Origin of the sequence: Winogradskyella sediminis (genome assembly GCF_003387355.1) — a bacterium.
GTDB classification, from domain to species: domain Bacteria; phylum Bacteroidota; class Bacteroidia; order Flavobacteriales; family Flavobacteriaceae; genus Winogradskyella; species Winogradskyella sediminis.
On the sequence record NZ_QUNH01000003.1, the window covers coordinates 115,344 to 173,014 of the forward strand.

At 32.9% G+C, this 57,671-nt stretch carries 57 protein-coding genes (2 of these 57 cut by a window edge); 18 read left to right on the forward strand and 39 right to left on the reverse strand.

The window, feature by feature from the left end; all coding sequences use genetic code 11:
• A protein-coding gene (locus C8N41_RS13220; protein ID WP_115839619.1) for a multidrug effflux MFS transporter crosses the window boundary here: on the reverse strand, positions 1–1,005 show its 5' portion. The gene continues 198 nt to the left of window position 1, outside the view; 1,005 of the gene's 1,203 nt are visible here — the first part of the coding sequence; it begins with the start codon at positions 1,003–1,005; its stop codon lies beyond the left edge, outside the window.
• Positions 1,006–1,074: 69 nt separating this feature from the next.
• Here C8N41_RS13220 and C8N41_RS13225 point away from each other — a divergent pair, with 69 nt between their 5' ends.
• A complete protein-coding gene (locus C8N41_RS13225; protein ID WP_115839620.1) occupies positions 1,075–1,521 on the forward strand; it encodes a DUF1572 family protein in 447 nt (148 codons plus the stop codon).
• A gap of 54 nt (positions 1,522–1,575) precedes the next feature.
• Here the strand turns inward: C8N41_RS13225 and C8N41_RS13230 are convergent, their stop codons facing one another.
• The 6 genes from C8N41_RS13230 to C8N41_RS13255 form a co-directional block, all read right to left on the reverse strand.
• The gene (locus tag C8N41_RS13230; RefSeq protein WP_092443298.1) at positions 1,576–3,117 is read right to left on the reverse strand and encodes an acyl-CoA carboxylase subunit beta; all 1,542 of its coding nucleotides are present in this window, start codon (positions 3,115–3,117) and stop codon (positions 1,576–1,578) included.
• Between the two features lie 62 nt (positions 3,118–3,179).
• Positions 3,180–4,619 carry an acetyl-CoA carboxylase biotin carboxylase subunit gene (gene accC / locus C8N41_RS13235; protein ID WP_115839621.1) on the reverse strand — a complete coding sequence of 480 codons (1,440 nt, stop codon included), beginning with the start codon at positions 4,617–4,619 and terminating at the stop codon, positions 3,180–3,182.
• A gap of 109 nt (positions 4,620–4,728) precedes the next feature.
• A complete protein-coding gene (locus tag C8N41_RS13240; RefSeq protein WP_115839622.1) occupies positions 4,729–5,205 on the reverse strand; it encodes an acetyl-CoA carboxylase biotin carboxyl carrier protein subunit in 477 nt (158 codons plus the stop codon).
• 83 nt (positions 5,206–5,288) lie between these two features.
• Entirely contained in the window at positions 5,289–5,966 is a 678-nt protein-coding gene (locus C8N41_RS13245; protein ID WP_115839623.1) for a PrsW family intramembrane metalloprotease, read from the reverse strand.
• Complete coding sequence (locus C8N41_RS13250) at positions 5,963–6,520, reverse strand: NUDIX hydrolase (RefSeq protein ID WP_115839624.1); 558 nt, start codon at positions 6,518–6,520, stop codon at positions 5,963–5,965. The genes C8N41_RS13245 and C8N41_RS13250 overlap by 4 nt, the downstream gene beginning before the upstream one ends.
• Positions 6,521–6,599: 79 nt before the next feature.
• Positions 6,600–7,688, reverse strand: coding sequence for a M42 family metallopeptidase (locus tag C8N41_RS13255; protein WP_092443287.1), 1,089 nt, complete (start codon positions 7,686–7,688; stop codon positions 6,600–6,602).
• A gap of 222 nt (positions 7,689–7,910) precedes the next feature.
• Here C8N41_RS13255 and C8N41_RS13260 point away from each other — a divergent pair, with 222 nt between their 5' ends.
• The 4 genes from C8N41_RS13260 (at position 7,911) to trhA (ending at position 14,008) form a co-directional block, all read left to right on the forward strand.
• Positions 7,911–8,801 (forward strand): ABC transporter ATP-binding protein, encoded by an 891-nt coding sequence (locus C8N41_RS13260; RefSeq protein WP_115839625.1) that lies wholly within the window; start codon positions 7,911–7,913, stop codon positions 8,799–8,801.
• 24 nt (positions 8,802–8,825) lie between these two features.
• The gene (locus C8N41_RS13265; RefSeq protein WP_115839626.1) at positions 8,826–12,473 is read left to right on the forward strand and encodes an ABC transporter permease/M1 family aminopeptidase; all 3,648 of its coding nucleotides are present in this window, start codon (positions 8,826–8,828) and stop codon (positions 12,471–12,473) included.
• A 215-nt stretch (positions 12,474–12,688) separates the two neighbouring features.
• Positions 12,689–13,378 (forward strand): DUF4294 domain-containing protein, encoded by a 690-nt coding sequence (locus C8N41_RS13270; RefSeq protein ID WP_115839627.1) that lies wholly within the window; start codon positions 12,689–12,691, stop codon positions 13,376–13,378.
• A 3-nt stretch (positions 13,379–13,381) separates the two neighbouring features.
• Complete coding sequence (gene trhA, locus C8N41_RS13275) at positions 13,382–14,008, forward strand: PAQR family membrane homeostasis protein TrhA (protein ID WP_115839628.1); 627 nt, start codon at positions 13,382–13,384, stop codon at positions 14,006–14,008.
• Between the two features lie 8 nt (positions 14,009–14,016).
• On the opposite strand, the gene C8N41_RS17075 is transcribed toward trhA, so the two are convergent.
• The 16 genes from C8N41_RS17075 to C8N41_RS13355 all read right to left on the reverse strand — a co-directional run bounded on the left by C8N41_RS17075 (position 14,017) and on the right by C8N41_RS13355 (position 28,492).
• Entirely contained in the window at positions 14,017–14,799 is a 783-nt protein-coding gene (locus tag C8N41_RS17075; protein WP_211318206.1) for a hypothetical protein, read from the reverse strand.
• A gap of 9 nt (positions 14,800–14,808) precedes the next feature.
• On the reverse strand, positions 14,809–15,276 hold the full coding sequence (locus C8N41_RS13285) for a DinB family protein (RefSeq protein ID WP_115839629.1): 468 nt from the start codon (positions 15,274–15,276) through the stop codon (positions 14,809–14,811).
• A 59-nt stretch (positions 15,277–15,335) separates the two neighbouring features.
• On the reverse strand, positions 15,336–16,472 hold the full coding sequence (locus C8N41_RS13290; RefSeq protein WP_115839630.1) for a tetratricopeptide repeat protein: 1,137 nt from the start codon (positions 16,470–16,472) through the stop codon (positions 15,336–15,338).
• Between the two features lie 50 nt (positions 16,473–16,522).
• Positions 16,523–17,524: a lipoate--protein ligase gene (locus C8N41_RS13295; protein WP_115839631.1), complete on the reverse strand. Its 1,002-nt coding sequence runs from the start codon at positions 17,522–17,524 to the stop codon at positions 16,523–16,525.
• A 184-nt stretch (positions 17,525–17,708) separates the two neighbouring features.
• Positions 17,709–18,215: a hypothetical protein gene (locus C8N41_RS13300; RefSeq protein ID WP_115839632.1), complete on the reverse strand. Its 507-nt coding sequence runs from the start codon at positions 18,213–18,215 to the stop codon at positions 17,709–17,711.
• Positions 18,216–18,555: 340 nt separating this feature from the next.
• A complete protein-coding gene (locus C8N41_RS13305; protein ID WP_115839633.1) occupies positions 18,556–18,948 on the reverse strand; it encodes a lipocalin family protein in 393 nt (130 codons plus the stop codon).
• A gap of 188 nt (positions 18,949–19,136) precedes the next feature.
• On the reverse strand, positions 19,137–19,937 hold the full coding sequence (locus tag C8N41_RS13310; RefSeq protein ID WP_115839634.1) for a hypothetical protein: 801 nt from the start codon (positions 19,935–19,937) through the stop codon (positions 19,137–19,139).
• 162 nt (positions 19,938–20,099) lie between these two features.
• Entirely contained in the window at positions 20,100–20,558 is a 459-nt protein-coding gene (locus C8N41_RS16825; protein ID WP_147298967.1) for a hypothetical protein, read from the reverse strand.
• 220 nt (positions 20,559–20,778) lie between these two features.
• On the reverse strand, positions 20,779–21,813 hold the full coding sequence (locus C8N41_RS13320) for a hypothetical protein (protein ID WP_170137130.1): 1,035 nt from the start codon (positions 21,811–21,813) through the stop codon (positions 20,779–20,781).
• Positions 21,814–21,950: 137 nt separating this feature from the next.
• Complete coding sequence (locus tag C8N41_RS13325; protein WP_115839636.1) at positions 21,951–22,721, reverse strand: hypothetical protein; 771 nt, start codon at positions 22,719–22,721, stop codon at positions 21,951–21,953.
• Between the two features lie 189 nt (positions 22,722–22,910).
• Positions 22,911–23,855 (reverse strand): DUF6438 domain-containing protein, encoded by a 945-nt coding sequence (locus tag C8N41_RS13330; protein ID WP_115839637.1) that lies wholly within the window; start codon positions 23,853–23,855, stop codon positions 22,911–22,913.
• 292 nt (positions 23,856–24,147) lie between these two features.
• Positions 24,148–24,405 carry a DUF6952 family protein gene (locus C8N41_RS13335; RefSeq protein WP_092443256.1) on the reverse strand — a complete coding sequence of 86 codons (258 nt, stop codon included), beginning with the start codon at positions 24,403–24,405 and terminating at the stop codon, positions 24,148–24,150.
• A gap of 88 nt (positions 24,406–24,493) precedes the next feature.
• Positions 24,494–24,802, reverse strand: coding sequence for a thioredoxin family protein (locus tag C8N41_RS13340; RefSeq protein WP_115839823.1), 309 nt, complete (start codon positions 24,800–24,802; stop codon positions 24,494–24,496).
• An 88-nt stretch (positions 24,803–24,890) separates the two neighbouring features.
• Entirely contained in the window at positions 24,891–25,529 is a 639-nt protein-coding gene (locus C8N41_RS13345) for a peroxiredoxin (RefSeq protein ID WP_092443251.1), read from the reverse strand.
• Positions 25,530–25,672: 143 nt separating this feature from the next.
• On the reverse strand, positions 25,673–27,142 hold the full coding sequence (gene nhaC, locus C8N41_RS13350) for a Na+/H+ antiporter NhaC (RefSeq protein ID WP_115839638.1): 1,470 nt from the start codon (positions 27,140–27,142) through the stop codon (positions 25,673–25,675).
• 150 nt (positions 27,143–27,292) lie between these two features.
• Positions 27,293–28,492 carry an aminotransferase class I/II-fold pyridoxal phosphate-dependent enzyme gene (locus C8N41_RS13355; RefSeq protein WP_115839639.1) on the reverse strand — a complete coding sequence of 400 codons (1,200 nt, stop codon included), beginning with the start codon at positions 28,490–28,492 and terminating at the stop codon, positions 27,293–27,295.
• 163 nt (positions 28,493–28,655) lie between these two features.
• Between C8N41_RS13355 and C8N41_RS13360 the strand changes: the two genes are divergently transcribed.
• From C8N41_RS13360 to fabV, 4 genes are all read left to right on the forward strand, one after another.
• Positions 28,656–29,114: an Lrp/AsnC family transcriptional regulator gene (locus C8N41_RS13360; protein ID WP_092443245.1), complete on the forward strand. Its 459-nt coding sequence runs from the start codon at positions 28,656–28,658 to the stop codon at positions 29,112–29,114.
• Between the two features lie 168 nt (positions 29,115–29,282).
• Positions 29,283–30,053: a LuxR C-terminal-related transcriptional regulator gene (locus C8N41_RS13365; RefSeq protein ID WP_115839640.1), complete on the forward strand. Its 771-nt coding sequence runs from the start codon at positions 29,283–29,285 to the stop codon at positions 30,051–30,053.
• Positions 30,054–30,378: 325 nt separating this feature from the next.
• Positions 30,379–31,779: a dihydrolipoyl dehydrogenase gene (gene lpdA / locus C8N41_RS13370; protein ID WP_115839641.1), complete on the forward strand. Its 1,401-nt coding sequence runs from the start codon at positions 30,379–30,381 to the stop codon at positions 31,777–31,779.
• A 10-nt stretch (positions 31,780–31,789) separates the two neighbouring features.
• On the forward strand, positions 31,790–32,980 hold the full coding sequence (fabV, locus tag C8N41_RS13375; protein ID WP_115839642.1) for an enoyl-ACP reductase FabV: 1,191 nt from the start codon (positions 31,790–31,792) through the stop codon (positions 32,978–32,980).
• A 175-nt stretch (positions 32,981–33,155) separates the two neighbouring features.
• On the opposite strand, the gene C8N41_RS13380 is transcribed toward fabV, so the two are convergent.
• From C8N41_RS13380 to C8N41_RS13390, 3 genes are all read right to left on the reverse strand, one after another.
• A complete protein-coding gene (locus C8N41_RS13380) occupies positions 33,156–33,746 on the reverse strand; it encodes a hypothetical protein (protein WP_092443237.1) in 591 nt (196 codons plus the stop codon).
• Between the two features lie 67 nt (positions 33,747–33,813).
• Positions 33,814–34,524, reverse strand: a complete 711-nt coding sequence (locus C8N41_RS13385; RefSeq protein WP_092443235.1) for a LytR/AlgR family response regulator transcription factor — start codon at positions 34,522–34,524, stop codon at positions 33,814–33,816.
• Positions 34,517–35,443 (reverse strand): sensor histidine kinase, encoded by a 927-nt coding sequence (locus C8N41_RS13390; RefSeq protein ID WP_249033281.1) that lies wholly within the window; start codon positions 35,441–35,443, stop codon positions 34,517–34,519. The genes C8N41_RS13385 and C8N41_RS13390 overlap by 8 nt, the downstream gene beginning before the upstream one ends.
• 338 nt (positions 35,444–35,781) lie before the next feature.
• Between C8N41_RS13390 and C8N41_RS13395 the strand changes: the two genes are divergently transcribed.
• The 5 genes from C8N41_RS13395 (at position 35,782) to C8N41_RS13415 (ending at position 38,394) form a co-directional block, all read left to right on the forward strand.
• Positions 35,782–36,198 carry a MotA/TolQ/ExbB proton channel family protein gene (locus C8N41_RS13395; RefSeq protein WP_249033282.1) on the forward strand — a complete coding sequence of 139 codons (417 nt, stop codon included), beginning with the start codon at positions 35,782–35,784 and terminating at the stop codon, positions 36,196–36,198.
• Between the two features lie 95 nt (positions 36,199–36,293).
• Positions 36,294–36,698 (forward strand): DUF2721 domain-containing protein, encoded by a 405-nt coding sequence (locus C8N41_RS13400; protein WP_115839645.1) that lies wholly within the window; start codon positions 36,294–36,296, stop codon positions 36,696–36,698.
• Between the two features lie 81 nt (positions 36,699–36,779).
• Complete coding sequence (locus tag C8N41_RS13405; RefSeq protein WP_115839646.1) at positions 36,780–37,373, forward strand: RNA polymerase sigma factor; 594 nt, start codon at positions 36,780–36,782, stop codon at positions 37,371–37,373.
• Complete coding sequence (locus C8N41_RS13410) at positions 37,357–37,539, forward strand: hypothetical protein (RefSeq protein WP_092443224.1); 183 nt, start codon at positions 37,357–37,359, stop codon at positions 37,537–37,539. The genes C8N41_RS13405 and C8N41_RS13410 overlap by 17 nt, the downstream gene beginning before the upstream one ends.
• Positions 37,540–37,566: 27 nt before the next feature.
• Positions 37,567–38,394, forward strand: a complete 828-nt coding sequence (locus C8N41_RS13415) for a mechanosensitive ion channel family protein (protein ID WP_115839647.1) — start codon at positions 37,567–37,569, stop codon at positions 38,392–38,394.
• Between the two features lie 151 nt (positions 38,395–38,545).
• Here C8N41_RS13415 and C8N41_RS13420 read toward each other — a convergent pair whose 3' ends face one another.
• Positions 38,546–39,565, reverse strand: coding sequence for a formimidoylglutamase (locus C8N41_RS13420; protein ID WP_115839648.1), 1,020 nt, complete (start codon positions 39,563–39,565; stop codon positions 38,546–38,548).
• 113 nt (positions 39,566–39,678) lie between these two features.
• Here C8N41_RS13420 and C8N41_RS13425 point away from each other — a divergent pair, with 113 nt between their 5' ends.
• Positions 39,679–40,566 (forward strand): chromosome partitioning protein ParA, encoded by an 888-nt coding sequence (locus tag C8N41_RS13425; protein ID WP_092443218.1) that lies wholly within the window; start codon positions 39,679–39,681, stop codon positions 40,564–40,566.
• A 63-nt stretch (positions 40,567–40,629) separates the two neighbouring features.
• Here C8N41_RS13425 and hutI read toward each other — a convergent pair whose 3' ends face one another.
• The 3 genes from hutI to fumC form a co-directional block, all read right to left on the reverse strand.
• A complete protein-coding gene (gene hutI / locus C8N41_RS13430) occupies positions 40,630–41,865 on the reverse strand; it encodes an imidazolonepropionase (RefSeq protein ID WP_115839649.1) in 1,236 nt (411 codons plus the stop codon).
• Between the two features lie 99 nt (positions 41,866–41,964).
• Entirely contained in the window at positions 41,965–43,392 is a 1,428-nt protein-coding gene (locus C8N41_RS13435) for a T9SS type A sorting domain-containing protein (RefSeq protein ID WP_115839650.1), read from the reverse strand.
• Positions 43,393–43,474: 82 nt separating this feature from the next.
• Positions 43,475–44,872, reverse strand: a complete 1,398-nt coding sequence (gene fumC / locus C8N41_RS13440; protein WP_115839651.1) for a class II fumarate hydratase — start codon at positions 44,870–44,872, stop codon at positions 43,475–43,477.
• Positions 44,873–45,136: 264 nt separating this feature from the next.
• Between fumC and C8N41_RS13445 the strand changes: the two genes are divergently transcribed.
• Together C8N41_RS13445 and C8N41_RS13450 are read left to right on the forward strand one after the other, a co-directional pair.
• Positions 45,137–47,530 (forward strand): DUF2339 domain-containing protein, encoded by a 2,394-nt coding sequence (locus tag C8N41_RS13445; protein WP_115839652.1) that lies wholly within the window; start codon positions 45,137–45,139, stop codon positions 47,528–47,530.
• Positions 47,514–48,749, forward strand: a complete 1,236-nt coding sequence (locus tag C8N41_RS13450; RefSeq protein ID WP_115839653.1) for a DUF3999 family protein — start codon at positions 47,514–47,516, stop codon at positions 48,747–48,749. The genes C8N41_RS13445 and C8N41_RS13450 overlap by 17 nt, the downstream gene beginning before the upstream one ends.
• A 4-nt stretch (positions 48,750–48,753) precedes the next feature.
• Here the strand turns inward: C8N41_RS13450 and C8N41_RS13455 are convergent, their stop codons facing one another.
• From C8N41_RS13455 to C8N41_RS13465, 3 genes are read right to left on the reverse strand one after another with little or no spacing between them, the layout of a single operon-like run.
• On the reverse strand, positions 48,754–49,173 hold the full coding sequence (locus tag C8N41_RS13455) for a hypothetical protein (protein WP_092443201.1): 420 nt from the start codon (positions 49,171–49,173) through the stop codon (positions 48,754–48,756).
• Between the two features lie 25 nt (positions 49,174–49,198).
• Positions 49,199–49,873: an ABC transporter ATP-binding protein gene (locus tag C8N41_RS13460; RefSeq protein WP_115839654.1), complete on the reverse strand. Its 675-nt coding sequence runs from the start codon at positions 49,871–49,873 to the stop codon at positions 49,199–49,201.
• A 39-nt stretch (positions 49,874–49,912) separates the two neighbouring features.
• Positions 49,913–52,279 (reverse strand): DUF5916 domain-containing protein, encoded by a 2,367-nt coding sequence (locus tag C8N41_RS13465; protein WP_317124580.1) that lies wholly within the window; start codon positions 52,277–52,279, stop codon positions 49,913–49,915.
• A 297-nt stretch (positions 52,280–52,576) separates the two neighbouring features.
• On the opposite strand from C8N41_RS13465, the gene C8N41_RS13470 reads away from it, so the two are divergent.
• Positions 52,577–52,855, forward strand: coding sequence for a hypothetical protein (locus C8N41_RS13470; RefSeq protein WP_092443196.1), 279 nt, complete (start codon positions 52,577–52,579; stop codon positions 52,853–52,855).
• A gap of 50 nt (positions 52,856–52,905) precedes the next feature.
• Here C8N41_RS13470 and C8N41_RS13475 read toward each other — a convergent pair whose 3' ends face one another.
• From C8N41_RS13475 to C8N41_RS13500, 6 genes are all read right to left on the reverse strand, one after another.
• The gene (locus tag C8N41_RS13475; protein ID WP_115839656.1) at positions 52,906–53,475 is read right to left on the reverse strand and encodes a type 1 periplasmic binding fold superfamily protein; all 570 of its coding nucleotides are present in this window, start codon (positions 53,473–53,475) and stop codon (positions 52,906–52,908) included.
• Positions 53,476–53,493: 18 nt separating this feature from the next.
• Positions 53,494–55,893 (reverse strand): TonB-dependent receptor, encoded by a 2,400-nt coding sequence (locus tag C8N41_RS13480; RefSeq protein ID WP_115839657.1) that lies wholly within the window; start codon positions 55,891–55,893, stop codon positions 53,494–53,496.
• A gap of 40 nt (positions 55,894–55,933) precedes the next feature.
• Complete coding sequence (locus C8N41_RS13485; protein WP_115839658.1) at positions 55,934–56,275, reverse strand: hypothetical protein; 342 nt, start codon at positions 56,273–56,275, stop codon at positions 55,934–55,936.
• Positions 56,272–56,766, reverse strand: a complete 495-nt coding sequence (locus tag C8N41_RS13490) for a DUF6787 family protein (RefSeq protein WP_115839659.1) — start codon at positions 56,764–56,766, stop codon at positions 56,272–56,274. Before C8N41_RS13490 ends, C8N41_RS13485 begins: the two co-directional genes overlap by 4 nt.
• Positions 56,767–56,815: 49 nt before the next feature.
• Positions 56,816–57,253, reverse strand: a complete 438-nt coding sequence (locus C8N41_RS13495) for a DUF6146 family protein (protein ID WP_092443186.1) — start codon at positions 57,251–57,253, stop codon at positions 56,816–56,818.
• A gap of 296 nt (positions 57,254–57,549) precedes the next feature.
• Positions 57,550–57,671 carry the 3' portion of a DUF937 domain-containing protein gene (locus tag C8N41_RS13500; RefSeq protein ID WP_115839660.1) on the reverse strand. It continues 517 nt past the right edge of the window, so only the last 122 of its 639 coding nucleotides appear in the window; the start codon falls outside the window, past its right edge — the gene reads right to left on this strand; it ends in the stop codon at positions 57,550–57,552.

Consider the following 57,671-nt stretch of genomic DNA (forward strand, 5'->3'; position numbering starts at 1 on the left):
TTCCATGGCTAGTGCTCTATAATTTCCAAATAAAAAGGCAACACTCGCAAATTGAAGCATTAAAAACGCAACCAAAACTCCGATTGGCGGATTAATGCCTGACCAGAAGGTTACAATGTAAACTAAAGCATTAAGGACAAATACGATTAGGGCAATATTTACAAGATTCCACATGCCAAATCGGATAACAATAGCACTGTTTAAAAACGTTGATAAACCAATAGTAACAGCTAAACTTGCAAAAATGTAAGGAAACAAATCTCCCAACGCATATTGAACTTGAAAAATATGTTGAGATGTACTTAAATACACCATAAATGAGCCCGTAATTAGTCCTGAAAGTAAAGTATAGACAACCGCTGATTTTATTCTGAAAAAGGTAATGGCTCCGGATTTAAAGTTGGATAAACGAAACGACTTTTTATAATTGTCATACAGGGTTTCTGGTTGCCGTTTCCAAAACCATAATATAATTAATGATCCAAACGCTAAGTTAACTGTAAAAATAGAATGCCATCCAAAATGCAATAATAGAAACTGACCTAACATTGGTGCGATTACAGGAACTAAAATAAAAGTCATAGTGACAATAGATAAAATTTTAGCCATATGATCTCCACTATAAGAATCTCTAACAATTGCTGTGCTCATGGTTCTTGGAGAAGATAAACCAATGCCTTGAAGCACACGGCCAAATAGCATCATTTCAAAATTTCTAGTGGTGATACAAATAATAGAAGCTATAATAAATACACCAAAACCAATATACACCATCGGTTTACGTCCAAAACTGTCTGACAAAGGTCCAAATATAAGCTGACCAAAACCGAGACCTAAAAAGATTGTAGTAATTAGTTTTTGGTTCTCAGTCTCATTCATACTATTTAAATAGGTACCTATTTTTGGTAAAGCAGGTAAAACCGCATCTATAGATAGTGCTACAATAGACATTAAAGCTGCCATTAACACCACAAATTCTAGTTGAGATCTTTTTTGATTTTGCATGGCGCAAATGTAAGCGAATTAATAGCTATTTTTGGTTAGAAATAGTACTAATATTAATAATTTACCATTATGTTAACAGATACGTTGATCACTTTGTTTCAAAGAGATCTTAATAAAATTATTGAAGAGATTAATATGTATAAAGAGGAATCTAACCTATGGAAAGTGGAAGGTGCTATAACAAATTCTGCAGGACGTTTATGTATTCATCTCATAGGTAACCTCAATCATTTTATAGGTGCGGTTTTAGGAAACTCTGGGTATATAAGACAGCGTGATTTAGAATTTTCGATTAAAGACGTTCCCAAGTTAGAATTGATAGCTCAAATCAAAAATACAATTGTGGTGATTGAAAATACATTGAAAAGTCTAGCAGCATCCGACTTACAAAGCGCCTACAAGCTTCAAGTATTTAACGAAGTCATGACAACTGAATATTTCTTGGTACATTTAAATACGCACTTATCCTACCATTTGGGCCAGATAAATTATCACCGAAGAATAATTGATAAATAGGCGATATATTAGACTTCACCTGTGCTGTAGAGGTGAAGTCTAAATAAGTGCTTTTTATAACGGTATATTTCCGTGTTTACGATTTGGTTTTTGAATGCTTTTGTTTTCTAGCATACTAAACGCTTTTATTAATTTTCGTCTTGTATTTTGAGGTAGAATCACTTCATCTACAAACCCACGTTCAGCTGCGCTATAAGGATTGGCAAATAATTTTGCATATTCTGCTTCTTTCTCTTTCCATTTACTTTCTTTGTCTTCCGCAGCAGAGATTTCGCGTTTAAAGATAATTTCAGCAGCACCTTTTGCTCCCATAACTGCAATTTCCGCATTAGGCCAAGCAAAGTTCATATCTGCACCAATATGTTTAGAATTCATAACATCGTAAGCTCCTCCATAGGCTTTTCTGGTAATTACTGTAATTCTAGGAACTGTCGCTTCACTAAAAGCATATAATAGTTTGGCACCATTAACAATGATACCATTCCATTCCTGATCTGTGCCTGGCAAAAAACCTGGAACATCTTCTAGTACTAATAACGGAATGTTAAAGCAATCACAGAAACGTACAAATCGCGCAGCTTTTTTGGAACTATCAACATCTAATACACCAGCTAAAAACATAGGTTGATTAGCGACAATCCCGATACTTTTTCCTCCTAAACGAGCAAATCCAACAATAATATTTTCAGCATAATCTTTATGGATTTCATAAAATGAGTCTTCATCAATAATCCCCTCAATAATATTATGCATATCATAGGGTTTATTTGGATTTTCTGGAACTATAGAAGACAGAACATCTCTGATTTCATCTTTAAGTTCAAACGGTACATCGGCTGCTTTTTCCTTGTTACTTTGAGGCAAATAGCTCAATAGTTTTTTTATGTCCTCTAAACACTCTACATCATTTGTAGCTGTTTTATGAGCCACACCAGATTTAGAGGAGTGTACGCTTGCACCTCCTAATTCTTCACTGGTGACTTCTTCGTTAGTTACTGTTTTTACAACATTAGGACCAGTGACAAACATATAACTCGAATCTTGAACCATGAGGGTAAAATCTGTCATTGCCGGAGAATATACTGCTCCGCCAGCACAAGGACCCATTATTGCAGAGATTTGTGGAATAACACCTGAAGCTTGCACATTTCTGTAAAAAATATCGGCATAACCTCCTAGAGAGCGAACACCTTCTTGAATTCGTGCTCCGCCAGAATCATTTAGTCCAATAATAGGTGCACCAACATTTACTGCCATATCCATAATTTTACAAATTTTTTCAGCATGAGTTTCTGAAAGCGAACCTCCAAAAACTGTAAAATCTTGAGCAAAAACATAAATTAATTTTCCATTTACTGTCCCATATCCTGTAACCACACCATCACCATAAAATTGTTGATTTTCCATGCCAAAATCTTTTGTTCTATGCGTGACTAAGGCTCCAATTTCCTCAAAAGAACCTTCATCTAATAGGTACATGACACGTTCTCTTGCCGTGAGTTTTTTCTTTTGGTGTTGTTTATCTATTCTGGCTTGTCCACCGCCTAATTGAGCTAAGGCTAATTTATCGTTGAGTATTTTTATTTTAGAATCCATTATATATTGTATTTCTCTCCAATTGCTAACTTATGTATTTATATGTTTTAGTCTCTAGAAGACTAATTAGGTATGCGTAAAACTTTTTGATCTTCTAAGAAACGCATTAAGGCAATTTTAGCAGCTATTTCTGCTTCAGATTGCTTTTGTGTTTCAATGAGGCTAGGGGAATAGTATTTTTTAACAAAATGAGTGTCAAAGTCACCACTTCTAAATGTTTCATGTTCAAATACAAAGCGTCCAAAAGACAAGGTGGTTTCAACACCTTGAATATGATAATCGTTAATAGCCTCAATCATAAGTTCAATAGCTTCTTCACGTGTTTTGCCGTAAGTAATTAATTTTGAAAGCATTGGGTCGTAGTAAATAGGGATATCCATGCCTTCTTCAAAACCGTTATCCACTCTTATGTTTTCACCTTTTGGAATTTTATAAATTTCGAGATTTCCTACGCTTGGTAGAAAGTCATTCATAGGATCTTCAGCGTAAACTCGAAGTTCTAACGCATGACCATTAATTTTTAAATCCTCTTGTTTTATATCTAAATGTTCACCTCGAGCAACTTTTATTTGTAATTCTACCAAATCTACACCAGCAATCCATTCGGAAACGGGATGCTCAACTTGAAGTCGTGTATTCATCTCTAAGAAGTAGAAGTTTTTATTTTCGTCCAATAGGAATTCAACTGTTCCGGCTCCGATATAATCACAAGAACGTGCAACATTAATAGCAGCTTGTCCCATTTTTTCTCTCAGTTCTGGTGTTAAGACTGCCGATGGAGCTTCTTCTACTACTTTTTGATGACGACGTTGTACAGAGCATTCGCGCTCAAATAAATGTATAACATGTCCATGCATATCTGCCATCACTTGGATTTCTATATGTCTTGGTGAAGCAACATACTTTTCAATAAAAACCGAACCATCGCCGAAGGCATTCTTTGCCTCACTAATTGCTCTGTCCATTTGCGATTCAAATTCGGCTTCGTTCTCAACAATACGCATGCCTTTGCCACCACCACCAGCAGAGGCTTTAATTAAGATAGGAAAACCGATCTCTTTAGCAATGGTCTTAGCTTCAGCAATGTCTGTTATTGCCTCATCAGTACCAGGCACCATTGGAATATTGTATGCTTTAACAGTTTCTTTAGCCGCTAACTTACTTCCCATCACTTTTATGGCTTTAGAACGAGGTCCTATAAACGTTATGGAATTGGCTTCACATAATTCCGCAAAATCAGCATTTTCACTTAAAAAACCGTAACCTGGATGAATAGCATCGACCTTCAGTGATTTTGCAACGTCAATTATTTTATCTCCTCTTAAATACGATTCGTTTGAAGGGGCAGGACCAATACAAACGGCTTGGTCTGCATATTTTACATGGGGTGAATTACGATCTGCTTCAGAAAATACAGCTACGGTTTTAATACCCATATTTTTGGCTGTTCTCATCACTCTAATGGCGATTTCTCCTCTATTTGCTACTAGTATTTTTTTCATATTAATGTTCCAATAAAACGGAATGTCTTTTTAATTTGAATTTATTTTTAATTGAAGGTTTTCGAGTGTTCATAACGGTTAATCTAGAACAGTTGAAATGCAAGAATGGCTATTCAAACTCTACTAAAAGGGCGTTTTTATCCACAGTTTCTCCTTGATTTACTTTGATGGATTTAATCACACCATCGCGTGGTGATTTTAATACATTTTCCATTTTCATGGCTTCTAAAATTAGAATGGTATCATTTTCTTTAACCTCCATACCTTCTTTTATATCAATCTCTAAGATTAAACCAGGCATTGGTGCTTTAATATCATTTACTTGTTTTGAAGCCCCAATTTCGAAACCTAAAGCTTCAATTTGTTGGTCTAAAGCATCGTAAATATCAACCTCATAAGTGTGGTTATTGACTTTAACGGTATATCGCTTCTTATTAAAGTCAGATGCTAAAATTTTAGCTTTTATAGGTGTGTTGTCTTGTAAAATATGATAATGATGATGAGAGGTCTCTACAACATCTAGGGGTTCTAAACTTTCTTTCGTAACCTCGAAAGTACTGTTAGTATTCACTTTTATTTTATACATAAAATTGAGTTTTTTACGTGATTGTTATTTAATCCTTAAATCAACTGCAAAATATGAAATTTATAAGGTTTATTTTATGAATCCTATAAAGATTTGAAGAATGAATTCTCTTGATGACGTTTAATGGCCTTTCGGGATAATACGATTCCTAAAATTAAAGACACAAATGCACCTATTGAGATACCTGGAATAAAGTTGATAAATAGGAAAAAGTCATAAGCTCCATGGAACAGTACAGCTAAAAATAGGCCAGCCATATTGAGTAAAAAACGGTTTTGAGAAAACTTTGCTTTTCCCATAAAATATCCCATTAATATACCAAAGGTAGCGTGAGCCGGAACCGCAGTGAACGCTCTTAGAATGGCCGTTTCATAACCACCTTGAATAACATACATTATATTTTCAGTACAAGCAAAGCCCATAGAAACCATAACGGCATAGATAATACCATCGTAAGGTTCGTTGAATGCTTTTTTGGGTTGTGCAAAATATTTTACAATGATGTATTTGCTGAATTCCTCGGACAACGCTACGACAATAAAGGCTTGAATAAATTGTTGCATTACACTGAATTCATCAGTAAGAGGAATAAATTTTCCGGTAAATAGATATAAAATTAAGACAATGATGATACTTACTATTGCGCCTAATAAAAAATTAATAATCAATAACCCTCTAGGTTCTTTCTCATATTTATCTTGAATGTAAATATAAAGGAGTATGGCACAAATTGGAGCTATGGCTAGTAGGATTAAATTCATAAATGATGTTCTTTTTTGATAGATTCTATAATGAATTTATAATAATCAGAATTACTAGTCACAAAATGACTATTGGTTTCACTATGAGTTAATAAATCCTCAAACTCTTGAATAGACACCAATTTTACAGCTTCAACTTCCTCTTCTTGAATAGTAAGTTGATCTAAAGGGATTTTTAATTCGGCTATAAAAACCTGATGAAATTCGTTATCCTGAATTTTACCGTTGTTATAGGATGTTTCATGAAGAAATACACCAATATGTTGTAAGCTATTTGCGTCAAGTTTCAGTCCAATTTCCTCTTCAGTTTCACGTAAAGCGGCTTCAATAAAAGTTTCGCCAGCATCAATGTGTCCAGCTACAGAAACATCCCAAAGTAAAGGGTAAATAACTTTTTTATGAGAGCGCTGTTGTAAAAGAATTTCACCGTTAAAGGTGTACAACCATAAATGAATGGTGTTATGGTACAACCCTTTAGCATGTGCTTCTGATTTTAAAGCTGTTTTCCCTGTCGGTTGACCTTGTTTTGTAACAATATCTAATAGTTCGTCCATAGTTGTAAGAAGACCTCAGAGGTTTTGGAAATCTTTGAGGTCTTTAAAATTATTATTTTGCTAAATCTAGCTTAGCTAGTTATTTAAAATAACTAAACGTTTCACCGTCTTCAATTTTCAATAAGGTTTCATAAATTAACTTAATTACATTTTCAACATCGTCTCTATGAACCATTTCTACTGTGGTATGCATATAGCGTAACGGTAAAGAGATAAGTGCAGAAGCGACACCTCCATTGCTATAGGCAAAGGCATCTGTATCTGTACCAGTAGCTCTAGATAAAGCTGCACGTTGAAAAGGGATGTCCTTTTCTTCAGCTGTATCTGTAATTAAATCGCGTAATTTTTGTTGTACTGCAGGTGCATAGGCAACAACCGGACCTTTTCCAATTTCAGCATAACCTTGTGTTTTCTGCTCAATCATTGGTGTCGTAGTATCGTGAGTAACGTCAGTGACAATGGCAACGTTTGGTTTAATGGTCTGTGTAATCATTTCGGCACCACGCAAACCTATTTCTTCTTGTACGGAATTGGTAATATAAAGTCCAAATGGTAACGTTTTCTTGTTTTCTTTCAATAAACGCGCTACTTCAGCAATCATGAAGCCTCCCATTCTGTTATCTAAAGCTCTGCAAACAAATTTGTCGTTGTTTAGAATATGAAATTCGTCTGGATAAGTTATAACACAACCCACGTGAACTCCCATTTTTTCAACTTCTTCTTTATCTTTTGCTCCGATATCAATTGTGATATTATCTGGTTTAGGAGCTTGCTCTTTGGCTTTACTTCTAGTATGAATTGCTGGCCAACCAAAAACACCTTTAACGATACCGTTTTTGGTATGGATATTTACAACTTTACTTGGAGCAATCTGATGATCACTACCACCATTTCTAATTACGTAAATTAATCCATTATCAGAAATATAGTTTACATACCAAGAAATTTCATCGGCATGGCCTTCTATAACGACCTTGTATTTAGCATCCGGATTTATAACAGCCACGGCAGAACCGTAAGTGTCTGTAATAAATTCATCTGCATAGGGTTTTAAGTAATCCATCCAGATTTTTTGACCTTCCCATTCATAACCTGTAGGTGAGGCGTTATTTAAATATTTTTCTAGGAAATCGAGTGATTTTTTATTGAGTATGCTTTTTGAAGCCATAATAAATATTTTGAATTTTTGTAAAAATAAAAGGATTTCCTAAGCTTTTAATCGCTTTTGAAAATTTTTTGTAACAAATTCTACTATTTTTACACTTATACAACAACATTGTTAAACCTAAAGTGAATACGATGAAACATCCCTTCCAAAACATTTGATAATCATATCAATTAGGAATGGTTTGTTGGTTGCGATCATTATAAAATTAATAAATCTAAACACATGAAACTAGTTATAACTAACCTTACCAAAACATACAAAAATGGGGTGAAAGCCATCGATAATCTCAACCTTGAAATCGGAACAGGTATGTTTGGTCTTTTGGGACCTAACGGCGCAGGTAAATCGTCTTTAATGCGTACCATCGCTACTTTACAGAGTCCGGATTCAGGTTCTATTACATTTGGTGATATCAATGTGTTAGAAGACAAAATGGCATTACGTAAGGTCTTAGGTTACTTACCACAATCTTTTGGTGTCTATCCAAAAATGTCTGCAGAAGCGTTGTTAGATTATTTTGCAACGTTAAAAGGTATTAGTTCTAAAACCGAAAGACAAGCGTTGGTAAAAGAGGTACTCGATATTACCAATCTGTATGAAATGAGAAAGAAATATGTGGCTGGTTATTCTGGTGGAATGAAGCAGCGTTTTGGTATTGCACAGTTATTATTAAACAATCCCAAATTAATCATTGTTGATGAACCTACAGCAGGTTTAGACCCAGCAGAACGTCATCGTTTTCTTAATGTTTTAAGGGAAGTGGGTACAAATTGTACCGTAATTTTTTCGACACATATTGTTGAAGATGTAAAAGAGCTCTGTAACGATATGGCCATCTTAAATGGAGGACGCATATTAAAACAAGCGACTCCATCTCAAGCTAGGCAAGAATTACAAGGTCGTATTTGGACGAAAATTATTGATAGAGATGATTTAGAAACACATGAAGCGCAATACAACTTGCTCTCTTCTAATTACAACGAAGATAATTCGCTTAATATAAGGGTGTTTAGCGATACGCAACCTAATGACGAATTTAAGTCGGTAGAACCACAGTTAGATGATGTGTACTTTATTGCACTAAAACAAGACGAACCAGTAACTGCTGTTTAATTCTAAATTTAAAAAAAGAACACTATGTTTTCTACAATATTTTTTTATGAATTAAAGTACTGGTTAAAACGACCTGCGACTTATATTTATATGGCTATTTTCTTTATGCTATCCTTATTTATGGCAGCGACTACAGCTGGTATTTTCGATAGTATTACAGCCACTACAAGCTCTGCTAGAATTGTAAATTCACCAATTGGTGTAAGTAATCTTTTTAGCGGCTTAACTATTTTTATTTTCTTTTTGTTTCCTTCGATAATTGGAGCGGCAATAAATAGGGATTTTAAAAGTGAAATGCATTCCATTTTATATTCTTATCCATTTACTAAAGCCAATTACTTATTTGCCAAATTTTTTAGTGCTATTACCGTGGTTACGCTAATCGTTTTAGTGATAGGAGTCGGTATGTTTATCGGTTTTAGATTACCAGGTACCAATTCAGAATTGGTGATGGCGTTTGATTTTAAATCCTATTTTAATGCGTATTGGCTATTTATTTTACCAAATATTTTATTGTTTGGAGCCATAGTTTTTGCGGTGGTGACGTTTAGTCGCAACATTGCAGCCGGCTTTATAACAGTTATTTTATTATTATTTGTTCAAGGAGTTACGGAAAGTTTATTGTCCGATCCAGATAGTCGTTATTTAGCTGCGTTGTTAGATCCGTTTGGAGCATCAGCGACGAGCTATTATACACGCTATTGGACGGCTTACGAACAAAACGAACTACATATTCCAATTAAAGAAGTGATACTTTATAACCGATTAATTTGGTTAGGAGTTGCTAGTTTAGTATTTGGTTTGGTCTTTAAGTTTTTTACGTTTAGTCAAAATGCGATGACGATTTCGTTCTTTAAAAAACAAAAAGGACAACGGTCTACTAAACGTAATTTTGGAGGTATTACTAAAATTAATTTGCCAAAGGTAAAGCATGATTATTCTTTTATTCAGAACTTAAAAGCAACTTGGAAAATTTCTAATGTAGAGTTTAAATACATCATTAAAAGTTGGCCTTTTATTAGTATTGTTTTAGTAGGACTAATTATAGTATTAATTGCTTTAGCAGACGTTGGAAATCCTTATGGTACCACAACATATCCAATGACATGGAGAATGCTTAGAGGTGGAGGAGCATTTGTTATTGCCATTAATATTTGTACATTTTTGTATGCTGGTTTATTGGTAAATAGAAGTAAAATCGCTAACGTAAATAGTATTGAAGATGTTACACCAATACCAAACTGGTCTCTATTTTTATCTAAGTTTATAGCCATTGTAAAGATGCAGATGCTATTGCTTACTGTAATTATGGTAGCAGGTATTTTGTTTCAAATTTATAAGGGATATTTTGATATAGAAATAGGATTGTATATCAAAGAACTTTTTGGATTAAAACTGATTAATTATGTGATTTGGGCATTTTTAGCGCTAATGATTCAAACTGTGATTAGAAATCTTTATTTAGGTCTGTTTGTTCTTATTGTTATCTCTATTGGGATTCCTTTACTAAGCTTAGCAGGTGTAGAACAAGCTGTGTTTAAATACAACGAAGGTCCTGGTTTTGGCTATAATGATATGAATGGTTATGGAGATTCACTAGCTCAGTATTTAACATATAAGTTTTACTGGTTACTTGGTGGTTTAGTATTAATGTTAGTGGCAGCTTTGTTTTGGGTACGCGGATTACCACATTCTTTTAGAGAACGCTTATCCATTGCAAAATCACGTTTTAAAACTCCGATAGCCATTTTGTTTGTAGTGCTATTAGGTGGATTCTTAACTATGGGTTATACCATTTTTAAAGCGACTAATATTAATAATGATCGTTACTCTTCTAAAGAGGTTGAAGAAATGACTGTGGAATGGGAAAAAACCTATAAAAAGTACCAAAACTATGCACAACCACGAATTGTTGGAGTAAAAGTTAACGTGGATTTGTTTATTGATGAGCGTAATTTTGAATCGCGTGGTGAATACACCATGATTAATAAAACAAATACTGCAATCGATAGTATTTTTCTAAATCATAATGATTATCCGAGTACGTTTAAGTTGAATCGCGAAAACACCTTGGTGTTAGAAGATACCCTTTACAATTTTGATATTTATAGACTAAAAGAGCCAATGCTGCCTGGTGATACTATGACACTAGATTTTACGGTAAAAAATAAACCAAATACCTTTTTAGTTTCTAATTCACCTATCATTGAAAATGGAACATTTATTAATAATTTTCAGTTGTTTCCAAACTTAGGTTATAACGGAGGAGAACTTACAGACGATAAAACACGTGCTAAATATGATTTGCCTCCAAACAAGCTAAAACCTATGCCTTCAGATTCAACAGCATTAGGAAATACTTATATTTCAAAAGATAGTGATTGGATAGATTTTGAAGCCACAGTAAGTACCAGTGAAGATCAAATTGCCATTGCACCAGGATATCTTCAAAAGGAATGGGTTGAAGATGGTAGACGCTATTTCCATTATAAAATGGATAGTAAAATCTTAAATTTCTACGCTTTTAATTCTGCCAACTATAAAGTGAAAAAAGATAAATGGAAGGATGTCAGTTTAGAAATTTATTATCACGAAGGTCATGAGTATAACTTAGATCGAATGATGGCAGGCATGAAAGCTTCTTTAGAATACAATAGCGAGAATTTTAGTCCATATCAACACAGACAATTGCGTATTGTAGAATTTCCTAGTGGTGGTTTCGCACAGTCTTTTCCTAATACTATTCCGTTTGGTGGAGATACTGGGTTTATTGCCGAAGTAGATGATAGCGAAGAAGGCGGTATAGACTATACCTATGCTATTACAGTACACGAAGTAGCGCATCAATGGTGGGCACACCAGGTTATAGGTGCTGATGTTATGGGAGCAACAATGCTGTCTGAAAGTTTATCAGAATATGTGGCGTTAAAAGTTCTCGAAAAAGAATTGGGAAAACAACAAATGCGTAAGTTTTTACGAAAGTCCTTAGACGATTATTTAATTAGTAGAACTTTTGAGCGTAAACGAGAGAAACCACTGATGTATAACGACGGACAAGGTTATATTCGCTACCAAAAAGGATCATTGGTGTTTTATGCACTAAGCGATTATATAGGTGAAGACGTATTAAATGGTGCTTTAAAAACGTATGTTGAAAAAGTAAAATTTCAAGAGCCACCTTATACCACATCTATAGATATGGTAAATCATATTAAAGCTGTAACACCAGATAGTTTGCAATATGTTATTAAAGACATGTTTGAAACCATAACGGTTTACGACAATAAAATTAAAGCCGTTCAATCTACTCCATTAGACGATGGCACGTACAAGGTAGATATAGAATTTGATGTGAGTAAATTTAGAAATGACGAAAAAGGAAAACAATTGTTTTCAGAAGTAGGAAGCGATTCAATTTCTTATTTACCAGATGGTAAAGACAAACCTATTTTGTCCTTACCACTTCAAGATTATATTGATATCGGAGTCTTTACAGAAAGTGAAGTTGATGGGAAAATGAAAGAAAAGGAACTCTACTTAAAGAAACATAAAATAACAAGTATCGATAATAAGATTTCGATTATTGTTAAAGAGAAACCAACAGAAGTAGGAGTAGACCCTTATAATAAACTTATTGATAGAGTTTCTGGCGATAACCGTCAGAAACTATAAACTCAGCTTTATGAGTTAAGTAAAATGAGACCTTTCAGATGCCCAATATTTGAAAGGTCTTTTTGTTGTTATAAAGTGCTTCAAACTAAACGCTGAAAACTTTAAGATTTCCTTCATAATATTAATAAGAATTTAGGGTTATAGACTTTAAATATTATTAATTTTGAAATTATTAAGACGGTAACTTTGGAATGATTTTAGCATAAGCTTATAACATGAAGTATATTACTTATTTGGCATTGTTTTTTTCAGTGGTGTTCTATGCACAAGAGGATCCTGTAAAACAAGATTCTACCGCATTACATTATATGTATATCGAAGGAGATTCTGTTCCTGTCACCTCAGTAGAATTAAAAGAAGTTTTAGTATTACCTAACCTAAAATTTAAAGATAGAAAGGCACGTATTCGTTATATTATTTTAAGACGAAAAACCTTAAAAGTCTACCCTTATGCAAAGTTAGCTGCCGAACGATTAGAATCTTTACAAGAGCGTTTAGATGGTTTGGAGCGAAAGCGTGATAAAAAGCGATATGCTAAGATTATTCAACGATATATTGAAGATGAGTTTTCTGCCGAACTCAAGAAACTGACAAAAACGGAAGGACAGATTTTGGTAAAACTTATTCATAGGCAAACTGGCGAAACCACTTTTAATCTCATTAAAGAATTAAGAAGTGGTTGGCGCGCCTTTTGGTTTAATAGCACAGCGCGTTTATTTGATATTTCGTTAAAAAAAGAATTTAGTCCTATAGACGAAGAAGAAGATTATTTAATTGAAGATATTTTACAGCGTGCTTTTCAAAACGAACAGTTAGAGCGACAAGAACCTGCTTTTGAAATTGATTTTTATGAAAGTCTCAATAAATGGTCTAAAGTAGATAGTGCCACAAATTCTAAAGACTAAATTATGCGTATTCAAACTAAATTAGAAGAACAACTAAATGCATGGACACATGGATTTGGAGCTGTTCTCGGAGTAGTTGCCTTAATTCTACTTATTATAAATGCCGATAGTGCAAAACCTTGGAGTTTATTTAGTGTTATTGTTTATGGACTCTCTATAATAATTTTATTTCTGGCATCTACATTTTATCATGCGGTAGAAGGGGAGAAACGCAAACATTATTTTAGAATTGTAGATCATGTAAGCATTTACCTCCTTATTGCTGGGACTTACACACCTGTTTTACTAATGTTGCTTACTCAAAGTTTGGGCTGGCCATTATTTTGGACGGTTTGGGGCATTGCGGCATTTGGTGTGGTTTTAAAACTCTTTTTTACTGGTCGTTTTGAGGTGTTTTCTACTTTGTTGTACTTAGTTATGGGCTGGCTAATTGTTTTTGATTTTTCTAACGTCTCAGAAGCTTTAGGGCCAGATGGTATTCTGTGGTTGTTTGCAGGTGGATTATTTTATACCATAGGTATAATTTTCTACGCATTGCAGCGCCTGCCTTATAATCATGTTATTTGGCATATATTTGTTTTAGGTGGTGCCATTTGCCATTTCTTTATGGTCTATTTGTATGTTATTTAAACTACAAATTAATTTAAGGACTCAATTACAGCCTCAATTTCTGCATGCACTCTATTGAGTTCAGTATCATAAGCTTCAGAATCATTGATAATTAATTTTCTAAATAATTCAAAAGCTTCTATTCTTAATTTTGAGTATTTAAGTAGTTTTTTATTTTGTTCTAAAAGTTCAGACGGTAAGCCTTCAATGCTGTTGCTTCTATGGATGATTTCTATATTTTCTTTCCATTTAGGAATGGCAATGGCATTAATTTCATTTAAAAGCGATAGATTGTCTTCCGTATTGAGGTGTTCGTAAAATACTAATGATGCTTCTTCATTTTTTGTGAATTGTTCCATTTCAGCATCATAGGCATCATATGCTTCATCAGGAATTAAGAAGATAGAAGCAACAATAATGGCTGCTAAAACAATTAGTGAAATTAGACCAATACCTGCTGCTTTCCAACCTGAGTAAAATGCGTTGTTATGTGCTTCATGTGTATCGAGTATTGTACCGTGAATTTTATTTACGATAAGGTAGATAATTCCTGTGTAAACTGCTGGAATTAACATATTTGGAGTCTTATCTATTATCGTTTCAGGAATAAGAAAAAGGGTTCCAAAAATTGCAATTGTTGCTAGAATTGAAATGATTAAGGCTGTTTTTCCTTTGTCATTTTCATTTAAAGCTTTGTAGTTTTCTTTAATTAAATAGCCAGCTGCCATCGGACCACCAATAAACGTTGCGATTCCTATAGATTTTTGTGAGTAAAATTTTAAGTCTTTTGTCGTATTTATTGATTCAGTCATTTTTTTGGTTTAAGGCTTTAAAAGTAATTTATTTAGAATTATTATTTGTCCAAGATGGTAATGGGTATGTTCAATGAGACCTAAAATATTAGATGTGTAAGTACCATATTTTTTATCTGTAAAAGGACTGTCTAATGTAGTGTCTGCTAATTTTGATAGTATTTTAGTAAAGCGTTCAGCCTCATTCCACATGGTTTTTTGAAGTGTTTCCCATTCGTTTTGTGATGAAATATTTGGGTGCTTATAACTTTCGCTATCATTTCCAATAAGTTGGCCGTCTTCTAAAACTCTAAGTTGCACTTTGGTGAAATAGTGAATATGATAGGTGAGCGCCAAAATAGTATTGAAACCTTCTATCTTTTTAATCGCTGTATTCCAATTAATATTAGAAACGGTAGCTTTTACATTAACCTCTGTCCAATTACCACCAAAATAAACCTGGTGTACTTGTGTGGCGAGTTGTTTTGAGGTTGGCATTTTTTTAAAGTAGTGAGTTTTTGTTGCGTATAAATCTATAAAAAATGTGTGGGCTGCTGTTAATTCTTGCTTTTTCTTGAACTAGCTCCTGCTTTTATCTTTTCTTCAAGTACAAGAATAACGGTCTTTTTTAAATCGTCATAATCAAAATCCTCTTCAAATCCATATCTAAATGTAGAATGTGTTCCATTTTTGTCCATACCAAGGACATACTTTGAGCCTCCAAGTTCTATAGAGATGGGCGAATTTTCAGTTTGAATGGTAAATTCAGTTTCACCTTTATCATTTGTAACGTAGAATATATGTTTATAATATAATTCTCCTTCGTTCTCTTCAAATCGTTCGTAAACAAAGATTAACTTACCATTCCATTCAAACTGGTCAAAACAAAACTGGGTTTTTAATGAATCTTTTAACTTCCCTTCGTTATATGCTATATATAATTTTTCTTTAAGTGGTACTGCTTTATCGTACTCCTTTTGGCCGTAGTAAACTTGAATTAATTTGGCATAAGATCCATAATCGTTCGGAACCCTTTCAAGCAATTCTTTATAGGCAATTTCAGACTTTGTGTACTCTTTTTTTAAAAATTCATAGAGTCCAATGTTATAAAGTGCAATGATGTACGAATCAGATTCAATGGAAATCATGTCTTTCGATTTGTAAAAAGCGTCTAATGCTTTATCAGGCTGATTCAGTTCTGCATAGATTTGAGGAATCATTGTAAACGGTCTTTCAATAGGTTTGTGCTTTTCGGTTGCAGTGGTATAAGCTGAAAGCGCTTGGTCTAACTTATCTTGACTAATAAATGCATCACCTAAACCGCTATAATAATTAGAGTCATTAGAATTTAACGCAATAGCTTTATTAAAGGATGAGATAGCGTTATCGAACTGTCCCATATAATTATAGGTCATTCCTTTTATAAAATAAGCATCTGGATCAGTGCTGTCTTTTTGGATGGATAAATCCATTAATTTAAGCACATTATCATCATCAGCTTTCATATAATACGCCATACCAATGTAATAAATGGCTTTGGCAGAATAGTCATTTGCTTTATCAGCGTGTTCGCCAATGATTTTATCGTATTGTTCTTCGTTTAAAGCAACTTCTAATTCGGTCGCTAATTGATCTTGAGCATAATAACTAAAGTGAAAAAGGCAAATGGTTATGGTGAATAGAATTTTTTTCATAATTCGATGTAATAATATGATAATTTTTTAAAGCAGAGTTATGCACGTCTTTATTCGTCATTCCCATAAACAAGATTGATAAAATCGGACTTTTCTAAAGTACCAAAATAATCTTCAATGGAAACATCTTCTAGTACTTTATTAATTTCATTTTTATCATAAGGAACATTAATAAGTAAAGTTTCGAGATCAGAAATGGGTTGTCTTCCAAAGAAATCGCCAAAAACTTTAAAATCTGAAATATGTCCTTTTTCAACAAAAATCCTTAAATCAATTTCACCTATAGGAAAACGTTTGTTGCGTTGGATATTGAATTTAGGGGAACGTCCAAAATTCCACTCCCATAAATCATATTTTTCAGCTTTTAAATCATGAACAGCTTTCCATTCCGCTTCCGTTAATTTATAGGTTTCAAAAGGTTCACTAGCTTCATATAATCCTGTGAGTAATTGCTTTTTAAAATCTGCCATTGAAATAGGTGACGTTAAAAAATCGCTGATATTTGCCACACGACTTCGTACCGATTTATGACCTTTAGATTGAATTTTGCTCATTTTAACCTGAAGTGCTTTCACCACCTCGCTCATGTCTGTATCAAACAATAAAGTGCCATGACTAATCATTCGTTTTCCTGTTGAAAATTGCGCGGTTCCCGAAATTTTCTTCTCATCTACCAAAATATCATTTCGGCCTTTAAGTTCTGCAGCCACTCCCATATCATTTAAGACTTTAATAACAGGTGCTGTAAATTTTTTAAAGTTGCTAATACTTTTGCCGTCGTGGTTGGTAATAAAACTAAAATTTAAGTTTCCTAAGTCGTGATAGACAGCTCCACCACCAGAAATACGTCTTACCACATGGATATTATTGGCTTCTGTATAGTCTTGGTTAATCTCTTCTAAGGTGTTTTGGTTGCGCCCAATTATAATAGATGGCGCATTTATATAAAATAATAAATAATCTGTAGAAGCATCAAAATGTCTTAAGGCATATTCTTCTAAAGCTAAATTTAATTTAGGATTAGTGTGGCCTTCATTATCAATAAAAATCATAAAATAGCGCGTGTTTGGTATAAGACAAAGATAAGAATTTGAAATGGTGAAGGCGACTTAGATTGGGTTTATTTATGTGTGTAGTGTGTACTTATTGTTGTGATGCGTTGAATGATAAATTGTCTTTAAAGCTACTATAAATAGGGTATAGGTTATTTTTAATTTTAACTTTGCGAGTTGGGTTTTACCTCACTTTTTTTCTGTCCAAACTTAAATTTACTGATAAATTTAAAAGGCTTTTATTAACGGGTTGGAAATTTTTGTTTGTTAGAATGACTTGTGGGTTTATAGTTAATTTAAGTTTTTCACTTCCGATTCCTATAAATGGTACAAGTCTTAAAGTCCACTGATCAAAATCTGTATACGTGATTAATTCTGTTCCGATAGCAATAAATTGAAAGTAAAAAGTTCCGCTTATTTTTGGTCCGATTGTAAATTTTTTGGTATTCAGGCCAATTTCAGTTCCAATTCCGTATTGATATCCTCCTCCGTGTCTTCCACCATAATTAGTTTTGTTAAGACCTATGTAGAGAAGATGAAAATCCTTTTTGTTAGAATCACTAAAACTATAACTATAACCAACTCCTAAATTCAACGATTCATAATGTCCATATTTTTTATCGTATTCACTTTGGCAAAATCCGAAAGTTATACATCCAACTAAAAATAAAAACGATATTCTGTTTTTCAATTTTATGTTCTGCTTTTAAATTGTGCTTAATGGTCTTAGCTATACGTAGTTTCAATTATAAGCAATGATTTATTGGTGGTTTAATAATCCGTTTTTATTTTAAACCTTGATAATACCTCAAACACCTCATGTGCTTTCTTCTGTGCATGGTAGTCAAAGTGAACATGCTCTATCTTTACAAAACCTTGAGTACCGTGATAAGGATAATCAGGAAAACAAAGCAATAGTGGTTCTTTATGTTTTTTTTTTGTTAAAATAGTAGTTAATTATACACAGTGTTGTGTGCCGTTTGTTCTTTTCTAATTATTTCAAAAATATTGAATTTATAGACTCAATATTTCTACTTTACGTATTCATAAATTTCCCAATCACCATTTTCGAAAGTTTCTTTTAATTGAAGAGTAGTTTCATTCAGAATAAGGATCTCTCTTTGCTGTATTTCATCACTCCAATCCATTGTTAGATTATTACCCGAAATTGTCCACGTTCCATTCCCTTCAACAACGCCATCATACTTATCTATAAAATTTCCGTTAGATTGAAATTCTAAAGTTATTGGTTCAGTTAAATTGTACCAATCCTGATTATTAAAATCATTGGCTTTATAACGATTTTCTGACCAAATGGCAATTATAAGACTATTTTCATTATTTGAATTATCATCATCGCTCGAGCAAGCTGAACAGACTAATAATGTAATCATTAAGGCTAAAAATAAATAACTTTTTTTCATTTACTTTTTTAATTAAATTTCAATATATGTTTAGTTTCTGGTTAAATTGTACACAACGGTTTTGTATAAGATTAGTTGCGTGGTTAAGCACTAAAGTTAGCAAATATAATCCCAATAGAAAAACCCTTAGGATTTTCGAAAGTAGGCTAGAACTAGCAATACTTTATGCACGGTGTTACAAACAGTTTTTATTCATAAATGAAGATATAAACTGTCTGTTCATTAGTTGTATTATTGGTTTCAATCATTTCGGTCGGAAAGTCATCATTATCGTACGTAAAAGTGAAAGAAGAGCTTCCAGTTTCTGTTCCGTTAGAGTCAAACCTTGTTAACATACTATAATTATTAAAATTCATACTTTGAAAGTAATTCCAAAAAAGTCTTCGCGTTTCAATATCTATTCCAGCAAAAGGATGGTTTTTGTCATCATAGTTACTGTATTCCGTAGAGAATACAATGTTAGAATTAGTATCGGTTTGAGTTTCTGTTATGATATTATTGTTCGTACCATATTCGAAAATCCTGCTCCCAGCTGGTGTACAGTCATTTAAATTGTTTGGACATTGAAAAAAAGCGTATTCGGTTATCTGTTTATTAGAATTAAAATCATATTGGTGCCTATTGCCATCTCCTTGAATAAATTCTTCTAAATCTGAAACCAATAGACCATTTTCAAATGTGTAAGTAGTTGTTTCGTCAAGTTGGTTGTATTCAGAACCCGTAAAATTAAATTCTTCGGCCAAAATAATTCTATCATCTGAATATGAAAAAACTATTCGCTCATCACCAACTTCTGTAAGCGATGCAAGTCTTTCATTTTCATATTCAAAATCATACTGCCTTACAAGGCTTCCATTTTCCATTATTTGAAGTGATTTTATTCTTTTTAAATTGCTTTCATTCGGATTATCATTATTACCATCATCAGATGAACAAGATAAAATAGTTATTCCGATTAAAATTCCAAGTAGTAAATTCAGTTTTTTCATTGCGTAAAATTTGGTTTAAATTGTTTGTAACGGTCTCGTATAAGAATAGTTGCGTGGGTTAGTACTCAACTTTGCAAGTACACATCAAACTGAAAACCCGCGAGGATTTTCAGAAGTAGGCGAGAACAAGCAATTACTTATAGCCATTGTTGTAAGTAGTCTTTATTCCCAATTTTCTTTCAGTCGATATACTTTTCCAGATTCCTCCAATTCATCATCTAAATTGTCATCATATTGGAAATTCTGAACTTGCCACTTGTCTTTTGGCTTATAGAAAACAAATGTAAATCGAACAGGTTGTCTGTCATATTTAATCATATAACTCACAAGTTTATAACTCTCTCCAACGCTTTTTTCCGTAACCTTTTCGTACCCATAATAATCTCCAACTAATCCAAGAAAGCTTGTCAATTGTGTTTTGACATTTTCAATTCTGTCTTTATTTCGGTCTATCATCCATTTATTTGTTTCGAAAACATAATCAACCGCTTTTTGAGGAGACTTTTCATAAGTTTTAAAAAATTCAGTTGTAATTTCTTCAGTCGTTGTTTGTGCTTTCAAAATATTTGTCGACAAAACAGTCACAATTAATAAGGTAAAGAGTTTAATTTTTCTATTCATTTAGTTTGTTTTTAAATTACTTACAACGTCCCTGTATATGGCTCGTAGCGTGAAAATTATGAAATTATTTATGGATGAAGCACGAGCCAAATTTTTTAATTTTTCTTATTATCTTTTTTCCCAATAAGCCAAATTAAAAAATTTGGCGGACTAGCAAATACACCTTAACTTCGATTAGCTAACTAACAAGCTATAAGGTTAATATATTGTTATAACACGTTTATTTTGCTAGGGCTATGTTATAAACTTGAACGTTCTCTAATGGAAATTTTGTTACATTATTAGTATCAAGCTCTATTCTTACTAACTCGCTAACATAATCCCCATTTTGATCTTCTCTATCCGAAATTGCGAAAATTAAATTCTCAATAGCATCATATGTAGTGCTACTGAAAGAGTCTACATTAGTGATGTCCGATACGACCGTTTCTGTTCCGTTGGATTTATCCAATTCAATTAATTTCGTTGGAATAGAAGCGTCTGAGTTTTCAGGTTTTTTGAATGCAAGCAGTCTATTATTATCAGCTAAGATTATAGAATAAACTTGTACATTTTCTAATTGAAATGTTGTTACATTATTATCGCTTAGCTCAATCCTAACTAATTGGCTTACGTAATCTCCGTTTTGATCTTCTCTGTCAGAAATCGCAAAAATCACATTATCATTTTCATCATATACTGTACTGCTAAAAGATTCAACATTATCAATGTTTGTTAAAAATGTTTCTGATCCATTAGATTTGTTTAATTCGATTAATTTCGTTGGTATTGAAGCATCTGCATTTTCAGGTTTTTTAAATGCCAGAAGTCTATTATTATCAGCTAAGATTATAGAATAAACTTGTACATTTTCTAATTGAAATGTTGTTACACTATTATCGCTTAGCTCAATCCTAACTAATTGACTTACGTAATCTCCGTTTTGATTTTCTCTGTCAGAAATCGCAAAAATCACATTATCATTTTCATCATATACTGTACTGCTAAAAGACTCAACATTATCGATGTTTGATAAAAATGTTTCAGCACCGTTAGTCTTATTCAATTCAATTAATTCTGTCGGAATAGAGCTAGTAGAATTTTCAGGTTTTTTGAAAGCTAATAGTTTTGACTCTTGCGCTGGATTTTCTGGATCTTGACTAGAAGATGTGTCATCGCTTTCGGAACAACTTGCGATTAAAAAAACGAACATAAATTTTAAAATGTTTTTCATAGGATTTTGGTTAAATGTGTTACAATGGTCTCGTATAACCATCAGTTACGGGTTTTAAATTACTGTTTTTCGGTTAAGCACTGACTTTAGCAAATAAATCACAGATAGAATGTCCGCGATGACTTTCGTAAGTAGGCTATAACTAGCAATGAATTATACACCGTGTTGTAAACAGTTTTTTAGTCTACATATTGATATATTGCAGAATAAGTACTTTGTTCAGAATCTTGAACCGATACAGCAGTTACTGTTGCTGATGTTGGATAATTTTCATTATCATAAGAATAATTCACATTTATTGTATGAATAATTTCTCCTTCTTCATTTTTATAAATAAGTTGAGAAGGGTTATTTACAGGAAAAAGTAATCTTGCTTGAACAATTTCGGGAATTTGCGGATTCAAACTGAAATTTAATTGAACATCATCCAATACTTCAATAATTCCGCCTGCTTCTAAAGTATAAAAATAGGGGTTATGTGTATTATCGTATGAAATTTCTGCTGTATAAATTTTTGTATAATATGAGTCAGTATTGTAGTCATACTCTTCTTCATAAAACTCTATTTCTTTTGGGTTACCATTGTCATCATATTGAATAACTTCTCCAGTTTCAAATGCGTCATAAGGTGATTCATATAATTCTTCAATATTTAGATTGTCATTTCCTCCTCCAGTAATATTAGATAGGTTATCATTATCATCATAAACAAAAATGCTGGTTTCAACACCATCTGATATAGTGTTTAATAATCCATCCGATGTATATGATAACGAAATGTTTTTATTTTCTTGAGAATCTTGGGCTGAAATAATAGAAATAGATTCTATTAATTTTTCTTGAACATTTCCATTTGCATTATCAAATTCATCTGTAACAGAATCTTCACTACAACTCAATGTAAATATTGATAAGCTTAAAAGAATGATTAATGATTTTTGATTTTTCATAATTGATTAATTTTAAATTGTTTAATTAAATTTTGATTTTCGTCAAATTGCATACAGCGGTCTCGGCTATGAGTAGTTGCGTGGGTTAGCACTAAACTTTGCAAGTACACACCAAACTGAAAATCCGCGAGGATTTTCAGAAGTAGGCGAGAACAAGCAATTACTTATAGCCATTGTTGCCAGTAGTATTTATTTCACATTTTTATTTATTTCAAACAATTTTTTATAAATCGCTTTTAAATTTATTGTTCCTTGCAAACCATAATCTTGGATTTCCTTGACTTCTCCATTTTCGTAAATGACCTTTAATATTCCTGTTTGGTCATCAGTCCAATTTACTGAATAAAAGCTTTTTAATTTTTTAAGTTCGGCATATTCAATTAATCCGATTACATTATCATAATCAGTTTGGTTTAACCTAAAACTTTTCAGCCCAGAATGATTTGTAAATTTTTTACCGTTATATTCTAAATTCCTTTCTGAATCTAATTTTATATCAAAAATTGGGCAACTCCCAAAACACCCAGTTGTTGAGAAATATAATTCTTTAATTCTATTAACTTTAGGTTTAATATTCTTATATTCTACAAGCTCGCCAAATTTTACTGTTAAACTATCAACTTTATATTTCACATCTCTGATTGTCCATTCAGATTCTTTCGTTTTACTATTATATGATAAGGCTTCTTGATTTTTTTTAATTTTTATGTTCGGATATTCTTCGTCATCAAATTCTTGGATTTCCGTTTCGAAAATCAACACTTTTTCATTTCCTATTTCTGCGATTGAGTCTAATTCTGGTTCGTTGTCAGAAAAGAACTTTGTGTTTCTGAAATTTAATTCTTTAAAATCTTTATCTCCGTTGTTAAGAACAATAATTAAAGGTACATACGCATTTACAACTAAGTCGGTAAAACCATTGTTATCTAAATCAGTTTTCTTTACAAAGTATTCAAAATCTTCGTCATCTGCCTCAACTTCTTTGTCAAATACTTCTTTGAAAGTATATTTTTTATTGATTTCCTTTTCTAAAAATTTAGCAACTTTCTTATTTGAATTCAGTTCGTCAATAGTTTGCCCAAACATAAAGTTTAAGTTTAGCAATAAAATTCCAATGACGATTGTGTTTTTCATATTACTGGCAACTCGTTATATCATAACTTCTATCACTCATATCCCACAACTTAACCAAGTTAAAGAAAGGTAGGATATGTGTTTAAAGTCATTTGCTACGAAGTTAACTCTTTTTCTTACAAAATCTATACGTAAAGTTACGTACAGATTTGTTTTGTATAAGCCAAGTTAAAACCTTCTCTCCTAAATAACTTACGGTAAACCGTAAAAGCAAAATAAAACGGTTTAAAACGCAAAAACCACCAAGCTTTCACTCAGTGGTTTTTTTAAATTGGTAATTTTTCTTTTTCTATTATTTGTCAATAGAGCCTAAAACGCGTTTCATAAATCCGTTAACGGCTTCTTTTTTAGGTGTGCCTTCCTTTATCATTTTGTTCACTTCAATGGCACCATACATATTAGAGATTAACTCTCCAATAACATCGAGTTCTTCATCTTTAAGCGATGGTACTTCTGTTAACGCTTCTAAGGTTTCAATGGTTTCAATGATATAATCTTCGTCATTGTCTTCAATGAATTGCGTTAGGTGTTTAATTACGGGTAATTTCATTGCTAATGGTGTTTTGTGTTATAAAGAGGTTTCGACTGCGCTTAACGTATCACTTTTGTTGTATTTTGCTTAACCTGATAGACTTGTGTTATACAGCGTCGTCAACCAATTCTTTTAAAACATCAAACTTATTAGTTTGTACCTGACCTTTAAATTCACCGTTTTTGAATGTCGCAAAGGTTGGTAAATTATCTACCGTTGCTAATTTTCTACTCTCAGGAAATTTTTCAGCATCAGCGATCACAAACGTTGCACCTTCGTGTGCTGTGGATAATTTCTTGAATTTTGGCTTCATAATGCGACAATTACCGCACCATGTGGCAGAATACTGTACGATTACAGTGTCGTTACCATTAATGATCTCTTGTAGGTTATCTTGCTCTAATTCTTGTATCATAGTTTTCATTTTTTTTATAGACCTGACAGATTTTTGAAACCTGTCAGGTTTAATTGAGATTGCGTTTTGCTCGCAATGACTAAAGTTCTTAGTGCGTTGCTAAATAAGCAGCAGTACCTTTAGCATTGGCTTGCATAGCTTCTTTACCTTCTTCCCAGTTTGCAGGACACACTTCTCCTTTTTCTTGTACGTGTGTTAAGGCATCAATGATTCTTAAGTATTCGTTTACATTTCTACCTAATGGCATGTTGTTTACACTTTCGTGCTGAATTGTACCTTCTTCATCAATGATGTAAGTTGCTCTGTAGGTTACGTTATCACCTTCTACCGTCATTAAGCCTGTTTCTTCATCAAATTGCTCGTTAAAGATATCTAAGATACCTAAAGCTGAAGCTAAGTTACGGTTAGAATCTGCTAACAATGGGTATGTTACACCTTCAATACCACCATTGTCTTTTGCAGTACTTAACCATGCAAAGTGTACTTCGGCTGTATCACAAGAAGCACCAATCACTACAGTGTTTCTTTTTTCGAATTCACCTAAAGCAGCTTGGAAAGCATGTAATTCTGTTGGACAAACGAAAGTGAAATCTTTTGGGTACCAAAATAACACCACTTTCTTATTGTTGTTTTTTGCTTCTTCTAGAACGTTCACTGTAAAAGTGTCGCCCATCTCATTCATTGCGTTTACGTTTAAATCTGGAAATTGTCTTCCTACTAATGCCATGTTTTTTTATAGTTTTAAATTGAGTATTAATTTTCGACCACAAAGATACTTTTCATTAGCGAATTACCACGGTATGCAAATTTTAATTTTTTATATGTCGATTGATTTTGACTATGGTAATTTTTGATTGTAATAAATAAAAACTATTTATTTTTTAGCATCTTAATTTTAAGATTTAAAGCCGCAAATAATAAAGTGGTAAACGGGCTTAACCAGTTAAATACGGCGTAGAATATATATTCGCCAACACCAACTCCTAAAACACCACTTTGGTAAGCACCACAAGTATTCCAAGGGATAAGAACAGAGGTTACGGTTCCGGAATCTTCTAAAGTTCTACTTAAATTCTGAGGAGCTAAGCCTTTGTCTTCATAGGCTTGCTTAAACATTTTACCAGGAATAACTATGGCCAAATATTGATCTGAAGCTACAATGTTTAAACCGATACAACTGGCCACTGTACTTGCAAATAAGCCAAAGACCGACGTGGCAACGGATAATAACGCTTTGGTGATTCTGGCAAGTGCTCCGATGCCATCCATAATACCACCAAACACCATTGCACAGATAATTAAAAAGATGGTCCAAAGCATACCTTCCATACCACCTGCAGAGAATAAGTCGTTTAATTTTTCATTGTCCGTTACAATCGCTGTATCTGTAAAAATAGAACGCACAATTGCCGATACTCTAGAATCTGCCAAACTATCTAAAATGGCTCCTTGAAATAGGAAGGCAAAAATAATGGCTAAGACAATACCCGAAACCAAAGCTAATAAAGGTTTTGTTTTTAGTAATATTAAGGCTACTACAGCAACAGGAACGGCAAATAACCATGGCGAAATATGAAATGTATCATCTATAGAGGAAAGTAGGTTGCTCACATCTGCAGTACCAGAGGTATCAATATTAAGACTGATGACTGCAAAAACAACTAAAGTAATTATAATTGTAGGCACTGTAGTAATAGACATGTATTTAATGTGGGTAAACAAATCTGTACCAGCCATAGCAGGTGCAAGGTTGGTGGTATCACTTAAAGGCGACATTTTATCTCCGAAGTAAGCACCAGAAATGACGGCTCCGGCAATCATACCAGGATGTATTCCTAAAGCGGTTCCGATACCCACAAGAGCAATACCAACGGTCGCCGAGGTAGTCCAAGAACTGCCAGTGGCAATAGAGATAATAGCTGCGATAATGACGGAAGCGGGTAAGAATATTTCAGGACTTAATACTTGTAAACCATAATAGACCATAGCAGGAATGACTCCACTGACTAACCATGTGCCAGCTAAGGCGCCGACTAAAAATAAAATCATAATAGGAACAAAAACACTTTTAAGGTTTTCCCATACTTCTTTAAGCATGGTAGGAAATGTTACTTTATTAAATAAACCTACAGCAGCTGCTATGCCACCACCAATTATTAATATAATTTGATTGGTGTATGCGCCAAACCATTCTTGATCCTCAATAATAAAGATGTTAATGGCTAATAAAGAGATAAGAATGACGACAGGTATAAGTGCTTCAAAAAAACTAAGTTCTTTATTGTCTATAATAGTTTGATTTTCTGTTTTAATGTCACTTAAGTGGTCGTTTTCTTGCATTTTAGTCAGTTTAGTTCCGTAATGTTACGATTTTGTTAAATCATTTGCAAATGGAATGTATATCTGCAATGGTGTTGCAAAAGATAAGGGTAAGATGCCTAAAGTGCTTTAAGAATCTCACCCTTAATTAAGTAAAGTTATTTTTTTAGCTTAAAGAATCCCCAATTCTTTCATGCAAGAATTCATCATTTTATAAGTACGTTCAATATCGGCATCTAAACCAATAGAAAACCGAATTAATCCATCGCTTAATCCCATGGCTTCTTGTTCTTCTTCTGGGATTTCAGAAGAAGTAGAGCTTCCTGGTGCACTAAATAGGGTTTTGTAAAAACCTAAACTTACTGCCAAATAGCCTAAGTTGCGTTCTTGCATTAATTCCATTAAAGCATTGGCTTTGTTTAAAGAACCGACATCAATAGTTAACATGCCACCATAACCGTATTTGTTATTCATCATAGAAGTAAACAATTGATGTGATGGGTGAGAAGCTAAGCCAGGATAAACCGTTTTTAAACCGTCATTCTCAAATTTTTCAGCTAAATAGTTGGCGTTGTAGCTGTGTTGCATCATTCTAATATGCAGTGTTCTCAAATTTTTTAATACAGAAGCTGAACGCATACTATCCATTGTAGCACCTAATAACATGGCAGCTCCGCTATTCACATTTCTAAGGTCATCGATGAGCTCTTGAGAACCACAAACCACTCCGCCAACGGTGTCCGAAGAGCCATTAATAAACTTAGTAAGACTGTGAATTACAATATCAGCACCTAACGTAGTTGGAGATATCGATAAGGGAGAAAAGGTGTTATCGACCACCAGTTTTAGGTCATGTTTTTTTGCAATGGCAGCTAAACACTTAATATCAGCGACTTCTAATAAAGGGTTGCTCACAGATTCACAGAACAATATTTTGGTGTTTGGTGTAATGGCGGCTTCAACGCTTTCGAGCTTTGTAATGTTTACAAAGGAAGTGTTAATACCTAACCGAGGAGTAAAGTTTTTTAAAAATGCGTAAGTACCACCATAGATGGTGCGGCTGCTCACTACATGGTCGCCAGCATTGCAATGTTGTAAAATTACAGGTGTAATGGCTCCCATGCCAGAAGCAGTTACTGTAGCGGTTTCCGTACCTTCCATAGCAGCTAAGGCTTCTCCTAAATATAAATTAGAAGGTGACGAATGACGCGAATATAAATAACAACCATCTGCGTTACCTTCAAAGGTGTCGAACATGGTTTTTGCGGATAAAAAAGTATAGGTAGAGGAATCTGAGATGGATGGATTCACACCTCCGAATTCACCAAAGTACTGTAAATCTTGAATATGATTTGCTGGTTTAAATGCCATAATAGTTTTATTTAAAGATTAAGATATTCAAAAGTCGCTATATTTAGATAATTAATCAATATACTTTAATATATATGGAATTTTTAACTATATAAATTGATTATGGTAGTTTTATAATCTTTAAATTTGGTTATTTTATAACTAATCACGAAAAAATATAAGTATGATGTTTGATGCCATAGACCGCGAACTCCTTAAATTATTACAAACAGATAGTAAGCAAACCAATAAAGCGCTATCGCATCAACTTAATTTATCTGTGACCGCAGTGTATGAACGTATTAAAAAGTTAGAAAAAAGCGGCCTTATAAAACAGTATGTTGCACTTGTGGATAAAAGCAAAGTAGAGAAGGATTTTGTGGCGTTTTGTCATGTAAAATTGGTGCAACATTCGCAAGATTATGTCGTACGGTTTGAGCGTGAAGTAAAACAACTCCATGAAGTGTTAGAATGTTATCATCTTAGTGGTGATTACGATTACTTACTCAAAGTATTGGTAAAAGACATGAAAGCCTTCAGAGAATTTATGGTTGAAAAATTAACAAAAATCAATCATATTGGCAGTACACACAGTATGTTTATGATTAATGAAGTAAAATATACGACGGCCATTTCAGTGTAAAATAGTGATTCTGTCATAGTTATTGACGAAATTGTAACATACAAATGGTATAAGGTTTTAAGGCAAAAGTGCTTAAAATCTGGAAGTTAGGTGTTTTGAATTGGGTTTAGAATTAAATTTGTTAAAAGAATAGAGATGCTGTTTCTATAATTTTTCTAAATTTAAGCTATGAAATACACCGAGATCAAGGACTTATATAAGTTTATTTTTAAATCTTACGACAAACCATTTCTAAAAGAGCATATTAAAAAAATTATAGAGCTCGATGAATACTTGCCATACAGTTCTACGTTTTTTTGTGTAACTAATACGCAAGATTTAACCTTTGAATACATTAGTAAAAACTACACCTCATGCTTAGGATTAGATGCTAATGAGCTAAAAGTACATGGAATGCGATCTTTGTGGAGCAGAATTCACCCAGACGATGTTGATGCTTGGTTAAATGCATTAAATAGTTTAATGGAATTTACACTAGCGGAAATTCCTAAAAACAAACGAAAAGATGCTAATTACACTTGGAATTTTAGAATGCGAAATAGCGATGAAGTCTATGTTAATATCATTCAAAATACAACACCTCTAGTCTTTGACTCAGAGAGCAAACCAATCATCGGATTAGCGCATTACACGGTTTTAGATCCCAATATTAAAATGGATATTACGGCCTCAGCAAAATTATTAAACACCAACAACGAATACGAAACCTTATTCTTTAGTAATTTCTCTCAAAAATTATTGAATGATGGTATTAGTAATCGAGAACGCGATGTGATTAGGTTACTGGTTTTAAATAAATCTAGTAAAGAAATCTCGAGAACACTAAGTATTAGTTCTCATACGGTAGACACACACCGCAGAAATATTTTAAGAAAGCTCAATATCTCATCAACTGGTGAATTAGTTGGGATGTTAAAAATGAATCAACACTGGCTTTAGGTGTAAGAATACTTAAATTGAGTATTGTTCGGTACTATAAAAATCTGCAACTTTGTTATGCTATAAATCAAGGGGAAATACGTCCATTCTTTCTATTATTTAAAATAATCTAAAGTTTGGACTATTTTATGCAACATCAACTTCTACAAAAACGGTGTTCTTAATATGTAAATTCGGTAAGATTCTTAACTTATAAAGGAACTTACAAGACCGAGAATAAAAGCAATACATTATAGATTTCAATAATGAGTTTAAAATTCGCAAATCATTAATCAAAATTGTACTTTTGTTGGCATTATATTTAATCAGATAAATACTATTCTTTATGAAATCATACGATGTAGCAATAATTGGTTCTGGACCTGGAGGTTATGTAGCAGCAATCCGTTGTGCACAATTAGGCATGAAAACAGCCATTATTGAAAAATATGCTACACTTGGAGGAACGTGCTTAAATGTAGGTTGTATTCCAAGTAAAGCTTTATTAAGTTCTTCACATCATTACGAAGAAGCCACTAAACATTTTGAAGATCACGGCATTGAAATCCCTGGAGATATCAAAGTGAATTTAGAAAAAATGATTGCTCGTAAGCAAGCTGTTGTAGACCAAACTACGGGTGGTGTTGATTTCTTAATGAAAAAGAATAACATCGATGTTTTTGAAGGACTTGGGTCTTTTAAAGATGCAACTCATATAACAATTGATGGTAAAGATGCTCAAGAAATTGAAGCTAAAAATATTATCATTGCTACAGGTTCTAAACCTTCTACATTACCATTTATTACTTTAGATAAAGAACGTATTATAACCTCTACGGAAGCATTAAAACTAAAAGAAATTCCAAAACACATGATTATCATTGGAGGTGGAGTCATTGGTTTAGAGTTAGGACAAGTGTATCGTCGTTTAGGTGCTGAGGTTACGGTTATCGAATATATGGATCGAATCTTACCAACCATGGATGCAGGCTTATCTAAAGAGCTAAATAAAGTCTTTAAGAAAGCGAAATGTAAGATGATGTTATCTCACAAAGTGCAATCGGTAGAGCGCAATGGAGATGAGGTAATTGTAAAAGCAGAAAACAAGAAAGGCGAAGTAGTAGAGTTTAAAGGGGACTATTGTCTTGTTTCTGTAGGGCGTCGTCCTTATACAGACGGATTAAACCTTGATGCTGCAGGTGTAAAAATGACAGATAGAGGACAAGTGGAAGTGAATGAACACTTACAAACTAATGTCTCTAATATTTATGCGATAGGTGATGTAGTAAAAGGAGCAATGTTAGCGCATAAGGCAGAAGAAGAAGGAGTATTTGTTGCTGAAACTTTAGCAGGACAAAAACCACATATTGATTACAACTTAATTCCAGGTGTAGTGTACACATGGCCAGAAGTTGCTGCGGTTGGTAAAACGGAAGAAGAATTAAAAGAAGCAGGTACGGCTTATAAAGTGGGGCAATTTCCATTTAGAGCCTTAGGTAGAGCTAGAGCAAGTGGTGATACAGATGGTTTTGTAAAAATCTTAGCCGATAAGGCAACCGATGAAGTTTTAGGAGTACATATGATAGGTGCACGCTGTGCCGATTTAATTGCCGAGGCTGTAACTGCTATGGAATTTAGAGCATCTGCTGAAGATATTTCGCGCATGTCTCATGCCCACCCAACATTTGCAGAAGCTGTAAAAGAAGCCGCTTTAGCTGCCACAGATGATAGAGCGTTACACGTTTAGAACATAACAAATGATAATAGAACCAAAAACGAGAGGCTTTATATGTTTAACAGCACACCCAAAAGGCTGTGAACAAAATGTATTAAAGCAAATTGAGTATATAAAATCAAAACCGACCACTAATGGTCCTAAAAAGGTCTTAGTCATAGGTGCGTCTACAGGCTTTGGCTTGGCATCTAGAATTACAAGTGCTTATGGCTCTAACGCCTCAACCATTGGTGTGTTTTTTGAAAAACCACCCAAAGAAGGTCGTCCGGCGTCACCAGGTTGGTACAATAGTGCTGCATTTGAAACTCAGGCACATAAAGATGGCTTATATGCCAAAAGTATAAATGGAGATGCGTTTTCAAATGAAATTAAGGATCAAACTTTAAAGTTGATTAAAGAAGACTTAGGAGAGATTGATATGCTGGTATACAGTTTGGCTTCTCCAGTAAGAACACACCCTAATACAGGAAAGCGCTACAAGTCCGTTTTAAAACCGATTGGTGATACCTTTACTAATAATACGGTAGATTTTCATACAGGTGAGGTTAAAGAAATTTCAATTGAACCATGTTCTGGAGATGATATAGATAATACTATTGCTGTAATGGGAGGTGAAGATTGGCAAATGTGGATTGATCTTTTGAGGTCGGAAAACGTTCTATCTAAAGATTTTAAAACAGTAGCTTATTCTTATATTGGCCCTTCGTTAACTGAAGCTGTATATAGAAAAGGAACCATTGGTAGGGCTAAAGACGATTTAGAGGCAACGGCGTTTAAAATTACAGAATCCTTAAAAGACATTAACGGAAAAGGTTATGTGTCAGTAAATAAAGCTTTAGTAACGCAGGCAAGTTCTGCAATTCCTGTAATTCCGTTATATATTTCTTTGCTATATAAAGTAATGAAAGAAAAAGGAATTCATGAAGGTTGTATAGAGCAAATAGAACGTTTATTTAACGAACGCTTATATGCTGAAGATTTGCAATTAGATGAGCAAGGTAGAATCCGTGTTGATGATTGGGAAATGCGAGACGATGTACAAGCAAAAGTGTTAGAGCTATGGCAAGAGGCTACCACAGAAACATTACCAACTATTGGTGATTTAGAAGGTTATAAAATAGATTTTTTCAACCTATTTGGTTTCGATGTTGAAGGTGTCGATTATGATAAAGATGTTGATGAAATGGTCGTAATTCCTGGGTTACAATCGTAAAACATATAGTTTTAAAAAGCGAACTTATTGAGTTCGCTTTTTTGTTCTAATTATGTTCTAATGAAAAAGGCATTCTTTTATTTTCTATTTGTGATTTAAAAAAGACACTCAGGAACATTCGGAAGCCATTGTAGAAATAGAACTCGCCAAATATGATTTGTATAAAAAACAAGTATTATAATTCGTGTAGTAAATCTTCAATCCGCATACGATTGCTATAATCGTGCTCATTAACATCTCTTACAAAGCAAAAAGCGCTAATCTCACCAGAATTTACTTTTTCAGCTAAAACTTCAACTTTAAACGGACCAAATTCTTCGGATTTTTCAATATAGTAGAATTCATGATCATAGATAATAGTGCTCACTTTCTTTTTGTATTTATCCTTTAAGAAAGCCTGAATATCTTCTACAGAATTAATATCGTCTTCATAGTTGGTAGCATTGATGTACATTGCAAATTCCTCCTTGCTTTGATTGTTTAACACCAGTATATCATCATCCTTAAAAAATGCGCTTACCGTTATTTTACCATCTTCGGTTTCAATAGATAAAACATTTTGAATATTAATACTCCAAGATGTGGTAATTACATTATTTTTTCTAGAAATCTCAAGAATATTATCTTCCTTAAACGTATACACAGATTTCTTTTTAGATATGCCATTGACTAAAACCCAAGGCTTATTTATAAAAAGGGCATCGTGGTGATGTTCGTAATTAAAAGGTTTTAAATTCGGAATGGTGTTATGTAGGTAGTCGTTCATGTAGCGTTCTTCAATACAAAAGCAGTGACTTTGTAACGTTAAGATTAGGGCCTTTATTTTCTTAAAGTTAAAAATTTTCTAGACGTTTCAAAACTTCTTTCTTATAACTTCGACTAATGGAAAGTGCTTTCCGATTAACTGTAACATATTCATTTGTAAAAGACTGTATGTGTTCTAAAGCAATTATATACGATCTGTGGATTCTTATAAAACGAGATGTTGGTAGTTTAGCTTCAATCGAAGTGATGGTTTCTCGTGTCACAATTGTTTGATCTAAGAGGTGAATTTTAATATAATCGCTATAACTTTCGATATAAAAAATAGCGTCAAATTCTACTTTAAGCATTTTACGGTTAGAACGTACAAAAATGAAATCGTTGAATTCTGAAGGTTTGGATATACTTTCATTTTTAGTAGAAGCCACTTCAAAATAACGGTTCACGGCTTTTAGCAAACGCTCAAAAGCAATGGGTTTTAATAGGTAATCGACAGCTTGTAGATCAAAACCTTCAACGGCATAATCTCTGTAAGCTGTGGTAAAAATAATTTTGATGTTTTTGTTTATGGATTTAGCGAAGGCCATACCAGAAATATCTGGCATATTAATATCTAAAAAGATTAAATCAACATTATGATTACTAATAAAATTGAAGGCTTCAATGGCATTTTTACATTGCGATATAATTTTGATGTTTTCAATTTTAGATAAGTGAGAAGTGATGATTTCTCTAGCTATAGCTTCATCGTCAACGATTATACAAGAAATAAGCTTAGACATGGTTTAGTTTAGATTGAGGAGTTATTGACAAGACTACTGTATAATCGGTTTCGTTTTGATTGATGGTAAGGTGATGCTTATTTGGATATACGAGTTCTAATCGCTTTCTAATATTATCTAATCCAATGCCGTTTGCAGAGTTTGAATAATCTTTAACAGAACTGTTTTTAATTTTAAAATGAATGTTATTTGTATTAGCTTCAATATGAATTGTAATCGTTAAGCTACCATTTAAAATTCTTCCGTGTTTAAAACTGTTTTCTACAAAAGGAATTAATAGCATTGGTGCAATTTCTATGCATTCAGAACTAATACTTTTTGTTAGTTGTACATTAATAGTATCGCTAAAACGCATTTGCTCTAATGTGATATAGTCTTCAATATGATGAATTTCATTTTGTAAACTTACCAGTGGTTTATCTACCTGATACAATAGGTAATCTAGTAAGTTTGATAATTTTAAAATCATTTCTGGCGTTTCGTCTGCTTTTTTTAAAGCAAAACCATACAACATATTTAAGGTGTTGAATAAAAAGTGCGGATGAATCTGCATCTTAAGATACTTCAATTCTTGCTCTTTTAATTTTAGTTGTGTTTCAAGAATTTTTGTTTCTAGAGTTTTTGTTTTCTTTGAAGCAATAATGTTAAGTTTCATCAACCTAAAAGCACTTACAATAAACGTAACGAGAAAAATACCTGTCATTACAAAAAGAATGTTTCTTGTAATAGGATTCATATGAGTATATTGAAAGTCTGATAGATATATTAAACTAAAGAAGATTGAAACCATTACTAAATAGGTAGATATGATAAGGGTGTATAGGCTATAAACAATAAAGCGTAAGTAGCGTTTAGTAATGAGGTAATCAGGAATTAATTTGTAAATAGAAACATAGGTTAAGGCAATTGTTATGGGCATTAAAAAAAGTGAATACACTAAAGTATCATTAAAGTTATGGCTTCCAACTCCAAAAAAATAGGTATAGAATAGGAGTACAGCACACCAAAATAAAATATGGAGCAGACCTTGACTAATTTTTTTTAATATGAATTTTTTGTTAAGCATGTTCTATAATAATCCTTACAATAATACTATATTTTTTAGCTGGATTAGCAGTTTGTAGACGAACGACCATATTAACAATGGTTTTAGCATTTGGTTTAAACGGATGCTAAATTGGTTGTTCGTCGCAATTATAATTTTTAAAGCCTCTTATATTTTAAGTTTGAAGTATGTTTAACTTAATATCATCAATTATGAACGAATTAGTATTGTCTAATGTTTTAATGACTTCAAATCAATTTGCAGATCGTTTTAATGAAGGAGGCCCTTTTTTTATGTCTCTCATCTTAGTTTGCCTTCTATTATCTGTATTTTTTCTTATAAAAGGTTTCATCAGCCTTAAAAAAAACATATCACAATCCGAAAAAATGCTAAGACTCACTGTAGACGCTAGTTTATTAGGTTTAGTTTTAGGGTTTTTAGGATCTGTAATTGGTTTAATCACTGCATTTGATTCGGTAGAAGCCATGGGAAATCCGGATCCGTCTGTTTTTGCGGGTGGACTTAAAGTTTCTTTATTAACAGCCACTTTTGGGCTGTTTTCTTTTGTAATTGCTAGAATCGGCATCTTGTTATTACGATGGTGCTTACTTGCAGAAAGGAAGGAATAGCATTTTTTTAAAGACGATACCTCATAAGCGAACTTTATAAAGTTCGCTTTTTTATTATCTACTGTTTTATTTCTGTAATTTTGTAAAAATAGATTATGGAAGAACTAACTCTTACTACACCAGCGCTTTTGTTCTCGGCAATATCTTTAATTATGCTTGCCTATACCAATCGATTTTTGGCCTATGCTGCCATAATTCGGAATCTTAGTGATCAATATTTAAAGCACCAAGATGCCGCTGTCCTTAGACAAATTAAAAATTTAAAATTAAGAATTAGGCTAACCAGATATATGCAAATTGCAGGAATAAGTAGTTTGTTATTTTGCGTTATAACAATGTTTTTAATTTATATAGACTACCATATTGTGGCAGTGTGGGCGTTTGGATTAGGACTTTTACTTCTTATCCTGTCGCTATTATTTTTAATTTGGGAAATACAAATATCGGCCAAAGCCTTACAACACCATTTAGGAGATATAGAAAATCATTTAAATAAATAATTTTTTTAAATTTTATGTGACCAATTTCAAGATTGGGTGTCTTAAAACTAGTAACCAATTTAATACCGACCAAAAAATCCCTTGACAAAAGACGCTATTCATAGCCTAACCGATGAAGAGCTCGTAGAAGCTATCGTAAAAACTAATGACACTATGTTGTTTGAGGTACTGTATGATAGATTTGCGAACATGGTATATAATAAATGCTATGGCTTTGCTAATGGTGTTGATGAAGCCAAAGATCTTACTCAAGATGTGTTTTTAAGGGTGTTTGTAAAATTAGCTAGTTTTAAGGGTAAATCTAAATTCTCCACTTGGTTATATGCATTTACTTATAACCATTGTGTAAATTACTTGACTCGTAATACGGCTAAGAAATTTGAAAAAAAATCTATTAGCTCTGAAGTTGTGGATATAGAGAACATAGGTGAGGATATCGATTCTACTTACGAGTTTGAAAACATGAGAGTAGAATATCTTAAGAAGGTTATGGATCTCATCTCCCCAGAAGAGAAGATGATTTTATTATTAAAATATCAAGATAATTTATCAATTAAAGAATTAGCTGAAGCTTTAGATATTGGAGAAAGCGCAGTTAAAATGCGATTAAAAAGAGCAAAAGATAAACTTGTACAGAAGTACACAAACTATACGAAAGATGGAGAATCCATTTAAGCAAATAGATAAACCTTTAAAGGAAGTTCCTGCGGAATTAAAGGAGAAAGTTATGCATGATATTGCTATAGCCAAACTCTTTATGGAACTGGCTGAATTGTTTTCGTATAATATTGGTCATATCATTGATAGCGTAACGAGTAAAAGAAAAAAAGAAAATAAATAATAAATTCTAATGCAATAAAAGAGAGGTATGGATAAAATAACAGAATTTAAAGATATTGCCATGCAATCATTAACCACAATGTGGTTAGAGATTACTAAAATTTTTCCAAATATTGTTGGGGCATTAATTGTATTGATTATTGGTTGGATTGTGACCAAGATAATTATTAAACTTATTAAAAAAGTTTTAAAGTTAGCAAAGGCTAATAAATTAGATGATAAGTTAAATGAAATTGAAATTATTGAAGATAAAAAGCTCAACTTCGATACGGTTAAGATTGTTTCTGGTGCGGTAAAATGGATCATGTATATTGTGCTCTTAGTAACGGCGTCTGATATTATGGGATTAGAGATTATTTCTAATCAAATTAGCTCATTACTAGCATATATACCACAATTAATTGCCGCCTTAATCATTTTTATCATAGGTTTAATTTTTGCCAATTTTGTAAAGAACGGGTTGAAAAAAGTATTTGAATCTATGGATTTATCTGGAGGAAAAATGATTAGCCAAATTGTATTCTTTTTACTGCTTACTTTTATTTCTATAACAGCGTTAAACCAAGCAGGTATTAATACAGAAATCATTACCAATAATATTAATATGATTATTGCTGGTTTCTTGTTAGCATTTTCTATTGCATTTGGTTTGGGAGCCAGAGAAGTTGTCGCTAAATTATTAAATACCTTTTACGCACGAAAAACTTTTGAGGTTGGACAAAAAATTATTTTCAATGATAAAATCTATAGCATTGAGGAAGTAAAAAGTATTTCAGTGATTTTAATTAATGCAGATGGGAAGCTTGTCGTTCCTATTAAAGATATTGTAGAAAATCAAGTACAAATGCAGGATTAACTATAAGGTTAGGGTTATAGATTTTTATATATTTTCATAAAATGAAATCCTGCATGTACTTGACGATTTAAAAATCCTATTCAATAATTTGAATAGGATTTTTTATTTGAGTCAAAAGCAAGTGAGAATAATATAAAGCGGATTGAGAAGCCTAAAATTTATGAGCACGAATAAAATCGGTGATTAAATAGGTAATAAGTTTCCCAATTTGAGATGCTGTATTTGCAGTAGGAGCAGCTTCACAAATATGAAGATATGTTGCGTTTTTGTGCTTCCCAAACCCATGAACAAATTGTCGCGCCTTGTTAACACTAAAGCCGCTTGGTGTCATGGCACTACTTTCAATATTTCTAATAGCATCACAATCTATTTCAATACCAAATGGCCTTTCAGACACATAATCTAAAGCATATTTTATTTCGGAACTAAAATTCAATTCCTTTCTAACTTCCATGTCCTCGTAGGTATTGTATTTTAAGGTTTTTACTTTTTTCATTGTTTTTAATAAGGTCTCAGAGGTATAGTTTTCGTGCAAACCGAAAATAAAGTAGTACTTTAAAAATCCTTCGGCAAACGCATAGCTAAACCCGTTGCCACTATGTCTACCTTCTTCGGCTCTAAAATCTGAATGTGCATCAAAATTCACCACATTAATTCTGTGATTCTTTGCTAAGGCACTACCTTTAATATTACCGTAAGCATTGTTGTGACCACCTCCAATAATAACAGGTATCTTTCCGGCTTTAACAATAGAGGATACCGTATAGGTCACGTCTTTATCTATAGAGCTCACAAGTTGTCTAGCTTTAGATATTGATTTCTTTTTAGAGAGGTCTAAATCAGCTATAGTATGGCGTTCATCGGTATAATCTAAATGACCTAAAATTAAAACCCGTTTTGCAGATGTAAAAATATTACTCTGTATATTTAACAAAACTTTTAGAGTCGCATCCCAAGCCTTATAAGTTCCTGTTTTTCCGTGGTTTGCAGTAACTCCGATGTCTTCTTTAATGCCAAAAACAACATAATCAACGTCTAAATTAACAATATCATCGTATATGTTAGTGAGGTTAGGAATTACCCGAACATGTTCTCCAAATTTTGTTTCACCTTTACGTTTCTTTAAAAGCAGTTGTTTTTCTTTTTCTGTAAATAATATAAGATGTTCCATTTGGATAAAAAATTGAAATAATAAATTAAATGTACAGTTTTATTTAATTACATTCACCTCAAGTTAACAATAAAAACAAACAATAATTAACAAGACTTAAAACCGAATAACTTATGGAAGGTACACAAAAATCAAGTACAGGATTAAAAGTAGGATTAGGGATATTATTAGTATTATTTTTAGTAACTGCGTTCTACACCTCTAAGCTTTATAGTGAAAAGCAAGAGAATGAAAAAACATTAATGAACGAGAAAAAGCAGGTAATGAATGATCTTAGCAACATGGCCAAAGATTATGACGAAGCGATTGCAGAAAGTGAATTAAAAAATCAGGATTTAATTGCGGCAAGAGAGCGTATTCAAGGTTTAATGGACTCTTTAAAAATATCTCAAAATAGCGTTGGTAGCTTATGGAACTACAAAAAGAAGTATCTCGCTCTACAAGAAGAAATGGATGTTTTATTAACTGAAAATGATCGTTTAAAAGGGGAAAATCAGTATTTAGCATCTTCTTTAGATAGCACACAGGTGCAGTTAGCCGAACGTACAATGTTTACAGATTCATTATTAGTACAAAATACACAATTAGCCACTGTAGTTGAAGATGCTGCAGCATTACAAACCGTTGGATTAGTTGGTATGGGTGTCATTGAAAGAAACAGCGGTAAGCAAATCCCTACAGAACGTGCAAGACGTAGTGATAAAATTAAAGTGTGTTTTACAGTAGCTAAAAATATGCTAGCTGAAGCTGGTGATAAAGAATTGTATGTGCAAGTGATAGACCCTAAGAATAATGTATTGGGTTCTAACGAGCAGATTGAGTTTGAGGATGAGGTTCTTAATTACAGTTTAATTAGTAGGTTTAACTACGAAAATAGAAATTTAAATATATGTGAATATATTAACGAATTACAAGATTCTAAATTTGAAGAAGGGCGTTATAAAATAAATGTATTTAGCGATAAAGCCTTAATATCTTCTTCAGAATTTACATTAAAGTAAATGGGATATATTAATTAATTGATAAAAAAAAATCCAGAAGTTCGCTTCTGGATTTTTTTTTTGTTACAATAACTGACCATTGATAATGACTTGATCAATAGGATTATGCGCAAAAGCATAAGGGATTTCACTATAATGATTCATAGGTTTTGTAATAATGAGGTTCGCTTTTTTACCACGAGTAATGCTTCCGTACATATTACTTATTCCCATGGCATAAGCGCCATTTATAGTGGCTGCATTTATAGCTTCTTCAGGTGTTAGTTTTAATTTTACACAAGCAGCACCAACCACAAAATTCATATTTCCACTTGGTGCAGAGCCAGGATTATAATCTGTAGCAATAGCTAAAGGTAAACCTGAATCAATAATTTTACGTCCTTGAGTATACGGAATACTCAAAAAATAAGAACAACCCGGTAATGCTACAGGCATGGTACCACTTCCTTTTAATGCCTTTATATCATCGTCATTCAGTTCTTCCAAATGATCTACAGATAATGCATTGTGTTTTACGCCTAATGCAATGCCTCCCAAAATATTAAATTGATTAACATGAATTTTAGGTTGTAAATTGTAGGTTTTGCCTGCTTTTAAAATAGCATCTGTATCAATTATATCAAAATAGCCATCTTCACAGAATACATCAATATAATTTGTGATATTTAATTCAGCAGCTTTCGGTATTAGCTCTTCTGTGATATAATGAATGTAGTCTTGTTTATTATTTTTATAAGCTTCAGGAATAGCATGAGCAGCTAATAAAGTAGGAATAATTACGGCTAAACTTTCTTGCTTTAATCGTTTTATGACCCGAAGCATTTTTAATTCGGCTTCCACAGTTAGACCATAACCGGTTTTTATTTCTACAGCTCCGGTTCCCATGGCAATTAGTTCATTTAATCGCTTTAAGGATTGTTCAAATAATACATCTTCTGAAGTATCTTGAAGTTTTTTTGCGGAGTTTAAAATGCCACCTCCTTTATTTGCAATATCGGCATACGATAATCCATTAATACGGTCTACAAATTCTGAGGTACGGTCACCAGCATAAACGATATGTGTGTGTGAGTCACACCACGACGGTAAAACCAATTTACCAGAAGCATCAATGGTAGTTTCAGCATCAAAGCCTTCACAATCCTTCATGTCTCCAAATTCAATAATAGTATCATTCTCTATATAGAGGTAGGCATTTTCTATGATTGGTAGATTTTTCATGTCGCTGCCCTTAACGATTGTAGTATTGTATTCATGAACCTGGATGAGTTGCTTAATGTTGGTAATGAGTAGAGACATATGTTGGTGTTTTTTGTAAAGATTATTATTTTTTTGAACATAAAAAAACGCTAGTATAAAAATATACTAGCGTTTTTAACTTTTTAAAGAATATTACGATTATTCTTTTATAAATTTTGTGGTCAACGCACTGTTCACCTTCAAAGTATACACGCCGCGTTCTAATTGTGAAACATTAAGTTTTTCTCCATTTTGTAATGCTTGACTAAGCACTTGTTTGCCTAACATATCAAAAACAGAAACCGTAATTTCGGTGTTAAAACCTTCAAAAGTTAAGACATCTTTAGTTGGGTTAGGGTAGATGCTAATTGAATTTAATTCAGAATTATCAATAGTTAATCCATTGAGAATATTTTCTATCCAATCTACGGTATCACTAAAATTACCTATAGTTCCAATGTCTATATCCGAATCACCATCAAAATCGGCCGTTGTAATATCAAACATTTGATAATTGTTATTAATAATAAGTTGTGGTGTTGCACTTGGAGCAGCATTACTTGCGCCTTTAAACCAAATAATAGCATCATCACTAGCACCACTATCCGTAAGAATAAAATCGTTTAATCCATCTTCATCAATATCGACAACTTCAAAGGCACCTGGTCTAGAAATAATGTTTTCGTCTGAAATAGTATAAGCCGTTGATGCTCCGTTTTTAATTTTACTAAACCATTCAACTTCACCTGAAGAGTTATCTAACTTTACCACATCTAGTGTGCCATCATTGTTAACATCAGCAAATGCAATGACAAATAAATATGGATTTCCAGAATCTACAGTTTCAGTATCTTGAACCCATGATACAGTAGAGGCAGGGTCAGGATCAGTATCATCATACTGATTATAAAATATTTCGATAGAACCTGTATTATAATAGCCGACTAACACATCTAAGTCTCCGTCAGCATCAAAATCACCAAGATCAACATAGTAAGGACCATTAGAGGTTGCGTTTTCTATATCATCTTCTGCTGTAAAATTCCCTAATCCATCGCCAGAATACCACGGTGTACGGTTTGTATCGTAAGATACTGATACTAAATCAACGTGAGTATCTCCATTAATATCGCCAGCAACAACCTGACCTGGACCGATAAGAGCATCATCTACAGCGACTTCCGTATAGGTGTAAGAAGCATCCATACTTGTAGAACTGAGATAGTATACTAATTTATTTTGGTTCGCAGAGGTGGCTACAATATCTTCTGCGCCATCTTCATTAACGTCTGCTAATATTAAGCCATCGACCCAATGAATAGTAGAAGATACGGTAATCGTAATGGGAAAATTTCCATCACCATCATTGAGGTAACATTTTATATAATCTTGGTTTGGAGTCCCGCCATTATAATCATAAGTTGCCATAACGATATCCATATCTCCATCACCATCAATATCTCCAGAAGCAATTTCATAGGCCTCATCACCTGTATCAGGATCAACATTATTGAGTACCCAATCTTGGGCGTAATTAAAGTTGCATATAAAGGCAACAATAAAAAATACGAGTAATTTTTTTTCCATAATATTCCTTGATTTATCTATACGAATATAATAATTTATTATTAGCTGTCCCTTTTCGTGGATTTACCTAATCGTTTTATTGCTATTTTAAGCTTCCTACCATATTTTCTGGTTTTACCCATTCGTCATAATCTTCAGGAGAAACATAGCCTAAGTTTACAGCTTCCTCTTTTAACGTAGTGCCATTTTTATGAGCAGTATTAGCAATTTCAGCAGCTTTATAATACCCTATTTTTGTGTTTAAAGCCGTAACCAACATTAATGAGTTGTTAAGCAATTCTTTTATCACTTGGTGGTTTGGTTCTATACCATTAGCACAGTGTTCTTCAAAACTAACACATGCATCTCCAAGTAATTGTGCAGATTGTAAAATATTAGCAGCCATCATTGGTTTAAATACGTTAAGTTCGTAATGACCTTGTGTGCCACCAACAGATATTGCCACATCATTGCCCATTACTTGTGCACAAACCATAGTTAAGGCTTCACACTGTGTTGGGTTTACTTTTCCTGGCATAATAGAACTGCCTGGTTCATTTGCAGGAATTATGATTTCGCCAATACCAGAACGCGGTCCAGACGCCATCATTCTAATGTCGTTCGCTATTTTGTTTAAGGATACGGCTAATAATTTTAAAGCTCCATGGGTTTCAACAATAGCATCATGTGCCGCTAAAGCTTCAAATTTATTTTCAGCAGTTACAAATGGTAAACCTGTAAAATCAGCAATATACTTAGCCACTAAAACATCATAACCTTCAGGTGTATTTAGTCCTGTTCCTACTGCTGTACCACCTAAAGCTAATTCGCTAAGGTGTGCTAAAGTTGCTTCTAAAGCTTTTAAACCGTGGTCTAATTGCGATACATATCCAGAAAATTCTTGTCCTAAGGTTAAGGGAGTTGCGTCCATTAAGTGCGTACGACCAATTTTTACAACATTTTTAAATTCCTGTGCTTTTTTGTGCAATGTATTTCGTAATTGTACTACTCCTGGGATGGTAGTCTCTACAACTTTTTTATACACAGCAATATGCATTCCTGTAGGAAAAGTATCGTTAGAAGACTGTGATTTATTAACGTCATCATTTGGTTGAATCGTTTTTTCGCCTTCACCAATAACATGTCCTGCAATTTGATGCGCTCTGTTGGCTACCACTTCGTTAACATTCATGTTACTTTGAGTACCAGAACCTGTTTGCCATATAACTAAAGGGAACTGATCGTTATGTTTACCAGCGAGTATTTCATCACAAACTTGTGCTATTAAATCGCGCTTTTCTTTAGATAATACATTTAATTCACAGTTGGTATAGGCAGCTGCTTTTTTTAAATATGCAAAACCGTGTACGATTTCTAGAGGCATCGAAGCCGGAGCTCCAATTTTAAAATTATTACGAGAACGCTCGGTTTGAGCTCCCCAAAGTTTGTCGGCAGGTACTTTAACCTCGCCCATAGTGTCTTTTTCTATTCGGTAATTCATAATACTGTATTTATAGCTACACAAATTTAATGGTTTTGTAAGATTTTTAAGAGATTATGGTTAGATTTATTTTACAGAAATTATCACATGTTTCTAATAATTTTTTCAAGTAAATTGCAAGTTAGCGATAACAGTATATTTCATTTTATATTTTGAAAAAACTTTATACTAAGTAAGCCATTAGATCTAATAATCACGATTAAAATTTAATGCGTTATTTTAGTTGTGTCTTTTTTAATAAAAAGATGACCAAATCCAATCTATATGGCGACAAATCAAGAGCTTATTGATAAACTTATTGAGAAGTTAGAATTATTGTTTAAAAAGCAAGCGGAGTTTTCATCGGAAATTGATCGTTTGAAACAAGAATTGTATCAGTTAAAAAACGAATCTGTAGACAATACTGCACGTCCTCAGAAAGAAGACCTAAATGTGCCACCTCTTTCTCCATCCATTGAAGCTTCGTCTGAACAAGAAGTTACAGCTGAGATGCCTAAAGAACAAATGTTAGAGTCCATTTCTGAAACGGAATATCAGATGGCTTATGTTGCAGTAAATAGTGAGACTCGTTTTAATGAAAAACCAAAATCCAAGTCGAGCTTAGAGAGGTTTATCGGAGAAAATATATTAAGTAAAATCGGAGTTATTATACTTATTATCGGTGTGGCAATTGGCGCTAAATATTCTATAGAAAATGATTTAATAAGTCCAACTACCCGAATCATTCTAGGCTATTTAACCGCAATTGGTTTATTAGGTTTTGGAATAAAGCTCAAAAAGAAATACGACTCGTATAGTGCGGTTTTAGTCAGTGGCTCTATTGTAATTTTGTATTTTATAACCTTTTTCGCTTATAGCTTTTACGCTCTTTTACCGCAATTAGTGACGTTTGTACTCATGGTGATTTTTACTACGTTTACTATTGTTGCCGCTATTAATTATAACAGACAGGTTATTGCGCACATTGGTTTAGTAGGAGCCTATGCTGTGCCGTTTTTGCTAAGCGATGATTCTGGAAAAGTGGAAGTGTTATTTAGTTATATCGCAATTATAAATATAGGTATCTTAATCATATCCTTTAAAAAATACTGGAAATCGCTTTACTACGCAGCCTTTATATTTACATGGCTTATTTTTTCATCATGGATCTTTTTTGATTATGATTATAGTGAACAATACTATTTGGCATTGGCTTTTTTAATGGTATTTTTCTTCATCTTCTATATTACATTTATCGCATACAAACTGATTAAAAAAGAGGTCTATAATTCTAGTGATGTTATTTTACTTCTTCTTAATTCATTTATTTTCTATGGCTTAGGTTATAGTATTTTAATAGAAGATAACATTGGTGAACAATTATTAGGGTTATTTACCTTAAGCAATGCGGTTATTCATTTTATTGTAAGCGTACTTTTCTATAGACTGAAATTAGGAGATAAAAAATTGTTTTATTTAGCATCTGCTTTAGTCATGGTGTTTATTACAATTACTATTCCTGTGCAATTAAATGGGAATTGGGTCACCTTATTATGGGTGACTGAAGCGGCTTTATTATTTTGGATGGGTCGGGCAAAAAGTATTGCTATATACGAAAAACTATCGTATCCGCTTATGATTCTAGCTTTTTTGAGTTTAATAGAAGACTGGTCTAATGCTTATAGCTCATTCTATGGTTATGATATTGAAGATATTTTTACTGTAATTTTCAACATTCAATTTTTAAGTTCAATGTTATTTGTCGCAGCTTTTGGTTTTATCTTATGGATACAACGCAAAGCTAACTATGTTTCAGGGATACAATCGGATACTTTTTGGAGCAAATTATGGTCGGTGGTTGTTCCAGCAATCTTTATTTTGAGTACTTATTTTGCGTTTAGACTTGAAATAGGCATGTTTTGGGACCAGGAATATCATTTATCTGCTATACATACAAATCTTAATGGCGATTATGGAAATACGACGTATAACCTTGATTTAATTCATTTTAAAACTATTTGGTTACTTAATTACTCATTAGTATTTATGGCTATTTTAGCTTACGTTAGTATTAGGTTTACTAAACATACATTACTCGAGAAAATAGCGATTATATTTAATGTTATAACAATTCTTTTGTTTTTATCACAAGGGTTGTACGCCATAAGTGAGTTGCGCGAAAGTTATCTAAGTGGTTCAGAGTATTTTGCGCAATCTTCATATCATTTATGGATTAGGTATGTGTCATTTATCTTTTTGGCTCTAGCAATATTTACATGTTATAAGTTTATTAAGCGCCAAGCGGTTACTAAAAGTTTTAAAATCGCTTATGACATTTTACTTCATCTATCGTTAATTTGGGTGTTGAGTAGTGAGCTTATTCATTGGTTAGATATTGGACAATCCTCTAGTGAATATAAATTAGGATTAAGCATACTTTGGGGAGTCTATTCCTTTTTGTTGATTGCCTTTGGGATTTGGAAAGACAAGGCATACTTAAGAATTGGTGGAATGATTTTCTTTGGTATAACGCTTATAAAACTATTTTTCTATGATATTGTACACCTTAATACTATATCTAAAACCATTGTGTTTGTGTCCTTGGGTGTACTGCTTTTAATCACTTCATTCTTATATAATAAATTTAAAAACAAGATTACAAATGACGTCAATCACTAAAATAATTATAGGGTTATGCGTAGGGTTTACGACCTTGAGTTTTGCACAAATGAAGCACTATGGTTATAAGCGTTCTCTGCAAAATGTGTCTAACGATTGGCACCAACTTACAATACCTGAGGCTGTATTTGGAAAATTAAATTCGGAAATGTCCGATCTTAGAATCTACGGCATTACAGCCCAAACAGATACTATTGAAGCTCCCTATGTTTTAAAAGCCTTATCCGAAAAAATAGAATATAAAGCTTTGCCTTTTAAAATTATAAATAAAACAAAGGGAGAAAAAGGGCATTATTTTACTTTTCAATTAAATTCTGAAGCCTTAATTAATCATATAGAATTAGATTTTAAGCGCTCTAATTTTGATTGGAAAATTGAATTGCAAGGAAGTCAAAATCAACAAGAATGGTTTACGATTCTTGAAGATTATAGAATTCTTTCAATTAAAAATCAATCGACAAATTTTAAATTTACTACATTAGAGTTTCCAGATTCTAAATTTAAATATTATCGACTTATTGTAAAAGATAATGAACCTCCACAATTAGAATCTGCACAGCTTTCTAATTACCAAACTATAGCTGGTCATTATACCACTTACAACCTTAAAAAGTTAGAAACAACAGATGATAAAACACTGAAAAACACCGTTATTAATTTAGAGTTAGAGAAAGCAGTGCCTCTTAGTCAGTTACATATCAATGTGAGCAATACATTCGATTATTATCGGCCTTTTAAGATAGAATATAGGAGAGACAGTACATTAACTGAAAAAGGTTTTAAATATCATTATAAAACGATAACTAGTGGCACATTAAACTCAATGGAACAGAATCTATTTAAGTTTCCAAGTACCATTGCAAAACACTTAAGGGTAACCATTTATAATGATAATAACCAGCCATTACGTATTGCTGATGTTTCTGCCAAAGGTTATCAATTTCAACTCATCGTACGATTTACAGAACCAGCAATTTATATGCTAGTTTATGGTTATCCTTCAGCCAGAGAACCAGTTTATGATATTGCCAAATTTGAAACAAACATACCGGAAGAGTTAATTGCTTTAGAAGTGGGTAAAGAGGATGTTATTCTTCATAGCTTGGATCCTAAAGTTCAACCGCTATTTGAAAATAGTTATTGGCTTTGGGCTATCATTGGAGTTGTCATTTTATTGTTGGGAGGTTTTACACTAAAGATGTTGAAGACGATGCGTTAGGCTTTTATTTTTTATTGAGTTTGTTGAGGTATTTAGTTCTATAAAATTTATTCACGTCCCAGATAATAGTATCATTATTAGCTGTTTTAATATAATATTCAAAATCAGATTCTGCTATTTTAAATAGTGAATCTCCTATGTTTAATTCGTTATAAATAAAAAAAGGAATTTCTTTATTCCATGTATTATCTATTCTAATAGTTCTTTGGGCCCCACTATTTGTTTCTAAAAATAAATTCGTGATTTTTCCAGAATAGTATGAGTTGTGAATGCTCCTATACTTTTTTTCGAGGAAACTCAATGAATTATTTCGAATTAAGGTAAGCCCTACAATTATTAAAAATATTGGAATAAAAATTAGAGCTAGAGCCTTACTTATTGATTTCTGTTGTATTATTAATTCAGCGTTATCATCTGGATTCATTTAGTAAACAATTTTAAAAAAATTATTAACCTAATATCTTACCATCTACCATTGTAAGTTTACGATCTGCCATCTCAGCCAAATCATGGTTATGCGTTACTATAACAAAGGTTTGATTAAACTCATCTCTTAATTTAAAGAACAATTTATGCAATTGATCTGCCGATTCGCTATCTAAATTTCCTGAAGGTTCATCGGCGAATATAATATTTGGATTATTAATTAGCGCTCTCGCTACGGCCACACGTTGCTGCTCGCCACCAGACATACTGTTAGGTTTGTGATGAATACGATCCTTTAAACCGAGATAATCCAATAATTCTATAGCACATTTTTCTGCTTCCGCTTTTGGTGTGTTATGTATAAAGGCAGGAATACATACGTTTTCTAAAGCTGTAAACTCAGGTAATAGTTGATGGAATTGAAATATAAAACCAATGTTCTTATTTCTAAATTTCGCTAAAGATTTATCATTTAAATTTTTTATGGACTGCGTGTTGATAACCAGTTCTGTGTCAGTTTTGTAGTCGGGTTTATCTAAAGTGCCTAAAATTTGAAGTAGCGTTGTTTTGCCAGCGCCAGAAGCGCCCACAATAGAAATAATTTCACCTTCTAAAATGGTTAAATCTACACCTTTTAAGACTTCCAAATCTTTATAGGCTTTCTTAATTTGTTTTGCGGAAATAACAGTTTTGCTCATACGATGTGAAAGTAATACTTAATGCCTAATTCTACAAAACTACGAATCAGATTTATTTGAATTGAAAACAGATTTAATACTATTAAAATCAAGAAAATATTGAACGCGTACCGATAGGGTATGCTGAATGGGCTGATCAAATAAATTCGCCATGCTTTCTGAATAGTTGTATTCCGTTATAGTATCTGAATTAAATAATTGGTTTCTATATAAAGCGGTTAAAAAGCTTCCTGGTGCAAATTGCCATGAGTAGCTTAAGTCAAAATTCCACGTGCTAAAATTGATATCTGGATTTGTACTAATAGAATCCGTTGTATATCCGGAATCGGTTGTTAATCGACCAGAATCCAATAATGTAAATAAATTATCATCATAAGTAACCGTATCCCAATAATGTCTAAAACTTAAAGCTAAAGAATTATGAGGATTAAATGCGTAGTTGGCGGAGAGACTATTCGTTATAATTTGTCGGTTACGTTCACCAAAAAGTGGTTGGTTGTCTTCCAAAGTTGCATAGCCACGTTCACCATTTGCAAAATCGTAATAGAACTGGTATATGAGTAACAATTTGTTGTTGAGTCTTACACGAGGTTTCGCTTCAATATCATAGGTAAATAACGCTCTACCGTTTTCAAATAATGTGCCCATATTGGCGCTAAAATCTAATGCAAATTGTCTGTTGTAATTTGAAGATAACCAGCCACCTGTACTCACATAATTTTCATAGATAAACGGTCTGCCGTCTCTCGATTCAAAATAATCATTTTGTTCGCCTGGTTCTATATCTAGCCTAAAACCAAAACCATCTAAATCTCTGGTCGTAGCCCTATACGATGCACCTAAATTTGATTGCGAAAACACATTGGGTTGTACTAGTCTATTGTAGTTAAAATACGCTTCAATACTATAGTTATTTAAATTGCCACTAGGCTCAAAAGTTTGATATGAGACAGCAGAGCTAAAAGAGTTATAATTGTTTCGCAATAATAGTCCTAAGTCGTTGTTATTAAATTTAGTATCTGCAAAACTGTGTTCTAGACTATAGCGAAAATTACCATAAATTTTGGCCAGTTTAAAATAGCTGCTATAACCCGTTTCATTTGCTGTATTTTGATAATTGACGTTACTCATACGCAAGTTGGAAGAAACGCTATACGTGTTTCGTTTATTAATAATATTAGCAACTAATGCAGTAGCATTAGCATCTCTAAAATAGCCTTCTCTGAGCACATTAGTGTTTATAAGACTTACAGACGAATTACCATTAAACTGTTGGTCAACGACAACAATATTGTAATTAGTAAAAGGTTCTACAATAGCATTACGTTTTTCGTTGGTAAGAGCATTTGTAATAGTAGCGGTAGTTTTTTCGGTAATAGCATTAAAGAAACCAACACCCAAACCACTCTTTGTTCTTCCTGAAACTTTAATGGCATTTAATACTTTAACCTCAGAAGGTATAGTGATTTCTTCGTTTTCATTGAGTTCTACGGTTCCACTAGGTCTATTTCCAATACGCCTTGAAAAGAATAAGTCTCCTTTTGAAAATAAATCGACACCCTCAGTAAAAAATTGACGTTGTTCAGAAAAAGTTTGTTCAAAAGGTCCCAAGTTTAATACGATATTATCAAATCCGGCTTGACTAAAATCAGGTACCAAAGTTGCATCTAATGTAAAATTATCAGTAAGCCCATATTTTACATCCATTCCAAATTTTAAGTCTGTTTCTGTATCACCATCAAAATTATTTACAATACCTGTTGTAAAAGGGTAGAGGTTCAGTCTCACCGGAGGTTTTACATCTTTGAGTCCTTTAACTTCGGCATGGTATAATCCGGAATATCCTTGAGTGGGATCAATTGGGTTCCAAGTAAATCTTGCTCTCGATCGTCTAAACTCGCGATGAAATTGAATTCCCCAAGTAGGTTCTTTTTGGTCAGAGAAACGTAAGGTACGGTATGGAATTTTCATTTCAACAATCCAGCCATCGTGTTTTATGCTCACAGCACTGTCCCAAACGCCATTCCAACCAAAATCTTCACCTATCGAAGGGTTTTGTATGGCATCTGCTTGTTGTCCTGAGCTAAATACATAAAATGCCGTATCGTTTTGAGCATCGTTATTTGGGTTTAATACAAGAATAAAATAGTCGGTTTGGCCAAAATTATCTCTACTCGTAAGTTGTTTCATAATTTTAGTAGGATGATCATAGAGGTAAGCAGCAACATAAATAGCATTATCATCGTAGGTCATTTTTACTTCAGTACGTTCTGATTTTGGTGCTATTTTACCAATTTCGGGTCTACTGGATACAAATCCTGTCGCTATGTGTGCGTTTTTCCAAACTTCATCATCTAAAATTCCATCTATTTTTGGAGCTTCTGCTGTACGTTGAATCGTTAACAATTTTTTCGGTTGTGCAGTGCAAACAATTGTATAGCTTAAAAAAATAAGCATAAGTGTTAAAGAACGGAGGCTCATAGTAGTGTTGGTCGTTTATAAAGGGGTGAAAATGAAAAAATTAAAGCGGTTGATACATAGTTACGTTTGCAAAACTAAGTTCCGAAATTAAGTCAAACTCTTAATTAAACGTTAAAATAGAAATTGGTGTTGCAATAACCCGATGCTTTAAGAGTCTAATAATGTCAGTAGATTGTATTTGGAATAATTATTGCTCTAAATTAGTGGTAATTAAAATAGTATATGAATAAATATAAAAAATTAGGAATAGGGTTACTTTTTGATGCTATTGGTTTGGTATCCTTTATAATTCCAGGAATAGGTGAGTTTTCGGATATTATTTGGGCACCAATTTCAGGTTGGTTAATGACCAAATTATATAAAGGAAAGGCAGGTAAAGTCGCAGGTATAATAACCTTAGTAGAAGAAGCCTTACCTGGCTTTGATGTGATCCCAACCTTTACGATGATGTGGTTTTATACCTATGTGTTTAAGAAAGATCACACTAATAATAAAGCATAAAAAAAAGCACTCCATGGAGTGCTTTTTTTACTGTATTACAAAAAAACTATTTATTGAACTTCTATAGAGAACGTAACTTCAACATCTGTGCTACCACCAGCACTTGCGGAAGTTCCGTCGTTTGGTTTTGTAGGTTCGTGGATAAGTTCTACAGTAAGAGAACCAGTACCAGCATCACCAGTAACGAGTGTTGTTTCTATACCAACTGGGTTTCCATCAACATCTAAATCATCTTTAGAAATAGTAATGTCCGAAATTGATGTTGTATAGAAAAACTCGTGTTCATCACCTTCGTCTTCAACTTCTAAAGTAATATTGTCAGCCGGATTTTCAGTTTCATTTAATAATTGTATTTCACCAACATAAGTTGTATTTGCAGTTAATGGACCAGAAACATCATACGTGCCGTCAGCTCCACCTTCTCCGTCTAAATCCTGAAATTCTAAGGTAACAACATCTGTTCCGTTGGTTAAAGTATATCTAACTGTAGTGATCAGTTCTTCTTCATGGTCGTGATCGTCGTGATCGTCATCATCGCTAGAGCAACCTACAAATGCTAAACTTGATACAAAAAGTAGGGCTAATAATTTAATTGAATGTTTTGATTTTATGTTTTTCATAATTCTATTTCGTTTGAGTTAATAATTGATTTTTATTTTTAAATTAATATTTCGGCCTAATTCATTAGCAAAATAACGTTGTCTATTTAAATACTCGTTATAAGATGTATTTAATAAGTTTTCGATATTCAATTCTAATAGTAATGTTCCTGTTTTAAATGCTTTAAAATTAACGGAACTATTAAAACTAAATAATGAATAGGCTGGTGGAGTGGAGCTAATATCTACAAATACATCCTCTTGTAATACAGGATCGAATGTATAAAAATTATAGTCCGGATAATTGTTTTGTTGTAATACAGTTTTATGTGTTAAACCAATAGATAATTGATTTAAAGTTTCATTATAGTATGTTATACAATTTATGAAGTTTGTTGAAGGCATATGAGTAAGTGGTATATCTTCGGAAAGATTATCTCCTTGCAACAAACTCAAATTGCCTTTATAATTAAATTTTTCAGTTATTTTTTTATTGACATCAATATCAACGCCAAATATTTGCGCATTTACCTGATTGTATTTCCATACAGGAAATGCCCCTCTTATCGTTGTTGTAATTCCGGTAGGAATTAGCTGAATATAATCATTGATATATTTGTAATAAGGGCTGATTGAAAACCCGAAATTATGGTTGTTTTTTTCAAAAGACGCGGCAACTTTATGTGCTACTTCTTTGTTTAGGGTTAATAATCCTATTTCAACTCTAGCAGCGCTATGATGTAGCCCATCACTAAATAACTCTGAAGGATTTGGAACCCTTGTCGCTAAACCGTAATTAACAAATAATGATGTATTGTTTTTAAATTGTTTAGCATATCCTAAGTTAGCAGAAAGGTTGTGAAATGTAAATTCTGGACGTGTAAGAATCTCTGAATTATCGATTTCATTAGTTTCAAACTGAGGAAATAGCTCATCATAATTATAGGTGTCATTCCAGTCGGTGAGGTTATAATTTTTTTCAGCTTCAATACGCGTAAAATCATAACGTGTTCCAGCACTAAACTCAGAAGTTGCATTTAAATTATAGTTACCAATTAGATACATACTAGCATCATATTTATCAAAATCAGGAATTAATGGATTCGCTCCAGTGCCTGAAACAGCATCGTTTTGTTGGTAACGGAATAGCACACCAGCGTCTAGTTTCAAATTTTCCAAAAAGTCCATATGTAAATTAGACTGTAATGAGTTGGTGAAAAGTCGAAGGTCTACGACAGGTGTATCTGCAAAACGTCCTCGTCTAACATCAAATTCTTTTCGTCTATTGATTTGCATATCGTATTGAACTGTTAATTTTCCTAAATTTTGAAATCGTTTATACGCTTCTATTTTGGCTAAATGGTGAAGGATATCTTGTCTCGGATCATCGATACTGTATGAAAAGTCTTCGATAACACGAGGTTCTCTACTGTTAATGGCAGCTACTAAATCTCCAACATTACCGATGTGAGAGGCTTTTAAAATGGCTAATTCATTATGCACTACACTGTAATAGGCGTCAAAACCTTTTTCAAAAGTTCTATAGCCAATTCTAGCTGATGCATTAAAGTTTCTTATACCACTGTTGGTTAAAATATAATCTGGACTTTCAAAATCTCCAAACTGTTTATAACTAGACTGTAATCTACCGTAAAACCCAGATTTATAGGTTTTAATAAGTTCAGTGTTAATATTGCCTCCACGTCCATTAGAATTTAATGAAAGGGTAGTGCTACTAAATAGGCTGTCTTGCGCCACATATCTTTTGGGTTGCACAAGTATTAAACCACCAATAGCATCACTTCCGTATTTTAAGGTGTTAGCTCCTTTTATCACTTCCACTTTATGACTAGAATTGATATCGATATTTGGTGCGTGTTCATCTCCCCATTCTTGGTCGAACATACGTACGTTATTGTTAACAATTAACAACCTACTACTATGTAAACCATGTATCATTGGTTTTACAATAGTACTACCAGTGTTTAATGAAGAAATACCACTCATAGAGTTTAAAGCATCTCCTAATGATTTATCGGTATACTTTTCTAACGCTGCTTTATTAATAGATTGCTCTATACTTGTACCCTCCGTTTTTAAATGAGAATTTACGACAACCTCATTTAATTCCTCTAGATGGTGTTCTAAGGAAATAACTTTAAAAACGTCATTATTTATGGTATACGATACTGTTTTAGTTTCGCATCCAACATGAGAAATAGTCAACGTTAAAGGGCCTGTGCACAGATTTTCAATTTTGAATTTTCCATCTAAATCCGACATTAAATATTTATCATTTTCTTTAATGTAAATGGTGGCAGATGCTATGGAAGTCCCATCATGAAAATCTTTGACTTCACCTAAAAATGTATAATTGCAGTTTTGGCTAAAGCTAAAGCTGGAAATAGCTAAAACTAAGCCTATAATTATTGGTTTCATTCAAATCGATTAATAAGAGAGTATTAGAAAAAAAAGTATTCTAACAATTGACAGGAGGTCCTCTTACAGATCTTGTAAAATAAGTATAATCTTTTAAAGTATTATAATACGAAACCGCTTGCGTAGTGATAGCTTCGTCTATAAGGCTGTCATCATTATTTATAAAAATAAATAAATGGTTTGTGAGTTTAAACTTGTAAAAATCGCAATCAATATCAGCCTCGTGAAAGTGAGTTGTTATAGATTTATCTTCTTCACAACTATGGTGTTTATGATGGGTGAATACGTGATTTAGTTTTATAACTGAAGGGCATAGCACAGCCAGCACTAGCGTTAATGCTAATGTTCTAAAAAGAGAAGAAAGAACAGCGTTTATATTCAATTAAAAAAACGTTTTAAACCTAATCTACTTAGCATTTTTTTTTCGAATTCCCAGAAAAACTTAAACTGACCAAAAAGCCATCCATAAGTCACTAAAAGGATCTGATAAAAAATGAGCCCAATGATAATGAATAAAACCCAATAAACAATAGGTGTTAAGTTTTCTTTAGTAATTCCCATTAATGCTATAATAGGTCGTGCTATGTATAAAGATGATGTTCCGGTGAAAGCAAAAACCATAAACACACGAATCATTTCCCAGCGATACTTAAGAATCCATTTGTTTTCTAATTTTTTAAATATGAACAACGTAATTTTTAATAAAATAAAGAAAACAAGGAGCGTCGCAACTATAGTCAATATTTGTCCATATTGTTCTAAAAACGCATTTGCTATTTTAAAAGCGGAATAGAGCAAAATTAGCAAGCCAAAAAAAGGAAAGACCAGTTGCCAATTGTGTTGAATTTCCCATTGTTCTTTAAATTTTTTCATAGCACATTATCAGTGCTGCAAATTTAGTAAATTATGGTGTCTTTTTGTCTTAAATTCTAGGCATAAAAGATGATAAACGTTGGTTGTAGGTTAATTGGAAATAGAGAAAATAATTATAAAGTTTGTAATTTACCTCATAACCGTAATCAGTGCGTGTGTCATAATCTATTCTTACCTCGTATAGATTTGGATCATAGGTGTGAGGTTGTAGCTGTCTTTGGTTCCAGGCTTGCACCAAAATAGCGTTTCTGGTTTCTAACCATTCTTGAGAGTGATAGCCTTCTGGTCTTGCTGTACTTTGTAACCAAGAATTAAAGCCAGGTTCTATAATAATGATTTCATAATCGTTTTCATCGCTGCTAATAGATACGGTATCGTTTTGTATTAAACTATATTCGTTTCCATTGTTAATTACTGGACTAGAATTATAAGATTTGCAACTTGCAATTAAAATAAGGACAACGATAAATGGGATAATCTTTTTCATGTATTTGTTCTATTGTTTTATAGGCTCAAGATTATAATGTTATGTTCTAAATTTAAACATCACATTAGTGAACCATAAATATTAAAGATATTAAAAAATTGTTAGTGTTATTAAAGTTTTACTTCGATTTAACACCACAAAGTAACGATAGAATCATCGTTAATACAATAGAAAATAAGTAAACGGGTATTTTGAATACGTAAAGCTATACATTTATATAGTTTGGCATAGTGGTAATAAAAAAAGCAGCCCGTTATAAACGCACTGCTTTTACAATTATAAAAAAAAACAGAATTTTATTTACCAAAGATACCACCTAAAAGCCCTCCAATACCTCCAGTACTTTTATTATCACCTCCTAAAACCATACCAGCTACATCATCAATAACGCTTCCATCACCATCAGCATCTAATATTT

Coding starts and splice junctions, on each gene's coding strand:
- C8N41_RS13340 (WP_115839823.1), bottom strand. CDS start 24,802: ATGATACAAGAATTAGAGCAAGATAACCTACAAGAGATCATTAATGGT.
- nhaC (WP_115839638.1), bottom strand. CDS start 27,142: ATGCAAGAAAACGACCACTTAAGTGACATTAAAACAGAAAATCAAACT.
- fabV (WP_115839642.1), top strand. CDS start 31,790: ATGATAATAGAACCAAAAACGAGAGGCTTTATATGTTTAACAGCACAC.
- C8N41_RS13355 (WP_115839639.1), bottom strand. CDS start 28,492: ATGGCATTTAAACCAGCAAATCATATTCAAGATTTACAGTACTTTGGT.
- C8N41_RS13455 (WP_092443201.1), bottom strand. CDS start 49,173: ATGAATCCAGATGATAACGCTGAATTAATAATACAACAGAAATCAATA.
- C8N41_RS13345 (WP_092443251.1), bottom strand. CDS start 25,529: ATGGCATTAGTAGGAAGACAATTTCCAGATTTAAACGTAAACGCAATG.
- C8N41_RS13320 (WP_170137130.1), bottom strand. CDS start 21,813: ATGGTTATACGAGACCATTGTAACACATTTAACCAAAATCCTATGAAA.
- C8N41_RS13410 (WP_092443224.1), top strand. CDS start 37,357: ATGGAGAATCCATTTAAGCAAATAGATAAACCTTTAAAGGAAGTTCCT.
- C8N41_RS13325 (WP_115839636.1), bottom strand. CDS start 22,721: ATGAAAAATCAAAAATCATTAATCATTCTTTTAAGCTTATCAATATTT.
- C8N41_RS13420 (WP_115839648.1), bottom strand. CDS start 39,565: ATGGAACATCTTATATTATTTACAGAAAAAGAAAAACAACTGCTTTTA.
- hutI (WP_115839649.1), bottom strand. CDS start 41,865: ATGTCTCTACTCATTACCAACATTAAGCAACTCATCCAGGTTCATGAA.
- trhA (WP_115839628.1), top strand. CDS start 13,382: ATGCGTATTCAAACTAAATTAGAAGAACAACTAAATGCATGGACACAT.
- C8N41_RS13330 (WP_115839637.1), bottom strand. CDS start 23,855: ATGAAAAACACAATCGTCATTGGAATTTTATTGCTAAACTTAAACTTT.
- C8N41_RS16825 (WP_147298967.1), bottom strand. CDS start 20,558: ATGAATAGAAAAATTAAACTCTTTACCTTATTAATTGTGACTGTTTTG.
- C8N41_RS13470 (WP_092443196.1), top strand. CDS start 52,577: ATGAATAAATATAAAAAATTAGGAATAGGGTTACTTTTTGATGCTATT.
- C8N41_RS13495 (WP_092443186.1), bottom strand. CDS start 57,253: ATGAAAAAGATTATCCCATTTATCGTTGTCCTTATTTTAATTGCAAGT.
- C8N41_RS13415 (WP_115839647.1), top strand. CDS start 37,567: ATGGATAAAATAACAGAATTTAAAGATATTGCCATGCAATCATTAACC.
- C8N41_RS13285 (WP_115839629.1), bottom strand. CDS start 15,276: ATGCCAACCTCAAAACAACTCGCCACACAAGTACACCAGGTTTATTTT.
- lpdA (WP_115839641.1), top strand. CDS start 30,379: ATGAAATCATACGATGTAGCAATAATTGGTTCTGGACCTGGAGGTTAT.
- C8N41_RS13240 (WP_115839622.1), bottom strand. CDS start 5,205: ATGTATAAAATAAAAGTGAATACTAACAGTACTTTCGAGGTTACGAAA.
- C8N41_RS13270 (WP_115839627.1), top strand. CDS start 12,689: ATGAAGTATATTACTTATTTGGCATTGTTTTTTTCAGTGGTGTTCTAT.
- C8N41_RS13460 (WP_115839654.1), bottom strand. CDS start 49,873: ATGAGCAAAACTGTTATTTCCGCAAAACAAATTAAGAAAGCCTATAAA.
- C8N41_RS13480 (WP_115839657.1), bottom strand. CDS start 55,893: ATGAAACCAATAATTATAGGCTTAGTTTTAGCTATTTCCAGCTTTAGC.
- C8N41_RS13360 (WP_092443245.1), top strand. CDS start 28,656: ATGATGTTTGATGCCATAGACCGCGAACTCCTTAAATTATTACAAACA.
- C8N41_RS13490 (WP_115839659.1), bottom strand. CDS start 56,766: ATGAAAAAATTTAAAGAACAATGGGAAATTCAACACAATTGGCAACTG.
- C8N41_RS13335 (WP_092443256.1), bottom strand. CDS start 24,405: ATGAAATTACCCGTAATTAAACACCTAACGCAATTCATTGAAGACAAT.
- C8N41_RS13305 (WP_115839633.1), bottom strand. CDS start 18,948: ATGAAAAAAAGTTATTTATTTTTAGCCTTAATGATTACATTATTAGTC.
- C8N41_RS13395 (WP_249033282.1), top strand. CDS start 35,782: ATGAACGAATTAGTATTGTCTAATGTTTTAATGACTTCAAATCAATTT.
- C8N41_RS13425 (WP_092443218.1), top strand. CDS start 39,679: ATGGAAGGTACACAAAAATCAAGTACAGGATTAAAAGTAGGATTAGGG.
- C8N41_RS13385 (WP_092443235.1), bottom strand. CDS start 34,524: ATGTCTAAGCTTATTTCTTGTATAATCGTTGACGATGAAGCTATAGCT.
- C8N41_RS13380 (WP_092443237.1), bottom strand. CDS start 33,746: ATGAACGACTACCTACATAACACCATTCCGAATTTAAAACCTTTTAAT.
- C8N41_RS13400 (WP_115839645.1), top strand. CDS start 36,294: ATGGAAGAACTAACTCTTACTACACCAGCGCTTTTGTTCTCGGCAATA.
- C8N41_RS13310 (WP_115839634.1), bottom strand. CDS start 19,937: ATGAAAAAACTGAATTTACTACTTGGAATTTTAATCGGAATAACTATT.
- C8N41_RS13230 (WP_092443298.1), bottom strand. CDS start 3,117: ATGGATTCTAAAATAAAAATACTCAACGATAAATTAGCCTTAGCTCAA.
- accC (WP_115839621.1), bottom strand. CDS start 4,619: ATGAAAAAAATACTAGTAGCAAATAGAGGAGAAATCGCCATTAGAGTG.
- C8N41_RS13390 (WP_249033281.1), bottom strand. CDS start 35,443: ATGCCCATAACAATTGCCTTAACCTATGTTTCTATTTACAAATTAATT.
- C8N41_RS13265 (WP_115839626.1), top strand. CDS start 8,826: ATGTTTTCTACAATATTTTTTTATGAATTAAAGTACTGGTTAAAACGA.
- C8N41_RS13445 (WP_115839652.1), top strand. CDS start 45,137: ATGGCGACAAATCAAGAGCTTATTGATAAACTTATTGAGAAGTTAGAA.
- C8N41_RS13450 (WP_115839653.1), top strand. CDS start 47,514: ATGACGTCAATCACTAAAATAATTATAGGGTTATGCGTAGGGTTTACG.
- C8N41_RS13290 (WP_115839630.1), bottom strand. CDS start 16,472: ATGAAAAAAATTCTATTCACCATAACCATTTGCCTTTTTCACTTTAGT.
- C8N41_RS13250 (WP_115839624.1), bottom strand. CDS start 6,520: ATGGACGAACTATTAGATATTGTTACAAAACAAGGTCAACCGACAGGG.
- C8N41_RS13225 (WP_115839620.1), top strand. CDS start 1,075: ATGTTAACAGATACGTTGATCACTTTGTTTCAAAGAGATCTTAATAAA.
- C8N41_RS13295 (WP_115839631.1), bottom strand. CDS start 17,524: ATGATTTTTATTGATAATGAAGGCCACACTAATCCTAAATTAAATTTA.
- C8N41_RS13245 (WP_115839623.1), bottom strand. CDS start 5,966: ATGAATTTAATCCTACTAGCCATAGCTCCAATTTGTGCCATACTCCTT.
- C8N41_RS17075 (WP_211318206.1), bottom strand. CDS start 14,799: ATGACTGAATCAATAAATACGACAAAAGACTTAAAATTTTACTCACAA.
- fumC (WP_115839651.1), bottom strand. CDS start 44,872: ATGAATTACCGAATAGAAAAAGACACTATGGGCGAGGTTAAAGTACCT.
- C8N41_RS13365 (WP_115839640.1), top strand. CDS start 29,283: ATGAAATACACCGAGATCAAGGACTTATATAAGTTTATTTTTAAATCT.
- C8N41_RS13255 (WP_092443287.1), bottom strand. CDS start 7,688: ATGGCTTCAAAAAGCATACTCAATAAAAAATCACTCGATTTCCTAGAA.
- C8N41_RS13260 (WP_115839625.1), top strand. CDS start 7,911: ATGAAACTAGTTATAACTAACCTTACCAAAACATACAAAAATGGGGTG.
- C8N41_RS13435 (WP_115839650.1), bottom strand. CDS start 43,392: ATGGAAAAAAAATTACTCGTATTTTTTATTGTTGCCTTTATATGCAAC.
- C8N41_RS13475 (WP_115839656.1), bottom strand. CDS start 53,475: ATGAAAAACATAAAATCAAAACATTCAATTAAATTATTAGCCCTACTT.